This is a genomic window from Acidovorax facilis, assembly GCF_050626955.1.
GTDB classification, from domain to species: domain Bacteria; phylum Pseudomonadota; class Gammaproteobacteria; order Burkholderiales; family Burkholderiaceae_C; genus Acidovorax; species Acidovorax facilis.
This window is the reverse complement of sequence record NZ_CP192460.1, coordinates 1,464,838-1,522,508: the sequence shown is the minus strand read 5'-3', so window position 1 is coordinate 1,522,508 and position 57,671 is coordinate 1,464,838. Positions and strand designations below refer to the sequence as shown.

The following is a 57,671-nucleotide window of genomic DNA, read 5'->3' as shown; positions in this document are numbered from 1 at the left end:
AGTACCAGCAAGACCAGGTGATCCTGATCTCCCACGAGCGGCACAATGGCTGCATACTGGGTGTCATTGCCGATGGCATGGGCGGGCGCAGCGGCGGGCGCAAGGCGTCCGACCAGGTCATGATGACTGCGCGCCAGCTCTTCGAGCGCTATTCACCCGACACCGACGACCCGGTGGCCATGCTCAAGAGCATGGTGGAAGAAGCTCACATCGTGATCCGGCTCACAGCGATTTCTGCCGAGCAGGAACCGCACAGCACCATCGCAGCCTTTCTCATCAACCCGCGTGGCGACTGCCACTGGGTGCATGCCGGTGATTCACGCATCTACCATTTCCAAGGTGCGCGCATGGTGTTCCGCACCAGCGACCACTCCTATGTCCAGGCGCTCGTGGACCGGGGCGAGCTGACCGAAGCCGAGGCCAACAACCATCCGCACTCGAACATTTTGGTGGGCTGCCTCGGCACTGAAAGCGACCCGCCCATCACCACCCATGTGATCCCCCAACTGCAGCCTGGCGATGTGCTCATGGCCTGCAGTGATGGGGTGTGGCACTACTTTTCGCCCACCGAACTCGGCTCCGTGGTTGATTCCCTCTCGCCACGGGAAGCCACGGAGTTTCTGATTGAAAAAGCCCGCTCCCGCGCGCGGGGCGGCGGCGACAACCTCTCGCTGGTCATCGTGAAGATGGAGGCGCTGGTGGAAGAAAAGAAGGTCGCTCGCCTGGTACCCGCTGACGCAGGGCGTCCCTGAAGCAGCGCCCCACCCGCTGGCATTTGCCTGGGTGGGCAGCCGAAAGGGCGAATGGCTGCGCGGCACTTGAGGAAAGCGGCGCTGACGCGAACCGAGCCTCGGTATCCACCGGCCCATTGCGACTTTTGGGCGCCACGCGCACTTTCAACACCTGGAGCAGCCACCCCAAGTAAACCTGTTTCAGCGTGCTGCCGAACCCGCTGGCAACGGAGCCGCAGGGACCCGCCCCTGGGCTGCGGCCTCTGCCCGTGACTTTTCGACTCGGTCGCGGCGCTCCTGCGCAGCCTGAAGCGTTTGCGCGTGGCGTGTGCGCGCCTCTGCGGCACGCTCGGCATTGCCACTGGTGCGCGCAGCCTGCTCCTGGGCCTGCTTTTGCACCTTAATGCGCTGCTGCTGTGCTCGCTGTTCAGCCTCGTTGTCACGCTGCGATTTCAGGCCCTGGGGGTCTTGCGACGGCTTGCGCACCACAGCGCTTGCAGCACCGCTGCCCGCTGAGGGGCTATCCGGCACGCCGCGCTGCTTTTCTTCAATGGATTTGAGACGCTCCGCCGCTTTTTCCTTGCGCTCGGCATCATTGAGCTCGATCTCCTGTGCACGCAAACGGGCTTCCGCATCGCGCACGCCCGCCCGCACACTGCGCAGACAGTCTTCTACGGAAAATCGCTGGTAACAGGCCGATTCGTCCTGTTGTCGCCTGGCCTTGATGGCCTCGCGTTCGGAGCGGATGCGGTCGTGTTCCGCTTTACGTTCGGCCGCCTTGGCGGCTGCCTGCTGGCCGTTGGCCTCCGCACCAGCAGCTGTCGGCTGCGCAATGGCCGAGGCCGACAACCCCCAGGCAAGCGAGAAAATCGCCACAGAGACGAAGCGTCTGGAGATCATGTCAGCCCCGTATCGACAGTGCGGCGCTCCAGCGCCAGGAACTCCTTGGACTGCATCTCGTTGAGCCGCGAAATCGTTCGCGGAAACTCGTGCGCCAAGGGGCCTTCGGTGTACAGCTGTTCGGGGGGTACTGCTGCAGACAGGATGAGCTTGACGCGCCGGTCGTACAACACGTCCACGAGCCAGGTAAAACGCCGCGCAGGCGACGCCATGCTCACCGGCATGTAGGGCACATCGGAAAGCAGCACAGTGTGGAACTGCGTCGCGATTTCCAGATAGTCGTTCTGCGACCGGGGGCCACCACACAGGGTCTTGAAGTCAAACCACACCACACCACCGGCCTTGCGGCGAGCCCGGATCTCGCGGGCCTCGATGTGCAGCACCGGGTCTTCGTCGTGCACTTCGGCCAGTTGGTCAAACGCCTGGCCCATTTCAGCATCTGCCTCGGGGCCCAGCGGCGTGTGGTACAGCTTCACGTGCTCCAGAGTGCGCCGACGGTAATCGGTACCGTTGTCCACGTTGACCACTTCAAGCTTTTCATTGAGCAGGGCAATCGCGGGGAGAATGCGGTCGCGGTGCAGGCCGTCGGGGTACAGGTCGTCGGGCTTGAAATTCGAAGTGGTCACAAAACCCACACCGTTATCGAACAGTGCCGCCAGCAGGCGGTGCAGGATCATGGCGTCGGTAATGTCCGCCACGTGAAACTCGTCAAAGCAGATAAGCTTGTAGCGCTTGGCAATGCGCGCGCCCAGCACGTCCAGCGGGTTGACCGTGCCCTGCAGGCCCGCCAGTTCGCGGTGCACTTCGCGCATGAACTCGTGAAAGTGAAGGCGCACCTTGCGCTTCAAGGGAACGGCGTCGAAAAAGCATTCCATCAGAAAGCTCTTGCCCCGCCCCACCCCGCCATACATGTACACGCCGCGCGGCACATCAGGCCGGTTGATCAGCTTCTTGAGTGCGTTGGAACGCTGGGCCTTGTATGCGGCCCAGTCATCAGCGCAACGCTGAAGGGCATCCACTGCGCGCAATTGGGCAGGGTCACTTTGGTAGCCTTTAGCGGCCAACTCGGTCAGGTAAGCCTGTTTAACAGTCACGTGGTGGATGCTCAGAAACTATGATTTTTATAGCTACTAGCGCTTATTGGATAAGCGCTAGAGCCCGATTTGACCCAAAAATCAGAAGTTCAGAGTGCGCTTATCCACGGCCAGGGCCGCTTCCTTGGTGGCTTCGCTCAGGCTGGGGTGTGCGTGGCAAATGCGAGCGATGTCTTCGCTGCTGGCCTTGAATTCCATGGCCACAACAGCTTCGGCAATCAGCTCGCTGGCCTGCGGGCCCACGATGTGCACGCCCAGAATCTCGTCAGTCTCGGCATCGGCCAGCATCTTGACCATGCCTGTGGTGTCACCCAGCGCCCGTGCACGGCCGTTGGCCAGGAAGGGGAAGCTGCCCGCCTTGTACTTGACGCCGTCGGCCTTGAGCTGCTGCTCGGTGCGGCCCACCCATGCGATCTCGGGGCTGGTGTAGATGACCCAGGGAACGGTGTTGAAATTGACGTGGCCATGCTGGCCCGCAATGCGCTCAGCCACCGCAACGCCCTCTTCCTCGGCCTTGTGCGCCAGCATCGGGCCGCGCACCACGTCACCCACCGCCCACACGCCGGGCAGGTTGGTCTTGCAGTCGGCATCCACCACGATGGCGCCACGCTCGTCGAGCTGCAGGCCCACGGCTTCGACGTTCAGGCCAATGGTGTTGGGCACGCGGCCGATGGAGACGATGAGCTTGTCCACGTCCAGCGACTGGGCTTCGCCCTTGGCGTTGGTGTAGGCAATGCTCACGCCCTTCTTGCTGGTCTTGATCTCGCCGACCTTCACGCCCAGCTCAATCTTCAGACCTTGCTTGTCGAAGGCCTTCTTGGCTTCCTTGGCGATCTGCTCGTCCACCGCGCCCAGGAACGTGGGCAGACCTTCGAGGATGGTGACATCGGCCCCCAGGCGGCGCCACACCGAGCCCATTTCCAGACCGATCACGCCCGAGCCGATCAGGCCGAGCTTCTTGGGCACAGCGCCCACGCGCAGCGCGCCGTCGTTGGACAGCACCAGTTCTTCGTCGAACGGCGTGCCGGGCAGCGCACGGGCATTGGAGCCGGTGGCAATGATGATCTGCTTGCCCGTCAGCGACTCTTCGGCGGCGCCAGCCACCTTGATCTCGTAGCCGCCTTCAGCAGCCTTCACGAAAGAGCCGCGGCCATGGAAGAAGCTGACCTTGTTCTTCTTGAACAGGTACAGGATGCCGTCGTTGTTCTGCTTCACGACGGTGTCCTTGCGGGCAATCATCTTGGCCACGTCCATCTTGACGCCCGTGGCGGTGATGCCGTGCTCGGCGAAGTGCTTGTTGGCGTGTTCGAAATGCTCGGACGATTGCAGCAGCGCCTTGGACGGAATGCAGCCCACATTGGTGCAGGTGCCGCCGGGTGCGGGGCCACCCTTGTCGTTCTTCCACTCGTCGATACAGGCGACGTTGAAGCCCAGCTGGGCTGCGCGGATGGCGGCAATGTAGCCACCGGGGCCACCGCCGATGACGATCACATCGAATTGTTTGCTCATGGGAAATCTCGTTCAGTCTGTTGGAGAAAGACCCACCGGCGGGCACAACCAGAGGTCGGCCACGCGGGTGGGTCCATGCGGTCAGGAGGTTAGATGTCGAACAGCAGGCGCGATGGGTCTTCCAGCGCATCCTTCATAGCCACCAGGCCCAGCACAGCTTCGCGGCCGTCGATGATGCGGTGGTCGTAGGACATGGCCAGGTAGTTCATCGGGCGCACAACGATCTGGCCGTTCTCCACCACAGCGCGGTCCTTGGTGGCGTGCACGCCCAGGATGGCCGACTGGGGCGGGTTGATGATGGGCGTGGACATCATCGAGCCGAAGGTGCCACCGTTGGAAATCGAGAACGTGCCGCCGGTCATTTCTTCAATGCCCAGCTTGCCTTCAGCGGCCTTCTTGCCGAATTCGGCGATCTTCTTCTCGATGTCGGCAAAGCTCATCTGGTCGGCATTGCGCAGGATAGGCACCACCAGGCCACGGGGCGAGCCCACGGCGATACCGATGTCGAAGTAGCCGTGGTAAACGATGTCGTTGCCATCGACCGAGGCGTTCAGCACGGGGTACTTCTTCAAGGCATGCACGGCAGCCTTCACGAAGAAGCTCATGAAGCCGATCTTCACGCCATGCTCCTTGGTGAACGTGTCCTGGAACTTCTTGCGCATGTCCATCACCGGCGCCATGTTCACTTCGTTGAACGTGGTCAGGATGGCGTTGGTCGATTGCGACTGCAGCAGGCGCTCGGCCACGCGGGCGCGCAGGCGGCTCATGGGCACGCGCTGCTCGGGGCGGTCGCCCAGGTCTTCCTTGGCGGCCGGGGCCGACACCTGGGGCAGTGCCTTGGTGGGCACGCCCGTGGGGATGGCGCTCGGGGCCGCCACAGCAGCCTTGGCGGCACCACCAGCCACAGCGCTGAGCACGTCGCCCTTGGTCACGCGGCCATCCTTGCCGCTGCCGGCCACAGCCGATGCGGACAGGTTGTTCTCGGCCAGCAGCTTGGCGGCAGCGGGCATCGCCACGTCGCCCTTGGAGCCGCCAACAGCCGCTGGTGCGGGGGAGGGAGCCGATGCCGTGGCGGCAGCGGGTGCTGCAGCAGCGGCGGCAGGAGCGGCCGCGCCGGCCTTGCCTTCGGTATCGATCTTGGCAATGAGCTGCTCGGCCACCACGGTGGCGCCGTCGCCCTGGATGATTTCAGCCAGCACACCAGCCGAGGGGGCAGGCACTTCAAGCACCACCTTGTCAGTTTCGATCTCGATCAGGATCTCATCCACTGCCACAGCCTCACCGGCCTTTTTCTTCCACGTCAGCATGGTGGCCTCGGCCACGGATTCGGACAGCTGGGGGACTTTGACTTCTACGATAGCCATATCAATTCTTTCGGAATGGGGTTTTGTTCTGTTATCGGGTCGCAGCTGGCCTTACTTGGTCAGGACAAAACCCTTGAGCTTGGCAAACGCGCCGTCCACCAGCGCCTTTTGTTGTTCCTGGTGCAGGTGCGAGTAGCCCACGGCAGGTGACGCGGAGGCCGCGCGGCCGGAATAGCCCAGCTTCTGGCCTTCGAGCATGTTCTCGTGGATGTAGTGCTGCACGAAGAACCAAGCGCCCTGGTTCTGCGGCTCGTCCTGACACCACACCACGTCGGTGGCATTGGGGTAGCGCTTGATTTCAGCGGCAAATGCCTTGTGCGGGAAGGGGTAGAGCTGCTCCACGCGGATGATGGCCACATCGTCGTCTTCGCGCTCGGTGCGCTTCTTCACGAGGTCGTAGTACACCTTGCCGGAGCAGGCGATCACACGCTTGACCTTGGCTGCCTTCTTGACGATGGCCTCATCCTGCTCGGGAATCACCGTCTGGAAGCTGCCCTTGGTGAACTCGGACAGCGGCGAAGTCGCATCCTTGTTACGCAACAGCGACTTGGGCGTCATGATGATCAGCGGCTTGCGCAGATCACGCACCATCTGGCGCCGCAGCACATGGAAGATCTGGCTGGCGGTGGTGGGCTGCACCACCTGCATGTTGGCGTCGGCCGACAACTGCATGAAGCGTTCCAGGCGGGCGGAGCTGTGCTCAGGGCCCTGGCCTTCGTAGCCGTGTGGCAGCATCAGCGTGATGCCGTTGACGCGGCCCCACTTCACTTCACCCGAAGCGATGAACTGGTCGATCACGACTTGCGCACCGTTGGCAAAGTCGCCGAATTGCGCTTCCCAGATCACCAGGGTGTTGGGGTCGTTGGAGGCGTAGCCGTATTCAAAGCCCAGCACCGCTTCTTCCGACAGGATCGAGTCGATCACAACGAACGGAGCCTGATTCTCGGCCACATTCTGCAGCGGCACATAGGTGCCGATGTCCCACTTCTCGCGCTTTTGGTCATGAATAACCGAATGGCGGTGCGTGAACGTGCCACGGCCACAGTCTTCGCCCGACAGGCGCACGGGGTAGCCGCTGGCCACCAACGATGCGAATGCCATGTGCTCGCCCATGCCCCAGTCCACGGGGATCTCGCCACGGCCCATCGCAGCGCGGTCGTCATAGACCTTCTTGACCAACTGGTGCGGCGTCACGCTCTCAGGAATGGTCGTGATCTTCTCGGCCAGGCGCTTCCACTCAGCCAGAGGAATGGCCGTGTCACCAGCGTCCGTCCACTTCTTGCCCAGGAACGGGCTCCAGTCCACGGCGTACTTGCTCTTGAAGTTGGTCAGGACGGGATCGACCGTGTGCTTGCCGGCATCCATGGCGGCACGATAGGCCTTGACCATATCGTCGCCCAGCGACTCACCCAGGCCCTGTGCCGCCAGCTTGTCGGCATAGAGCTTGCGCGTGCCAGGGTGCTGGCCGATCTTCTTGTACATCAGCGGCTGGGTCAGAGCCGGGGTGTCCTGCTCGTTGTGGCCCAGTTTGCGGAAGCAGATGATGTCCACCACCACGTCCTTCTTGAATTCCATGCGGAACTCCAAGGCGAGCTGGGTGGCCAGCACCACGGCTTCGGGGTCATCACCGTTCACGTGCAGCACGGGCGACTCGATCATCTTGACGATGTCGGTGCAATACAGCGTTGAACGCGTATCACGCGGATCGGAGGTGGTGAAACCGATCTGGTTGTTGATGATGATGTGCACCGTGCCACCCGTGTAGTAGCCACGGGTCTGGGCCAGCGCCAGGGTTTCCTGGTTCACACCCTGGCCGGCAAAGGCCGCATCACCATGCACCAGCACCGGCAGCACCTGCTTGCCGTGCGGGTCGGCGCGGCGGTCCATGCGGGCACGCACGGAGCCTTCGACCACGGGGTTCACGATTTCCAGGTGGGATGGATTAAATGCCAGCGACAGGTGGACCGGGCCGCCAGGGGTGGTCACATCCGAGCTGAAGCCCTGGTGGTACTTCACGTCACCGGCTGGCAGGTCTTCGGGAGCGGTGTGGTCGAACTCGGCGAACAAGTCCTTGGGCATCTTGCCCAACGAATTGACCAGCACATTGAGACGACCCCGGTGGGCCATGCCGATCACGATTTCCTGAACGCCCTTGGCACCGGCAGACTGGATCAGCTCGTCCATGGCGGCGATGAAGCTTTCACCCCCTTCCAGGGAGAAACGCTTCTGGCCGACGTACTTGGTGTGCAGGAAACGCTCCAGGCCTTCGGCGGCCGTCAGGCGGTCCAGGATCTGCTTTTTCTTGTCCACACCAAAGCTGGGCTTGCTGCGGATCTTTTCCAGCTTTTCCTGCCACCAGCGCTTCTGGTTCTGGTCAGTGGCATACATGTACTCGGCGCCGATGGAGCCGCAGTATGTTTCGCGCAGCGCGTTGATCAACTCGCGCAGGGGCATCGACTCTTTGCCGAAGAACGTGTTGCTCGTGTTGAACACCGTTTCCTGGTCAGCGTCGCTGAAACCATAGAAAGAGGGTTCGAGTTCAGGAATGGCGGGGCGCTCGGTGCGCTTGAGGGGATCCAGATCAGCCCAGCGTTGGCCCACGTTGCGGTAGGCAGCGATCAGTTGCTGAACGGCAGTGCGCTTGCGGCCCAGCTCAGAGTCCGCACCCGTTGCCACAACAACCTTGGTGCCGCCCTGTTTGGCGCGCTCGGCAAAAGCGTTGATGACGGGGAGGTGGGGGACGTCTTTGGCATTGCTGCCATCCACCGCAGGCACATGTTGAAGTGCATCAAAGTACTCGCGCCAATTGTCTGGCACGCTACCTGGGTTGGCGAGGTAGTTCTCGTACATCTCTTCGACATAGGGCGCATTGCCGCCGAAGAGGTAAGTGTTGCCTTGGTAGGCTTGATAGACGGACGTCGTATCGCTCATATTCCGCTGACCTCCGCTTTCCTTGGGAAAGCATTAGCTGGTTGAGAAACCTTCCGCGACACGGCTGAACCGATTGGCGGATGCGACTGTGGCTGGGGAAGGGCCTTGGTACGGGCGCCATTGTGCCACCGAATGGCCGACCGCCCTACGGAAATGGTGGGGCCGGTGCTGACACGCTGGCGCAACAAGCGGCTACAAACCTGGCTCGCGTACATTCCGGGTATCTCATTGCCACCTACCCTCATGACGCCACCCACCCTCCAGAACAAAGCCTTTTTGCTGCTGCTGGCCCTTGTCACCATCGCCTTTGGAGCCATCCTTTGGCAGTTCCACGGCGCGGTCTTCTGGGGCGTCATCCTGGCCATCTTGTTTGCCCCCCTGCACCGCAAACTGTTGCGGCGCATGCCCCGGCGGCGCAATCTTGCAGCGCTGTGTACTCTGGGACTGTGCCTTATTGTGGTCATCCTTCCCATGACAGCGATCACGGTATCCCTGGCCCAGGAAGCCACGATAATCTATGAACGGATGCGGTCGGGCCAGCTAAACTTTGGACTCTACCTACAGCAGGTGATCGCCGCCCTGCCCGCCTGGGCCGCCAATTTGTTGGACCGGTTGAATCTCACGACCGTTGGCGAGCTGCAACAAAAGTTCTCTTCCGTCGCTGTCCAGGCCAGCCAGTTTGTTGCCACACAGGCATTAAGTATTGGACAGAACACGCTGCAGTTCATCGTGAGCTTCGGCATCATGCTCTATCTGCTGTTCTTCCTGTTGCGTGACGGATCGAGCCTGGCCTTGCGCATTGGCCAGGCCACCCCGCTGGACGAAACACACAAGCGGCAACTGGTCAGCAAGTTCACCACCGTCATTCGCGCCACGGTCAAAGGCAACATTGTCGTGGCGGCCTCCCAAGGAGCGCTGGGCGGTTTGATTTTCTGGATCCTGGGCATCCAGGGCCCCGTGCTGTGGGGAGTTTCCATGGCCTTCCTGTCGCTGCTTCCCGCCGTGGGAGCGGGGCTGATCTGGGTGCCGGTGGCAATTTACTTCCTGGCCACGGGTGCGGTCTGGCAAGGCGTGGTGCTGACTGCGTTTGGCGTTGGCGTTATTGGACTCGTTGACAACGTCCTTCGTCCGATATTGGTGGGCAAGGACACCAAGATGCCAGACTACGTTGTGCTGATATCCACCCTGGGAGGCATGGCGCTCTTTGGGTTGACGGGCTTCGTGATAGGACCAGTTATTGCGGCGCTTTTCATTGCGAGCTGGGACCTGTTTTCACCCAGCGCCAGCACTGAATCCGCGTAGCAAAATGGAGTGATACAACAAACGGGGCCATGAATAACATGGCACCGCAGAACGTGCGGATCACAAAAAAACAAAGGCCTCCGCAAGGAGGCCTTTGTTTACGCCAAAAGACTGGCGCCTGGATTCGGGTGGTAGGACGTACAAGATTCGAACTTGTGACCAACGGATTAAAAGTCCGCTGCTCTACCAACTGAGCTAACGTCCCAACCGGTTGCAATCAATCATCACTGACTGCTGCAAAGCCTTGGATTATAGCGTCGTTTTTTCAGTGTTTTTGGAAGTTGCGGCAAGTTTGTCCAATACCCACCCTGCAGCGCACTGACCAAAGGTCGCCGTCACTGCAACGACCGAACCGTATCCATGGCAGTTCAGAGAACCATCGCCATCCACATTGCAGGACGCATCGGGAGGCGCCACGGCTTCTCTGCTGAAGACGCAGGTCACTCCGATTTTTTTGCCATCACGGGCCGCCCGATGGTGCTTGCGCAAGCGATAGCGCAGTTGCGCCAGCAGAGGATCGTGGGTCGTCAAAGCAAGATCATCCACATCCACTTTGTGCGCATGGCGCTTACCGCCAGCCGCCCCGACCGTGATATGCAGAGCCTTCTGGGCTTGAGCCCAGGCCGCGATGGTCGTTTTGGCCTGCACCTGATCACACGCATCAATCACCGCATCAACGGACTGAGGAAGCAAACCAAGCCAGTTGTCTGCATCCACGAATTCCTCCACGCAGTGGACGCTGCACTGAGGGTGTATTTGCGCAATCCGATCGCGCATTGCAAGAACCTTGGCCTGGCCGACGGTATCGGTAAGCGCATGGATTTGGCGATTGATGTTCGACTCAGACACGTGGTCGAGGTCAATCAACGTGATCTGCCCTACCCCACTGCGCGCCAAGGCTTCAGCGGCCCACGAGCCCACCCCCCCAACACCCACCACCACCACATGCGCCCGGCGGATACGCCGAGCGCCTTGTACGCCGTACAGCCGTTCCAGTCCGCCAAAGCGACGCTCCAGCGCTGCATCTTCAACACTCCCTGCCGGGGCTTGCAAAGGCGCTTCGCCGACCATTACTTCAATCGGGAAAGGCGCTCTTTGGCCGCCACAGCCGCCTCGGACTGCGGGTAGGCGCGTACAAGGTCTTCCAGGGTCTTGCGGGCAGTTCGCGTGTCTTTGAGTTCAATCTGGCAGTTGGCAATGGACAAAGCCGCCTCTGGCGCCCGCGCATGAGCCGGGGCATCAGACAACATCAGCTTGAAATTACCAATGGCTTCCTTGTAGTCCCGGGTAGCGTATTGGGCATTCCCAAGCCAGAAACGCGCAGATGGGACAAAACCGCTGCGCGGATACTGCCGCACAAAGGCTGCAAATGCTGCCCCAGCTTCTGGAAACTTGCCTGAGCGAAACACGGCCAGTGCGGCTTCAAAGTCCTTTTTCTCAGCAGGATCTGCCTGGAACTCCTGGCCGTCCAAGGTAACCTTCACAGGTTCAAACTGACGCAGGCGCTCGTCTACCCCCTGGGCGATGTCTTTCTGGCGCCGCTGCAAATCGGCAGCATCACGCAACAACTGTTCGTTCTGGCCGCGAAGTGTGGACTGCTCCGCGCGCAGTGTGTCAATCTGACCTTGCAGATCCAACAGACTGCGCCGCAGCTGGGCGTTCTCTTCACTGAGCCTGCGCACTTCCTCTGCGGACCGTTGCTGAGACAGCTGCATGCCATCCACGCGCTGCCGCATTTCGAGAATGGCGCGGCGGGCTTCGCCATCCTCAAAAATTGCGGCATGGCCAGTGGGCAGCAAGGCCACGGACAGCATCACTGCCGCCAGCGCCTTGAGCGGGTAGGACAAAGAAATCGTGCGCATCAACGATAGGACAGTTCAGCCCGGCGATTTTGGGCGTGCGCGTCTTCAGAATTGCCTTGGGCTGCTGGTTTTTCCTTGCCAAAGCTCACAGCTTCCATCTGGCTGTCCTGCACGCCGAGCAGAGCCAGCGAACGGCGCACTGCCTCGGCGCGCTTCTGGCCGAGCGCCAGGTTGTACTCACGACCACCTCGGTCGTCCGTGTGGCCTTCAATCATCAGCTTGCGATTGGTGCCGGCCTTGATGAAACGAGAGTGCGCCTCGATCAGCGACTGAAATTCGGGCTTGATCACGTAGCTGTCGTAATCAAAATAAACGATACGGCTCACGCCCACCGGGCCTGCAGCATCGCGGCCCGACTGGCCGAGGTCCACACCAGCAACACCGCTCTGCGCGGTATTGCCAGAGTTGGCGCCAGTATTACCACCCATGGTAGACGTGGCGTTCTTGTCTTCGACCGGCACATCGTCCAGCTTCACGCCAGAGCTGCATCCGGCAACGAGGGCGACAACGGTAAGGGCAAGGGTAAAACGTTTGATCATCCAAAATTCTCCTGAAAACTTGATACTTGAAAGTGCTGATAAGTTCATTGCTTTTGAAACGGGCCCCAATCGGGCTCACGGATATCGCCCGCCTGCCCCGCGAGCCGGGCCTTGATCTTGCCGTCCAGCGTGGTGGTCATGAGCGCTTCACGCCCTTGCTGCTGGGTGGCATAAACGATAAGGCGGCTATTGGGGGCAAAGCTGGGGTTCTCATCTGCCGTTGTGTCGGTGACCCCATTCACAGTGCCCGAGGACAGGTCCATCACGTGCAGTTTGAAAGCCCCACCGACACGGGAGATGTAGGCCAGCCAGCGGCCATCGGGGCTGACGCTGGGGGAGATGTTGTAGCTGCCGGTAAACGTCACACGTTCCGCGTTGCCGCCAGATGTGGAGACCTTGTAGATCTGCGGCGCACCACCACGGTCGCTGACAAAGTAGATGCTGCGGCCGTCACCGGAGAACATGGGCTCCGTGTCGATGCCAGCGCTTTGCATGAGGCGGCGCGGCTCGCCACCGTTGGCGTCGATGGTGTAGAGCTGAGATCCCCCGTCACGGCTGAGCGTCACGGCGAGGGATCGACCATCCGGAGCCCAGGCAGGGGCACTGTTGGACCCCCGGAAATTGGCAATCAGACGCCTGCGGCCGGAGGCCACATCATGCACATAGACCACCGGCTTGCGCGATTCAAACGACACATAGGCCAGTTGCCCCCCGTTGGGCGACCATGCAGGGGAAATGATGGGCTCCGGGCTCGACAGTGCCGATTGGGCATTCTCTCCGTCAGCGTCTGCCACCCACAGGCTGTACCGGGAGCCTGTCTTGGTGACATAGGCGATACGCGTCGAGAAAATGCCGCGCTCGCCCGTCAGCTTTTCATAGATGAAATCCGCAATGCGGTGCGACACCAGGCGCAGATCGCCTTGGGTGACCACAAAGCTTTGGCCACCAAGGTCCTGCCCCTTCACCACATCCCAAAGGCGAAAGCGCACATCGAAACGCCCATCTGCCAGGCGCGTCACACTGCCAGTAGCCAGGGAGTCCGCACTCTTCTGGCGCCACAGTGCGACATCCGGGCGCGCGGTTTCGTCCAGCACCGCGCCGGAGGCGTCTACCGCGCGGAACTGTCCGCTGCGCTCCAGGTCGGCCTGGACGATGGCCGATATTTTCTGGGGAGACTGCGCCTCGCCCCGGAACGGCGCAATTGCGATGGGCAACTGGGTCAAACCAACACCCGTGACCTCAACGCGAAATTGCGCGAGGGCGGTCAGTGCGGGGGTCGAGATCAGCGCAGCCAGCATGTGGCGGCGCAAGGGATGCGGCAAGGCCGCAGGGGATGGGTGTGTTGAGATTCGATCTGTGGTCATTGGCATCCAGCGGTGGCCGAACAAATGCCGAAAGGCAAACCCGAATGTTACACACAGCGGGGAAACCCCTGTGACAAAACGTGCGACCTCCAAACCTATTCGCACCGATTTCTTTCAGCTCACAACCTGCTGCGCAGAAATATCTCACCGGCACCTTGACCGCCCACAACCGTAGAATCCGGGCCACATGCAAGCCACAGATACGGGCGCCGCGCCTCCCAACACTCCCTCCCCGCCCGCTGCAAGCCTGGCCACACGCCTGCGCCGACTGTCTGTCTACTTTGGCAACCAGCGAATGGCCTGGAGCCTTGCCGTTGTGGCCACCCTCGTCGGCGCGATCACCGAGCCGCTGATTCCCGCATTGCTGCAGCCCCTGCTGGACCGGGGCTTCACGCAAGGCACCCTCCAACTGTGGATGGTGCCACTGGCCATCCTGGGCGTGTTTTTTGTGCGGGGCGTTGCCCAGTTCGTCGGCCAGTACGCACTGGCACGCATTGCCAACGAAGGCATGCTGACGCTGCGCCAGTCGCTGTTTGACAGGGTGCTCGCTGCCGAGATGGGCCTGTTCTCGCGCCAATCGGCCAGCACGCTGTCCAACACCGTGGTGTACGAGGTGCAAACCGGCGCAACCCTGCTCGTGCAGGCACTGCTAGGGGTATCGCGCGACGGATTCACACTGGTGGCGCTGCTGGTGTACCTGCTGTACCTCAACTGGCAGCTCACGCTGATCGTCGCCGTTGTCGTGCCGGGCGTAGCCTGGATCATGAAGACCTTGTCCCGGCGCCTTTACCACCTGACCAAAAGCAGCCAGCAGGCCACCGACGAACTCGCCTACGTGGTGGAAGAAAACGTGCTGGCCCACCGCATGGTCCGGCTGCATGGCGCGCAGCCTGGCCAGGCCGGGCGCTTCGCCGCCTTGAGCCAGAGCCTGCGGCGCCTGGCGATCAAGTCCACCATCGCCTCCGCAGCCATGACGCCGCTGACGCAGCTACTCGCCGCTGCTGCGCTCTCCGTAGTGATCTGCATTGCCCTGTGGCAGAGCCGTGGCACCGTGGACGCCAAGGATGTCACCGTCGGCGGCTTCGTGTCATTCATCACGGCCATGCTGATGCTTATTGCGCCCATACGCCGCCTTGCCGATGTCGCCAGCCCGATCACGCGGGGTGTTGCCGCCCTGGAGCGGGGGCTGGCACTGCTGGGAGACACCGGAGCCGAAGCGGGCGGCCAGTTCCGCAAGGACCGCGCCCAGGGGGCGCTGGAACTCAAGCAGGTCACGGTGTCGTTTGGCCCTGACCACGCCCCTGCACTGGACCACATCAGCTTGCGCGTGGAGCCTGGCGAAATCGTCGCCCTGGTCGGCCCCTCCGGGGCAGGCAAGACCACGCTGGTCAACCTGTTGCCACGGTTTGTGACGCCCGCTTCGGGTGAAATCCTGGTCGACGGGAACCCGTTGCCAGAGTGGGACCTCGGATCGCTGCGCTCCCAATTCGCCATGGTGAGCCAGGACGTGGTGATGTTCAACGACACCATTGCGGCCAACGTGGCACTGGGACACGCGGTGGATGAAGCACGCGTGCAGGCGTGCCTGGCGGCCGCCAACCTAGCCGAACACGTGGCAGCACTCCCCCAGGGCATGCACACGGTGGTGGGTCACAACGCCACGCAGTTGTCGGGGGGGCAGCGCCAGCGGCTGGCGATTGCGCGGGCGCTGTACAAGGACGCCCCCATCCTGATCCTGGACGAAGCCACCTCGGCGCTGGACACCGAATCCGAACGGCTGGTACAGGACGCCCTGCAGCGCCTGATGCAGGGACGTACCACCTTGGTCATTGCGCACCGCCTGTCCACCATCGAGCATGCCAACCGGGTCATCGTCATGGAGCGTGGGCGCATTGCCGAACAAGGCACACACGCTGAGCTGATGGCGATGGGCGGACTGTACGCACGCCTGCAGGCCCGGCCGGCCTCGGGCGAAACCGCCGCATTGCACTGAACACGCTATTGCGTGCTATTGCGTGCTATTGCGCGCTAACCGGCGCGCGACAACGGCCGATCCCAGCGCTACGTCTACCACCGGCCCCGGTTGGGCTGGCGCTTGCGGATGGCTGCGGCGATTTTGTCGGCAGATTCGGTACGACTCACCCGCAAGGCAAAGTCGGCGGCCGTCAGCCCCAGCTGGTTCTTGAGCGTAGGGTCCGCGCCCTCATCCAGCAGCAGCTGAACGGCCTCGTTGGAACCGTATTGCGCCGCCATCATGAGGGGCGTGGTGCCGTTGGGTGATGTGGCGTCGATGTAGGCATGGTTTTCCAGCAGCAACGCGATGATGGCTACATGCTGGCGCGAACCTGCAGAGGCCGCATAGTGCAAGGGCGCCCAGCCTGTCTTGTTCACATCTGCATCGCGTGCCAGCAGCGCCTTGACGGCTTCCAGATTGCCCTTGAGTGCCGCCATCATCAAGGGACTTTCGTCCTGCGCATTGCGGGCTTCCACGTTCACCTGGCTGGATGCCAGCAAGGCTGCAAACGCTTTGGACGACCCATTCTGTAAAGCGATGGTCAGGCCCACCTGCCCTTTCGGGTCGCGCGTATTGGGATCAAAACCCCTGCGCAACAGCGCGGCAATGGCAGCATCGTCATCACGCAGGATGGCGACAAAAAAATCCTCATAGGCTCCGGCCCAGATGCCGGGGGCGGCAAGCCCCAGCGCCAGGGTGGCCAGCGCATTGCGGCGATGGCAAATCATGCGGTCACTCCCTTGAACAGAATGTCGAAGTTGCGGCTGGTGGCGTCGGCCACATCCTCCAACGTCAGCCCCTTGGTCTCGGCCACCTGCCGGGCCACATAGGGCACATACGAGGGATTGTTGGTCTTGCCGCGATACGGCACGGGCGCCAGATAGGGGCTGTCGGTTTCGATCAGCGTGCGGTCCAGCGGCACAAAGGCCGCCACGTCGCGCAGCTCCTGGGCGCTCTTGAAGGTCACGATGCCCGAGAAAGAAATGTAGTAGCCCAGATCCAGCGCCGCACGCGCCACCTGCATCGACTCGGTAAAGCAGTGGAAGACACCGCCTGCACGGTTTCCGGGGCCGTCCTCGCCCTCTTCGCGCAGGATGGCGAGGGTGTCGTCCGATGCGCTGCGCGTGTGGATGACCAGAGGTTTCTCACAAACCCGGGCCGCACGGATATGGTTGCGAAAACGGTCGCGCTGCCACTCCAGATCAGCGATGCTGCGCCCGCCCTTGCGGTCTTCCATGCCGTAGTAGTCGAGCCCCGTTTCGCCAATGGCCACTACGCGCGGCAGAGCAGCACGGTCCAGCAGGTCCTGCACCGATGGCTCGGCAATGCCTTCGTTGTCGGGGTGCACCCCCACCGTGCTCCAGAAGTTGTCGTGCGCCATGGCCAGGGCATGTACCCCGTTGAATTCTTCCAGCGTGGTGCAGATGCAAAGAGCCCGGGTGACCTGTGCCTCGGCCATGGCCTGGCGGATGGCGGGCAGCTGGCTCACCAGTTCCGGAAAATTGAGATGGCAGTGCGAATCAGTGAACATGCGGTTTCAAATTAGTCGTTTCTGGGGCGCAACGCGGGCCGTCAAAGGCGGCGCAGCGCTCTGGAGCAAAGATACGCCATCCGCTCCCTCGTCGTGGGCGCCCATAAAAAATGCCGACCAGCCTGCGCAGGTCGGCACGGTGGCGGCGCCAAACTCAGATGGTCTGGGTGGGCCGGTCGGACCCCAGGGATGTGCCCAGCAGCTCCTCGATCTTGGCCTTCAGCTGGCGCGACTTTTCGTCCTTGGGAAACTGGATGCCCACGCCCTGGGTGCGGTTGCCCGCAGCCCGTGCTGGCGTGACCCATGCCACGCGCCCCGCCACCGGATAGCGCTGCGTGTCGTCCGGCAGCGTGAGCAGCACATAGACATCATCGCCCAGCTTGTAGTCCCGCTGGGTGGGGACAAAAATGCCCCCTTCGGCAAAAAAGGGAATGTAGGCCGCGTACAGGGCCCCCTTTTCCTTGATGGCCAGCTGCATGACGCTGGGGCGGGGGGCGGTGGATGGACTGCTCATGGATGGATGGGTGCGGCTCAGTGCTTGGAGTGTAGGGTGTTTCGCGCCTGGGCGACAAGCGCCTCCAGCATGAGGCCAGCATTGAAAGGATGGTCCGCCGTGCGTGCAGCCTTGGCCAGTGCGCGCGACCAGCGGGTCAGAGCACCTAACGGCGGCACCGTCTTGGGCAGGTCTGCGGGTGCAAAGTAGCGCGGCGCGCCGCCTACGCTGGCCGCCAGCAGGTCATGGCAGAGTTTTTGCAGTGCGTCGATCACCTGCGCGGGCGACCAGTCTCCCAAGGCAGTCACATCGCCCTTGGCCACCGCCTGCGGCAAGGCCGACCAAGCTTGTGGACTTCGGCCCGAGCGCGCCAGTGCCAACGCATCGTCGGGCCGCCCGCCTGCGGCCCGCAAAAACGACACAGCGGCATCCCCGGCGATGCCCTGCCCTTGCAGCCACTGCAGCATCTGGTCCTGTGCGGGCCAGACCATGGTGTGGCCCAGGCAGCGGCTGCGAATGGTGGGCAGCAATTGGTGCGCCGCCTCGCTAGCGAGTACAAAGCGCACGTCACCCGGCGGCTCCTCCAGGGTCTTGAGCAAGGCATTGGCCGTGATGTGGTTCATCTGCTCGGCCGGGTACACCAGCACCGCCTTGCCTTTGCCGCGCGCCGAGGTGCGCTGCGAGAACTCCACCGCATCGCGCATGGCTTCCACGCGGATCTCGCGGCTGGGCTTGCGCTTCTTGTCGTCGATGTCCGCCTGGGCCTTTTCCGACAAGGGCCAGCCCAGCGCCATCATCTGCACCTCGGGCATCAGCACACACAGATCGGCGTGGGTGCGCACGTCGATGGCGTGGCAACTGCTGCATTGGCCGCACGCGCCCTGCTCTGTGGGCGCATCGCACAGCCAGGCCCGCACCAGCTCCAACCCCAAGGCGTACTGGCCCAGGCCCGATGGCCCCTGCAACAACCATGCGTGGCCGCGCTGGGCCAGCAGGCTGGTGCGCTGCGCGGCAATCCACGGCGCCAATGCCACTGTGGCCTCGCTCATTGCGCCCCCCCCTGGGACGCCACCATGATCGCCAGCCACCCCTTGCGCACAAACACGCTGGTGAGCTGCTGCCACACGCGGTGGCGGTCTTGGGCCGCGTCAAGGCGCGCAAAGCGCTGCGGCGCTGCAGCGGCGCGGTCGGCATAGCCCTGGGCAACGCGGCGGAAGAACTCCACAGGCTGGGCCTCGAAACGGTCGGGCACGCGCGCACCGGCCAGGCGTTCTGCAGCCACCTCCGGCGCCAGGTCAAACCACACCGTCAGATCGGGTTCACGCATCAAATCTGCCTCTGGCGCAAGTCCAGTCTGCGCAAGACGCTCTAATATTGATAGCGCACCAAGATCAAAGCCGCGCCCCGCGCCCTGGTAGGCAAAGGTGGCATCGGTGAAGCGGTCGCACAGCACCACGTCGCCCCGCGCCAGGGCGGGCTCGATCACATTGCGCAGATGATCGCGGCGGGCCGCAAAGATCAGTAGGGACTCGGTGAGCGCATCCATCGGGTCGTTGAGGACCATCTCGCGCAGTTTTTCGGCCAGCGGCGTGCCGCCTGGCTCGCGGCTGACGGTGACAGCACGGCCCTGTGCCCGAAAGGCAGTGGCCAGCCCCTCGATGTGCGAGGACTTGCCCGCACCGTCGATGCCTTCAAAGGTGATGAACAGACCGGGTCGTGACATGAAAACCTTGGTGGAAGAATCTACTGCTGGCCGCGCTGGTAGCGGTTGACGGCACGGTTGTGCTCCTCCAGCGACGTGCTGAAGTGGCTGGCGCCATCGCCCTTGGCCACAAAGTACAGGGCGCGCGTGGCGTCCGGCTGCACGGCGGCCAGCAGCGACGCCTTGCCGGGCATGGCAATCGGAGTGGGCGGCAGGCCTGCGCGGGTGTAGGTGTTCCAGGGCGTGTCCGTCTGCAAGTCGCGGCGGCGCAGGTTGCCATCAAACTTCTCGCCCAGGCCGTAGATCACCGTGGGGTCGGTCTGCAGCAGCATGCCCACGCGCAGCCGGTTGGCAAACACGCCCGCAATCTGGCCCCGGTCGCTGGCCTTGCCCGTTTCCTTCTCCACAATGCTGGCCAGAATCAGGGCCTCTTCGGCCGACTTGAGGGGCGTGTCTGCCGCACGCTGCGCCCAGGCGGCTTCGAGGCGGCGGTCCATGGCATGCATCGCCCGGCGCAACACAGCGATGTCGCTGGAGCCTTTGGCGTAGGTGTAGGTGTCCGGAAAGAAGCGCCCCTCGGGTGGCACACCGGGGCGGCCCAGCTGGGCCATCAGCGCTTCGTCGGTCAGCGTGGCAACGTCGCGCTTGAGCTGATCTTCCTTGGCCAGCGCCTGGCGCACCTGGCGCCAGTTCCAGCCCTCGACCAGGGTGATGGCGCGCAGGCTCTCTTCGCCGCGCACCAGCTTTTGCAGCAGGCTGCGGGGCGTGGTGCCAGGGGGGATTTCATAGTTGCCGGCCTTGATGGCGCGGTCCTGGCCCGAGAAGCGGAACCAGGCGTAGAGCATGCGGGCATCCACACGCGCGCCTGCAGCCACCACATCACGTGCGACGCCCCGGGGTGTGGTGCCGGGCTCGATGGCAAGCTCCAGAGGCTCGCTGCCGGTCACCAGCGGCTGGTGCAGCCACCAAAAAGCCGCACCACCGGATGCGATCAAAACCAACGCGATCAAAGCCAGTAAACGTCGCACAACCCTGCCGTCTGTGTGTATGAAACAGGGCATCATAATTCAGCGATGACTTACCCCCTGAACGGCATTGCCCCCCTGTCCCACCTGGGCGTGATTCGCGTGGAAGGCGAAGACGCCGCCAAGTTTCTGCACGGCCAGCTCACCCAGGATTTCGCCCTGCTGGGCATGGACCAGGCCCGCCTCGCAGCCTTTTTGTCGGCCAAGGGCCGCATGCAGGCCAGCTTCATCGGCTTCAAGCGCAGCGCTACCGAGGTGCTGCTGGTGTGCAGCCGCGACCTGCTGCCCCCCACGCTCAAGCGCCTGTCGATGTTTGTATTGCGCGCCAAGGCCAAGCTGACCGACGCCACCAACGACTTTGCACTGTACGGTCTGGCCGGAGACACCGTGCCCGACGTCAGCCAGCCCGCCTGGACCAAGGCCGATATCGGCACCGCGTCGGTGGTCCACCTGTACCCCGCCGATGGCCAGCCCCGGGCCCTGTGGGTGGCCCCGGCCGTTGACCCGGCCCCCGCAGGCCCCGCGCTGGACGCCGCGCTGTGGCTCTGGAGCGAGGTGAAGAGCGGCGTGGCAACCCTGACCACGCCCGTGGTCGAGGCCTTTGTGCCCCAGATGCTGAACTATGAATCCGTGGGTGGCGTGAACTTCAAGAAGGGCTGCTACCCCGGCCAGGAAGTGGTTGCGCGCAGCCAGTTCCGGGGCACGCTCAAGCGCCGGGCCTACATCGCCCATGCGCCAGCCGAAGTGGCAGTGGGAGCCGAAGTGTTCAACACGGCAGACCTGGAACAGCCCTGCGGCACCGTGGTGCAGGTGGCTTCTGCACCGAGCGGCGGATTCGACACCATCGTGTCGCTGCAGATCAGCGCCGCGCAGGAAGGCAGCCTGCAGGTGGGTGCCACGGACGGCGTAGCGTTGGCACTGCTGCCGCTGCCCTACGCGCTGCTCGAAGATATTTGAATAAAAATGGGCTCCAGCGCTTATCCATCAAGCGCAAGCAGCTCATTTATTAATAGCAAAATCAACTACAACCGCTGCGCCATCGCAATGTGCGCGATGCCAGCCTCTTCGTAAGGCTCACCCACCACGGAGAAACCGGCGCGGCGGTAAAAGCCCTCAGCGCTGCGCTGGGCATGCAATTGCACCTCCGTGTCGCCCCGGGCGCGGGCGGCGGCGACCAGCGCATCCAGCAACTGCCGCCCCCACTGCGCACCACGCACTGAGCGGTCCACGGCCATGCGGCCGATGCGACCCACACCCGGTGACTGCTGCAGCAAGCGGCCTGCAGCAATGGGCATTCCCAGCCGGTTGTAGAGCACGGCATGGCGGGCCGAGATGTCGTGTACATCGGCTTCGATTTCGGCGGGAATGCCCTGTTCGTGCACAAACACCTCCGTGCGCACACGGCCTGCATCGCGGCCCAGCGTGTTCCAGTCGCCCGTGCGCACCTCGGCTATGTCGGCACCGGCCTCAAAGCCCTCGAAGATGGCACGCAGCGCGGGTGGCACCGGGCGCGAGGTCTGCGTGGCCGGGTCGGCAAACACATAGACCAGCTCAGCCGAGATCAGCAACCGGTCGCCACAGAAAATGCCTGCCGTGAAAAGGCAGGATGAGTTGCCGATGCGCGTGCAGCGCAGGCCCACGTCCAGCGTGTCATCGAGCCACGCAGAGGCGTGGTATTCCACCGTGGCCTTCTTCACATACATCTCACCGCCCAGCACATGCATGCTCGCCTCATAGGGCAAACCCAGCGCGCGCCAGTAGTCGCTCATGGCCGTGTCGATGTACATGAGGTAGTGCGCGTTGAACACGATCTTTTGCATGTCCACCTCGGCCCAGCGCACGCGCAGGCGGTGGAAACAGCGGAATTCGTTGCGTTGCATGTTGTCTTCACTCCATTCCAAAGGCCAATCGCAGCGCACGGGCTGCGTCAGCATGGGCCTTGCGCGCCTCGGGGATGGCGCGGCCCATTTTGATGAATTCGTGGGTCACGCCGCGGTAGATGTCCAGGTCCACTTGCACGCCAGCCAGGCGCAGCTTGTCGGCGTAGGCTATGCCTTCGTCCACCAGCGGGTCACACTCTGCCAGACCGATCCAGGCGGGGGCCACACCATCGACATCCGGGGCATGCAGCGGGGCAAAGCGCCAGTCTTCGCGCTCGGCGCGGCTTTGCACGTAGTTGCCGAAGAACCAGCTGATGGCAGGCTCTTCCAGCACCAGGCCGCGCGCGAAGGTGGTGTGCGAAGGCGTGTCCTGGTGCGCTGCACAGCCGGGGTAGATCAGCAGTTGCAGCGCCAGCGGCAGGCCCGCATCCCGCGCCAGGATGGCGTTGACGGCGGCCAGCGTACCGCCTGCACTGTCGCCGCCCACGGCCAGCCGCTGGGGGTCGGCCCCCAGGCGCTCAGCGTTGGCAGCCAGCCACTGCAGCGCATCCCACGCATCGTTGCTGGCCGTGGGAAAGCGGTGCTCCGGCGCCAGCCGGTAGTCCAGCGAGACGACCATGCAACCTGCAAGGCGTGCCAGTTCGCGGCACAGGATGTCGTGCGTGGCAACGCTGCCGATGGTGAAGCCGCCGCCATGCGTGTACAGCAGCATGGGCAGGCCCGCGTCGGTGCTGGGCGCATACAGCCGTGCGGGCAGCATGGCGCCGTCGCGGGCCGGGATCTGCAGGTCCTCCACCCGCGCCAGCGCGGCCTTGGGCACCTCCAGCACATCCGCGCCCGCCTGGTAAGCGATGCGTGCCTCCTGCGGCGTGCGCGTGTGCAGCGGTGGGTGCCCCGCGCGGGCCATGCGTTCGAGAACGCTGCGCATCTGGGGGGTGAGACGGGTGTGGTGGATGTGCAGGTCGGTCAACGGGTGGGGTCTCGGCAAGAAAAGAAAACGGCCCGCACGGCGGCGGGCCGCTCATCGGTGGCTTACTTGAAGGTCACGCGCACCGGTGCGGCGCCGGGCAGGCCATCGTAGGTGGCCGTCACCGACAAACGGGCCTTGGGTGGCAGCAGGGGCGAGAACGAGCCCAGGCTGATCAGATCGCCCGGCTGCATGGCCAGGCCTTCTTGCGCCAACGCGCCCGCCAGCCACACCACGGCATTGAGCGGATGCTCCAGGATGTCGCTGCCCTTGCCACCGCCCAGGCGCGCGCCCGCACCATCGGTCAGCGACACGTTCATGTCGGCCAGCGCCTTCAGCATGGCAAAACGCTCGCCGCGATAGGCTGGCACAGCAATGGGTGTACCCGCCACGCCCAGGCGCGCGCCCACGTTGATGGCCGTCACGCCTGCGCCATTGAGCTTGGGCGGCGCCTGCACCATCAGGTCGGGCAATTCCATGAACGGGATGATCTGGTCCACGGCATCCAGCACGTCCATGGGGGTCTTGGCCTGGTTGATGGCGGCGCTTTTCACGCGCACCAGCATGTCGGCCTCGTACAGTGGGCGGGCACCGAAGGCCGCATCCACCGTGGCGCCGCTGGGCAGCACCATGCCTTCGTAGAGCTTGCCCCACACGGGTTTGTCGGTGTTGAAGCGCTTTTGCACAGCGGGGTTGGTCAGGCCCGCCTTGTAGCCAATCACCTTGCCCATGCGCTGTGCCAGCAAGGCGTTGACCTTGCCGCGTGTGCAGGCGCCGTCGGCGTCAGTGAGGTTCTCGGGGTTGGCGGCGGGGGTTTTGGCGACATAGTTGGCCACCAGGTCGGCGGCCTGCGCATCGGTCAGGCACTGGGCCTGGGCGCTTGTCACAGATGCGACGGCTACCAGGGCCGCCATCAGGGTTTGCTTCGTTTTCACGCGTGTCTCCTCCTTATAAAGTGAGCTCAGAACTCGTTTCAAGGGCTGGCGAGCTATCGTAATCGCTGGCACTCCCATTCACACATCCTGTTGCACCATGGCTTTCATCTACTACGTCACCCAGATCCAGTTTGAATTCGGCGCCGTCAAGCTGCTGAAACAAGAGTGCGAGCGTGTGGGCATTACACGTCCGCTGATCGTGACAGACCCTGGCGTGAAGGCCGCAGGCGTGCTGCAAAAGGCGCTGGACGCGCTGCCTGGCATGACCGTGGCGGTGTTTGACCAGACGCCGTCGAACCCCACCGAAGCCGCCGTGCGCGCCGCCGTTGCAATGTACAAGGCCCAGGGCTGCGATGGCCTGATCGCCGTGGGCGGTGGCTCGGCCATCGACTGCGCCAAGGGCATTGCGATTGCCGCCACGCACGAAGGTCCCCTCACCCACTACGCCACCATCGAAGGCGGCTCACCCCGCATCACCGAGCGCGCCGCACCGCTGATCGCCGTGCCCACCACCAGCGGCACGGGCAGCGAGGTGGCACGCGGCGCCATCATCATCGTGGACGACCACCGCAAGCTTGGCTTTCACTCGTGGCACCTGGTGCCCAAGACGGCCATCTGCGACCCCGAACTCACGCTGGGCCTGCCCCCCATGCTCACTGCCGCTACGGGCATGGATGCGATTGCACACTGCATGGAAACCTTCATGTCCGCCGCGTTCAACCCGCCCGCTGACGGCATCGCGCTGGATGGCCTCACACGCGGCTGGGCGAACATCGAGCAGGCCACCAAAAACGGCAGCGACCGCGACGCGCGCCTGCACATGATGAGCGCCAGCATGCAGGGCGCCATGGCCTTCCAGAAGGGCCTGGGCGCGGTGCATTCGCTCAGCCACAGCCTGGGCGGCGTGAACCCGCGCCTGCACCACGGCACGCTCAACGCCATGTTCCTGCCCGCCGTGGTGCGCTTCAATGCGCAGGCGGAATCGGTGCAGAAGGAAAAGCGCCTGGAACGTATGGCCCACGCCATGGGCCTGGCAAGCGCAGGCGATATTCCCGAAGCCATCCGCGACATGAACGCCCGCCTGGGCCTGCCCACCGGCCTGGCCGCCATGGGCGTGAACGAGGCGATGTTCGACGACATCATCAAGGGCGCGATGGCCGACCACTGCCACAAGACCAACCCGCGCATTGCCACGCCCGAGGAATACCGCGACATGCTGGCGCAGTCGCTGTAAGGGCCTGCCCAAAGCGTATTGGTGATCTCCCTGCGGCGGCGCCACAGCACCTGGCGCGCCGCCGCCTCCAACGCACATAGAAGCCTTCCTGCCGTGGCCGCTCCTGCGGGATTGCGCTGTCCAAACCCATCTCACGCGATTCACTACGCGCTAGACTCCGACTCGTCAACAATTAATTAACAATTCATTACCCTGGTGGAGAGCCAGTTCAATGTCGTTCTGGCGCTGCCCGGAGACTTTGATCAGGCCCTGGGGGGAGGGCCACTGTCGATGCGCACCGGAAATCTCAGTACCTGGCTCCTGCGGGGCACCTATCCCCGGCTGTATGTGCCTATCGTGCTGATCATCGTGCTGGTCAGCACGGTGCGCTACCACTACCTGGTGGCCACAGAAACCGACGAGGTGCGCCGCCATGCCGCCACCGAACTGCGCCGTGCTGGGGATGCGCTGCTGCCGTCGCTGGCGGCCCTGCTAGCCTCGGACCGCCAGGCCCAGGCCACGCTGCTCAGCGAAGGGATTGCCAGCTTCGGGCCGGGCATCCATTCGCTGAAATGGCAGGTGGACAACGAGCCCGCCACCGAAGCCAGGGCGCCCCGCCTGCCCGCCACCGCGCCAGACTGGTTTGCCCAATGGGTGAACATTGCACCGCCCTCGCAACAGTTCAGCCAGGCGTTGTCCAGCGGTGGGGCCTCCGGGCGCCTGACGGTGACGCTGCAGGCGGCCCCCCTCGTCGGCCAGGTCTGGAGCACGGTGGTGGTGCAGTTGCGCATCTCGGCCCTCAACATTTTCACCATCCTGCTGCTGCTCACCCTGCTGCTGCGGGCCAATGCCCGCATGCTGCGCCGCCTGGCGGAAGCCACCGATGCGTTCCGCCAGGGCCGCCTGGACACGCGCATGGAGGTGACGGGCACGCTCGAATCGCGCGCCATGGCGGCCACCTTCAATGACATGGCGGGCAAGGTCCAGTCGCTGGTGCTGTCGCTGCGCGAAACCCAGCAGCAGCAAAGCGAACAACTGCACTTCACACGCCAGCTGATCGACGCCCTGCCCCTGCCGGTGTTCGTGCGGGATGCGAAGGGTGTCACCCTGGAAGTCAACTGCGCCTGGCAGCGGCTTTTTCATGCCCCTGCCGGTGCTGGCAGCGCTCAGGCCTCGCCACCCGCGTATCCCCAGGAGCTGTCGCCCGAGCGCTCCACCCAGATCGCCCAGGCGCAGGACAACGAGATCCGCGTGCACCCCGCCAACCACCAGCCCCCAAGGGACATGGCCTACTACGAGGCCCCATTCACCACCACCCGGGGCACGCTGGCCGGCACCATTGGCACCCTGGTGGATGTGACCGAACGCAAACGCGCCCAGGAGGCCCTGCGCGCCGAGAAGGAACGCGCCGAGGTCACGCTTGCCTCCATCGGCGACGGGGTGATCACCACCGACCCCTCGGGCTGCATCGAAACCATCAACGAGGCCGCACAGCTCATGACCGGCTTCACCGCCGACCAGGCGCTGGGGCGGCAGCTGGACGACGTGTTTCGCCTGTATGAAGAGCTTGCCAGCCGCAACGCCAGTTCTGCGGCCGAGCGGGACACCGTGCCCGGCGCCCTGCAGCCGGTCACGCACGAGGTGCTGATTCACCGCTCGGGCGAACGCTACGCCATCGAGTACACCGCGTCAGCGATCCGCCAGGGCGATGGCACGGCCGCAGGCTGCGTGCTGGTGTTCCGCGACGTGACCGAAACCCGCAACCTGCGCCACCAGATTTCATGGCACGCACGGCACGATCCGCTCACCGGGTTGTACAACCGCGCCGCCCTGGCCGAGCGGCTGACCCATGCCATCTTCGTGGCGCGGCAAAAAGGGCTGCTGCTGGCGGTGTGCATGCTCGACCTGGACCATTTCCAGACCGTGAACGACGCCCACGGCAACCGCGTGGGCGACCGCCTGCTCAAGGAAACCGCGCGGCGCCTGGGCGCCTTCATCACGCCGCAGGACGCCGTGGCGCGCATGGGGGGCGACGAGTTTGTGCTGCTGCTGGGCGAGCTGCCCGACGTGCCCGCCATCGAGGCGCGCGTGGACGTGCTCATGCAGCAGCTGGCCGCCCCCTACGCCATCGACGACCGCGTGCTGCACACCACCGTGAGTGTGGGCGTGGCCGTGTTTCCGCAAGACGACGCCAACCCCGACACCCTGCTGCGCCACGCCGACCAGGCCATGTGCCAGGCCAAGGGCTTCGGCCGCAACCAGATGCATGTGTTCGACGTGCAGCTGGACCACGCCGTGCAGACCCAGCACACGCGCCAGACCCGCGTGGCCCAGGCGCTGCACGCGGGCGAGCTGGTGCTGCACTACCAGCCCAAGGTGAACCTGCGCACCGGCGAAATCCTGGGGCTGGAGGCCCTGCTGCGTTGGCAACACCCCGAGCAGGGCCTGCTGGGCCCGCAGCATGTGCTGCCCCTGATCGAGGATGCCGAGCTGGAGGTGGAAGTGGGCGAATGGGTGCTGCGCCAGGCGCTGGCCCAGATGCGGCAGTGGACGGACGCCGGCATGCTGTGGGAGGTGAGCGTGAACATCTCCGCGCCCCACTTTCACCGGGCCAATTTTGTGGAGCGGCTCAAGGACATCCTGCACACCTGCCCCGAGGTGTCGCCCACCCGCCTGGAGCTGGAAATCCTCGAATCTGCGGCCCTGCAAGACATGCAGTACATGCGCCACATGATGCAAAGCTGCCAGGCGCTGGGCGTGCGTTTTGCGCTGGACGACTTCGGCACCGGCTTCTCCTCGCTGTCTTACCTGAAGCGCCTGCCCGCCGAAACCATCAAGATCGACCAGTCATTCGTGCGCGGCATTCTGGAAGACGGCGACGACCTCACACTCGTGAGCGCCATCGTCGCGTTGGCCGCCGCCTTCCACCGGCATGTGGTGGCCGAGGGCGTAGAAACCGCCGAGCAATGCGCCAAGCTGCTGGAGCTGGGCTGCGAGCGCGCCCAGGGCTTTGGCATTGCACGGCCCATGCCTGCGCACGAGGTGCTGACCTGGGCCCGGGAGCACGCTGCTCGCCATGCGGCCCGGGCGGTGCAGGAGGCGGCGCGGCGGCCTGCCTCAACCTGAGCACTACAGCGGTTGCACTGCGTTCATGTCGGGCCGCGCCAGCCACGCCTGCCACTCGTCCACCAGCTGCTGGCTGGCCCGCGTAGCCGCAAGCCAGGCCTTGGCGCGCGCGGCGCTGTCGGTGCCGTAGTGGGTGAAATCGTTGCGGTCGGGCAGCTTGGCGTTGGGCAAGGAGCGCACCCAGTCGGGGCTGGGCGACAGCACCACCATGTTGTCCAGCGCCGGGGTGGAACGGTGGCGCCACTTGAGTCCCTTGTCCAGCCAGCCGGGCACCACTTGGTGCTGGAAATGCGGGTACAGCACCAGGCCGGGCGAGGCAGTCGGGCCAGAATCTGAGGGTTTTTGGCCGCCAGCGCTTGTTGGATAATCGCTGCCAGCTATTAATTTAATAGCATTCTGTGATTGTTGGCCGTAGGCCAGGTGCAGGTGGTAGTCGGTGATGCCCCCGTCCCAATACGCTCCACGGGGCGCACCCGGAATGTTGTGCACGGCCTGCAGCACAAACGGGATCGAGCAGCTGGCTTGCAGCGCTGGCATGAAGTTGCCGCCGTGCAGCAGCACCTGGCGCGTGCGGTAGTCCGAGGTGCCAAACGGCAATGCAGCGCACGCAGCACCAACGCTCACACCAACACCATCGGCCGTGGCTGCATCGGACGAGGAAAACACCACCCGCTCCAGCCACGCCCCCATCGCCTTGCGGTGCACCGTGTTCGTCAGAAACGCGCCCAGATAGCCCAGCGGCGTGGCCACGCGGTGCTCGCGCCCCAGCAGGTGCCGCCCGCGCGAGGTGACGATGTGCAGGCGGTAGCGCGGGTGGCTCAGCACCTCGTCGATGCGCCCACCATAGAACGCCTGCAGGTTCTGCCCAAACCGCTCGCTCACATGCGCGGCCGTGGGGCGCTTCTTGCCCGGCGGCAGGTCGTAGTGCTGGTGGATGTAGTCGTGCTCCAGCCGCTCGAAAGCCGCCACCGACTGCTGCAGGCAGGCCGTGGCCATGCGCCAGGCGCCTATCGAGGCGCCCACCAGATGCACCGGCTGGCTGGACTGGGGCAGCCACTCCCCAAAGATAAAACGGTCCAGCGGACCCAGGATCAGGCCCTTGGGGCCCCCTGCCGCCGCAGGGATCACGCCCACATCGCCGGGCTGCAGCCCGTGGTTTTGAAGGTGTTGGCGGGCGCGGGGGCCAGCATGGATGCGCAGGGCTTTCATGGGCGGCATTTTCGCAAAGCCGCAAGGCGGCTCAAAACCAGCTCTCACACCACGTAATCAGCAGCCTCAGGCTTCGCAGTCCAGTCGATAGGGTCTTGCTGCAGCACCATGTCGATGTCCAGCCCCAGGGCCAAACCCACTTCGCCGGGGAACGACACGGCCAGTTCCTTTTCGCCCAGTTCTGCCTCACGCGCCCGGGCGCGCCAGGACGCCAGGTGGATCACGCCCGCGAGGGGCTCGTAGGCATTGTTGTCAAACGGCGCGCTCTGGTGGTGCAGGGCATCCACCACCACCTCGGGCAAACGCCAGCGGCGTGCCAGCCCGGCCGTCACATGGCCATAGCAGTAGCCAAAGATGCGCTGCTCGACCTTGCCGCGCCGCAGGTCAAACGGGGCCACCAGTGTGTTCACCGACTGGGCTTTGTCCGGGTCGGCCAAGTGAATCACCAGCTCGCCCAGCGCGTGCAACAGGCCGGTGGTGTACGCAGCGGTCTGGTTCTGGTGCACGATGCCCGCCAGCGACCGTGCCAGCTTGGCCGTGTTGAGGCTGTAGCGCCAGAACTGCTGCATGTGCACGCCGGGCACCGAGCGCGACGCGGTGCCCAGCGGTGCCGACGTGACCAGTGTGCGAACCTGGGCAATACCCAGCAGTGCCAGTGCTTCGGGGATGCCGGCAATCTGGCGCGGTACCTGGAAGGTGTGGGAATTGGCCAGCTCCAGCAGCCGCCCGGCCAGGGCCGGATCGGTGCCGAAAAGCTGGTTCAGACGCCGCAGGCTGGGCTCTTCATGCGCCAGCTCGCTCATCAGCAATGCCACCGTGCGCGGAAGGCTGGGCAGAGCTACGGGTTGGGCCAGCAGTGCGTTCAGCTCCATGGGGTCAGGCACCAGAGTTGGGGTTGCTGGCGATTATGGCCCCCAACCTGCCGCAAACCCAGGCCATCCCGCCGCAATCCGTCAACGGCCCTTGGCCTGTTGCAACTTGGCAAATGCCGACGCCATGGCCGACTGTTGCACGGGCTCGGGCGCGCGGCGCTGGGGTTGTGCATAGCCGCGGCCAGCCCCCTCAAAGCGGTTGTCGCGGGGTGCACCCCGGTCGCCGCCCTGGCGCGGTGGCGCGTCGCCCAGCTTCATCGACAGGCCGATGCGCTTGCGCTCCACGTCCACCTCCATGACCTTGACCTTGACGATGTCACCCGTCTTGACCACTTCGCGCGCGTCATTCACGAACTTGTGCGCCAGCTGGCTCACATGCACCAGGCCGTCCTGGTGCACGCCCAGGTCGATGAAGGCGCCAAACTGGGCCACGTTGCTCACCGTGCCTTCCAGGATCATGCCTTCCTTCAGGTCCTTGATGTCTTCCACGCCATCGTTGAAGCGCGCCACCTTGAAGTCGGGGCGCGGGTCGCGGCCGGGCTTCTCCAGCTCGGCCAGGATGTCCTTGACAGTGATCACACCAAACTTGTCGTTGGCAAACAGCTCTGGCTTCAGGGTCTTGAGCATGTCGGCCCGGCCCATGATCTCCACCACCGGCTTGCCCGTCTTTTCCATGATCTGCTCGACCACGGGGTAGGTTTCGGGGTGCACGCCGGTCATATCGAGGGGGTTGTCGCCCCCCCGGATGCGCAAGAAGCCCGCGCTCTGCTCAAACGTCTTGGCGCCCAGGCCCGCCACGTCCATGAGCTGCTTGCGGCTCTTGAACGCGCCATTGGCCTCACGCCAACGCACCACCGCCTTGGCCACGCTGCCCGACAGGCCCGACACACGGCTGAGCAAGGGCACGCTGGCAGTGTTCAGGTCCACGCCCACGGAGTTCACGCAGTCTTCCACCACCGTGCCCAGGGTGCGCGCCAGCTCGCTCTGGTTCACGTCGTGCTGGTACTGGCCCACGCCAATGCTCTTGGGGTCGATCTTGACCAGCTCGGCCAGCGGGTCCTGCAGGCGGCGGGCGATGGAGGCCGCGCCACGCAGGCTCACGTCCACATCGGGCATCTCTTGCGAGGCGTATTCGCTGGCGCTATAGACCGAAGCACCGGCCTCGCTCACCACCACCTTTTCAATCACGCGGTCCACCTTGGCCGCCAGCTTGATCAGGTCGGCGGCAAGCTTGTCGGTCTCGCGGCTGGCCGTGCCGTTGCCAATCGCAATCAGGTTCACGCCGTGCTTCTCGGCCAGCTTGGCCAGGGTGTGCAGCGAGCCCTCCCAATCGCGGCGCGGCTCGTGCGGGTAGACAGTCGCGGTTTCCACCAGCTTGCCCGTGGCATCCACCACGGCCACCTTCACACCGGTGCGGATGCCCGGGTCCAGGCCCATCACCACACGCGGCCCCGCCGGCGCGGCCAGCAGCAGGTCGCGCAGGTTGTCGGCAAACACCTTGATCGCCACCTTTTCAGCGTCGTCGCGCAGGCGGGCGAACAGGTCGCGCTCGGTTGAAAGGCTGAGCTTCACGCGCCAGGTCCAGGCCACACACTTGCGGATCAGGTCATCGGCTTTGCGGCCCTGGTGGCTCCAGCCCAGGTGCAGGGCAATCTTGCCTTCGGCCATGCTGGGCTTGCCGGGTTCGGGCTCCACGGGCAGCACCAGCTTGGCTTCCAGAATCTCCAGGCCCCGGCCCCGGAACACCGCCAGCGCGCGGTGCGAAGGCACGCGGCCGATGGGTTCGTCGTATTCAAAGTAGTCGCGGAACTTGGAGACCTCGGGGTCGTTCTCGTTCTTGCACTCGACCTTCTTGCTGCGCAGCAGCCCCTCGGCCCACAGCCATTCGCGCAGGTTTTGCACCAGTGCCGGGTCTTCGGCCCAACGTTCGGAAAGGATGTCACGCACGCCGTCCAGCACTGCGGGCACGGTCGAAAAGTCCGCACCGGTCTTGCCATCGTCCAGCACCTCGGGCGGTTTCGTGAAGGCGGCAGCCTCCACGGCAGGGTCCAGCGTGGGGTCGGCAAAGAGCTTGTCAGCCAGCGGCTCGATGCCGAACTCGCGGGCCATCTGGCCCTTGGTGCGGCGCTTTTGCTTGAACGGCAGGTAGATGTCTTCCAGCTCCTGCTTCGTTGGAGCTGCGGCTATGGCAGCACGCAGCGCATCGGTCAGCTTGCCCTGCTCGTCAATGCTCTTGAGCACCGCAGCGCGGCGGTCGTCCAGCTCGCGCAGGTAAGACAGGCGGGCTTCCAGCTCACGCAGCTGGATATCGTCCAGCCCACCTGTCACTTCCTTGCGGTAGCGCGCGATAAAGGGCACCGTGGCGCCCCCGTCCAGCAGCTCCACCGCTGCGCGCACCTGCTGTTCACTAACCCTGATTTCTGCGGCCAACTGCCGGATGATCTGCTGCATGTGTGGGCAAACTCTCTGAGACTCGGTCAAACAAACGAACAAAAACGCGAAGCGCGGGAGTTTGCCACAGGCACTATTGGTAACAACCCGTGGGAACAACCGGCCTTGCCATGAGGGCGGGGTGGGCTGTCTAGAATGCTCCAGCCTTCAAGACAGCCCCTTCATGCAGCCCTTGCCCTTCCCCATCCGCACAGAATGCCCGCCCGGTGCCTGTGTCTGCGACCGGGACGCGCTGCTGCAATCCCCCGATGCCGTGCTGGAGGCACGCATCCTGCAGCTCACCCAGGCTGAAGAAAAGAAGTTGCTGCAGCGGCTGGAGAACATCACCAGCCTGAGCGACCTGCGGCGTTTGCAGGAGCGCATGGAGCAGCAGCTGGGCCTGCAGCTGACCATTGCCCCCAGCCCCAACGAAGTGCGCACCCTGCGCGGCATCACCATCCTGGTCCACGAGCAGCGCGGCCTGTGCCGCAAGACGCGCCAGGCCATCCCGGCCGCCATCAAGAAGGGCATGGACCAGCGACCGGAGATCACGTACGAGTTGCTGAACGAGCGCGGGTTGTTCTCGGGGTTGTGACCCCGCGCATCCGCCTCTTTGCCCACCCGCCCTGCCCGCCGCATGCAAGACGACCTGTTCGGCAGCCCCGAAGCCCTAACACCTCCTGTGCCTTCGCGGCATTCCACCCGGCCGACCAAAGCCGATGCGCCCGAAGCCGCAGAACACGCCGCGCCGCCTGCTCCGCGCAAACGCTCCAGCCAGGTAACCGCGATGGCGCACGACGATGCGCTCACCGCCCTGGCCGCCGCCCTGCCCCGGCAGTTGCGCCTGGGCACCTCCAGCTGGACCTACCCCGGCTGGAAGGGCCTGGTGTGGGAGGGCGAACATTCCGACACGCAACTGTCCAAACAAGGCCTGGCGGTGTATGCCCAGCACCCGCTGATGCGCACCGTGAGCATTGACCGCAGCTTTTACCGGCCCCTCACCGTGAGCCAGTACGAACGCTACGCCTCGCAGGTGCCCGACGACTTCCGGTTTGTGGTGAAGGCACCAAGTGTGGTAACCGATGCCCTGGTGCGCAGCGAAGACGGCCGGGGCCGCCAGCCCAACCCGGCGTTTTTGAGCCCCGAACTGGCCCGCAGCGAGTGTGTGGAGCCTGCCCTGCAAGGCCTGGGGCACAAGCTAGGCGCACTGGTGTTCCAGCTCAGCCCGCTCCCGCTGGCGCAGCTGGACCGCATGCCCCTCCTGCTGGAGCGCCTGCGCGCCATGCTGCTCGCGCAGCCCGCACTGGCGCCACTGGCATCCGATGGCGTCATCGCCGTGGAAGTGCGCGACCCCGAATGGCTGACCCCCGACTTTGCCGCCGTCCTGCGCGAAGCTGGCGCCACCTACTGCCTGGGCCTGCACGCCAAGATGCCGCCGCTGCAGGCCCAGCTGCCCATGCTGCGCGCGCTGTGGCCCGGCCCCCTGGTGTGCCGCTGGAACCTGAACCCGGTGCATGGCCCCTATGGCTATGAAGAGGCGGAGCGCCTGTACGCCCCCTACGACCGCCTGCACCACCCCGACCTGCCCACCCGAGCGGAACTGGCCAGCGTGATAGCAGGCATCACGCGCCGGGGGCAGAACGCTTTTGTGACCATCAGCAACCATGCTGAGGGCTGCGCGCCGCTGACGGTGCGCGGTGTGGCCGACGAAGTGGCTGCGGTGCTGGCGGCAGCGCCACGCTAACTGCATACCGGCCGCAGAGGCGTCCAAGCCTTTGAGCATGGGCACAGAGGGCACGGTGGCAAGACCCATGCCGTATGCATCCTCGGAAAGCGGGAAGCTCACATATTCAGAGCTGCCAGCGCTTATCTATGAAGCGCCAGGGCCGATTTTCGTCCATATTTTTAGAACAGTATGCATGGTATGTGTTCACCAGCGCGCGCCCAAAAAAGCCGAGCTGCACGGCGCAGGCGTCGGGCCGCAGGGGCTGACGTGAACAAACGACCAAATGGCTTTGAGCAGAGCCATCGCATCCCCTCAGGCCAACCACAGGGCCCTGCACCGTCACACGATTGCCCGGTGGCTTTTTGGGATGGGCTTGCCAAATTGCATCGAGACCTCAGGCATTCGCACCGATAGGTACCTAACCTGAATGTCGCCGAACAACACCTACCAGAGTTGGTAGTTACGAACTCTTGACAGGAATTTTCTAATTGGCACCGACTTCAGCGCGTGCGCCACAGCACCGGGTATTTTTGCAAATGATACTTACTGCGACCGATGATATCGGTTTTCACCACGGGTAATGTAATAGATGTTCCCATTGATCGACAGCAGATTCCAAACAATACTAATCACCGGGAGGAAATTTTGAAAAATAAATCCACAAAATGGCTGTGGGTCGTGTTATTTGCTACAGCAAATATCGGACATGCACAAGAGGCGATTCCAGATTTTTACAAAGAACCGGGGATTCAGCCCAACAGAGCATTTGTCAATCAGAGCCAAAATGAAAATATTGACCCGTTTACTGGTGCACTCCAGCGGCACTATATCGACCTCAGAATTCCTGGCAACGGTGGAATGGATTTAACCATCGTCCGTTCTTACAACAGCAGCAGTGTAGATCCTGCCAACCCAACACAACCCCGAACGAGCATTGGCTTGGGGTGGACCCTGCATTTTGGTCGCATTCTGAAGTCTCGCAATTCATACCCTTGCCTGAATCAGAACCTTGAGTCCGTTTCAGACAACCCCATCCTGGAACTCCCGGATGGCAGTCGGCAGTTGCTTACCTTCACTGGCCAAAGCTCTCCATTGATGCTTACCACGCAACGATGGAAGGCCATGTGCAGCACCAGCGGGACAGGCTTGATTATCACCTCCCCCGACGGGATGATTTATGACATGACCCAAGCATTGGGACCGGGATCGACCGCCAATCCAATGTATGAATGGCACACAAAAAAAATCACAGATCGCAATGGAAACTACATCACCATTAGCTATGCATCAGCTTCCAGCTCAGAAATTCGAAGTATTACCACTAGTGATGGAAGGTCCGCTTCCTTTACATACATTGACTCAGGAAAAACAACTGCTCGAATTAGCAGCATAACCAGCGCCGGCCAAACCTACGATTACTCGTACAAGCCCTCGGGCATCGCAGGCGTCTATCAACTAAGCACCGTCACCAGGCCTGATAACAACAGCTGGGAATATGATTATTCAGAAAACAATGGTGCCACTGCTGGCAGCTATCTCATGCGCTCGGCTACAACGCCGCAAGGCGGGACGATCAGCTACACCTACGATTTTGTATTTTTTGACTCGCAGTCCAATCCAGCCAGCAAATCCAATGTCGTGAGCCGCAAGTCAATGAGTACAGGAGGAAGCTGGTCATTCGACTATTCCCCTGGAGGCAATAGCTCTCTGGATACGACTCGAGTCACCTCGCCAGAAGGAACGACAACATACAAGCATGTAGGCCCCAACTATGCCGGCGCTGGCAGCGTCTGGAAGGTTGGTTTGTTGATCCAAAAACGCATTGGCGACGAACAAACTGAACAATACACCTGGAGTGGACAGAGAATTTCCACAGAAACCTATGTCCGCCCCGGTGCATTTGTGACCAGATTCGATTATCTTGAAACCAATGCACCGTTGCTCACACGCAAAACCATTACTCGCGACGGCGGTAGCTACGATACTGCCTATAGCAATTTCGATAGCTATGGAAACCCACGCACCATCACCGAATCAGGCACAAGGGGTGGCGACAGAACAACCACCGTCAGCTACTATACCAATACATCGAAGTGGATCATCAGGCAGCCACAAAACGAAACATCATCAGGCCATACCATTACGCGGGATTTCGATAGCAGCGGCAACATGACCAATGAAACAAAAAATGGTATATCGATCAGCCGAACCTACGATAGCGCCGGCAATGTAAGCAGTGCCACCTTCCCAAGGTCGCTAACGCATAGTTATTCCAACTACAGCCGTGGTGTTGCACAAAACGAAAGCCAGCCTGAAGGAATTTCGATAACACGAGAAGTTAGCAGCGCTGGCAATGTAACCTCTGAAACCATTGGGGGTGAAACAACTCGCTATGGATATGACTCCATGAACAGGATCACATCCGTGGACTACCCAGAGGGCAATAACGTCAACATCAGCTACACAAGCCGAAGCCGCACAGCAACACGTGGATCGCTGACAGAAACGATCAACTACAACTCCTTCGGAAGAGTATTCTCAGTCACCCGAGGGGGTATCAGTACCTCATACTCCACAGATGCACTGGGGCGCACTACATTCATATCTAATCCCGGCAGCAGTTCGGGTACATCGTACTCCTACGATATTTTGGACCGGGTGACTCAAATCCGAAACCCTGATGGAACATCGAAATTTATCAACTATGGATCTGCTTCCAAATCGGTGCGTGATGAAAATGGCAATACCACCATTCATTACTACCGCGCATATGGCGATCCTGACAAAAAATTCCTGATGGCCATCACTACGCCTGATTCCAGCGCGAGCATGGACTACGACCGTAACAGCAAGGACCTTATTACGTCTGCAAAGCAGGCTGGGATAACAAGGCGCTACTCTTATAACAGCAGTGGTTACATGATTTCCGCAACCCATCCAGAAACTGGCACAACAACCTACGGCCGGGATGCAGCGGGCAATATGACATCCAAGAATGTAGGATCTTCAGGCACCACCACGTACAGCTATGACAACCAGAATCGGCTGAGAACCGTCAATTACACAGGCGCTACGCCTTCTGTCACCCACACCTATGACAACAGGCACCGTTTACTGCGGACATTCTCGACAGATGCTACCCGCAGCTTTTCCTACGATGGGAACGGAAATCTTCAGTCTGAAACATTAAATGCCAACGGGATGACCTGGACGGCCAGGTATGGGTACAACGATAACGACCACCTAACTTCCATTACCTATCCACTCTCCGGTGAAATTGTTCGCTACGGCGTGGATGCGCTCGGGCGCCCCACTTCCGTCTCCGGCTATATCACCAGTGTCAGCTATTGGCCATCAGGCCAGGTCAACAGGATTATGTATGCCAATGGCGTCTCCTCGGAGTACAGCCAAAACTCCCGCCTGTGGCCCAGTTCATTTTCTACGGTCCGGTCATCCACCGCCTACAGCCGGTCTTCATTTACGTACGATGGTGTTGGTAACTTGACCAAAATTTCGGACAGCATCGACGATACTTATGATCGCACCTTGGGATATGACAATCTTGATCGCCTGACCAGCCTGAGAACACCGCAAGGTTCTGGAAGTATTTCCTACGACGGCGCTGGAAATATCACGACGCAGACCATTCCAGGATTGCGGCTTTCCTACCACTACGACAGCAGCAATCTGCTCAGTAGCATGACGGCAACGCCAGGCAACACTGCAAATCACTCATACGACGCCATGGGCAACATCATCGTGCGCGGCCCCCGAACATTTGAGTACGACAGCGTTCCCAATCTCAAGTGCATCAACTGCTCAACCGCCGCCACTCGGGTGCAATACGCCTACGACGGGGACCAAAAGCGCACCCAGGTTATCCAGGCAGGCATCACAACGCATGAGTTCCACGGCGCCCACGGCAACCTGCTGGCCGATTACTCCCCTGGCTCCCGCAGACTGGTCCAGTACATCTACCTGAACGGCAAGCGCATCGCCCTGAAGGGGTCCGCACAATGATCTCTACGCTCCACTCCTTCTCGTTGCGTCTTCTGATGCGCCTGGCCCTTCTTCTGGCCTTCGGCGCCTTTGCGGCCAGCGCTGGCGCCCAGACCACCGTCACGTTCTTTCACAACGACGTCCTGGGCAGCCCGGCCATCGCCACCGATGCCGATGGCGCCGTGGTCTGGAAGGAAAACTACCTGCCCTACGGGCATCGCCAGAGAGCTCCCGCCGCTGGTGCCAACAACAAGCTGGGGTTTGCAGGCAAGCCCTTCGACCAAAGCCACTGGATTTCCTACATGGGGGCGCGCTACTACATCCCTCTGATAGGGCGTTTTACGGGCGTTGATCCCAAAGATTTTTCTCCAGAAAATCCGCACAGCTTCAATCGCTATGCGTATGCCAACAACAATCCCTACAAGTATGTAGACCCGGACGGTAAAATCGCCGATACGGTTTGGGATGCCTTTAATCTATCCATAGGTTTTCAGAGCTTGGTCAGCAATGTCCGTGCGGGCAACTGGAGCGGTGCAGCGGTTGATGGCGTGGGCATGACCCTGGATGGGGTGGCTGCTGCCATCCCTATGATGCCGGGCGGGGCTGCTGCAGGAATTGCGGCTTATCGGGTTGGGAATGTTGCGGCGAAAAGCGCTGAGGCGGCGGCCGATATGGCGAGAGCAGCCGGGAGGACAAGCGGTGCCGCAGCTGAGTTGCGCATCGGGGACCGTGTATTTACTGACGTGAGCACGGGAGGCTCTACTCGTACCTTAAATTCACAGGTTCAAGCCGCTTTAGAAAACGTTCCGCAGGCACAACGAGCGCCTTGGCATGGGCATTGCGCCGAAATGGGTTGTCTGAGCCAGGCGATAAATGCAGGAGTTAATCCTGCGGGCGGAAGCAGCCGAGCAGTAAATATCGGCACTTCTGGTCGTGGCCATGGCACGCCGAAACCTACTTGTTCAAGCTGCAGAAATGTACTGGACCAACATGGAATTAAGCATGATTGACAAAGTCAGGCTAGAGGCCTATCTGGCAAAAGTCACACAGCGCTTCAGCGTGAGGGAAGCACACGCAATTCTGGCGAAATTCATGTGTCGCTGTTTATTGCTAGTTCAGCACATCTTGCCAGAAGTTGGGCGTAATGCTCTAAACGTAGCTAAGGTTTTTTGGTTAGAGGGGGGGGGACAAGCGGAGGCTCTTTTGGCGGCTCGTGTTGAGTGTTGGAAATATTTGGATGAAAAAAACGGAAGTACCAACATTCAAGATCTGGAAGACAAAGCTATGCGAGCCTTGATTTGCGTTCTCTACGCTGAGCCAGAAGACGATGAATTTTCGGTTGAAACGGTTCGTTGGTTTTTTGATTTATTTAACCAAATAGGCAACTATTCAGATGAAACCATTCATTACATGGATATTTGATGGAAATAATAGTTGGATAAAGAAAAAACAGGGGAGGCAATAGGTTATCAATCTGGATACGGAATTTACCAACTCCAACGGGCGGCACGCCACAGCACGGTCATGTACGGACACTGCAACTGAGGCTGGGTGTGAACTATGGCCAAGCCTGTATTTCTAGTTGACTTCAGCCAAATGCTGGAGTGGAGCCTCGTTTTGCTAGCGCGAGAGGACTCGAGGACCGACTCGCATGGCCGCGTTGTCCATCTAAAAGCGGGGATGAGAGTTTCTGTATATATGTACGACACCGACACGGATGGTCACCCGGACAATTTGTTCGCAGACGGCATTGTTGAGGAAAATCGATCAACTGGCTGGAGGCTCACGTGAAGTGGTGTTGTCGAATCGACATCAAGGGCATACGACATCAGTCTGACGTTTAACCGTGAATCTTGGCAGCACAGATCGTTGAAGCGGCTTTCGGCGCTGCTTGGGCGGTTCGGAGGAAAAGCGACGCTGTAGCGGAGTTGCATGTCGGGCACTGCGGTGTAATGTGAACGACGGTCACCCAGGTCACCCTAGGGGGCATCACAACGCATGCGTTCCACGGCGCCCACGGCAACCTGCGTGCCGACTACTCTCCTGGCTCCCCAGGGAGACTGGTTCAGTACATTTACCTGAACGGCAAGCGCATCGCATAGAAGGAGTCCGCATAGTGGCCGTCTCATAGCAGCCAAGTACTCCTATATTCATAGCTTCCAGCGCTTATTCATCAAGCGCTAGAGGCACTTTTTATTCAAATTTTCCACAAGCGCTTGTGGCACGGGCTAGGCATGCACCATCGCCCCGCGCCTGCCGCCCAGCGTGATCCACGCCAGCGCCACGCCCACCAGCGCCCCGGTGGCCATGCCGACTACCATGGGCAGGGGCTTGCCGGTGGCAAACAGGCCGACCACGCCCATGGCCAGGGCGCCCGTCAGCATTTGCAGCGTGCCCAGCAGGGCCGATGCCGTGCCGGCGATGGCGCCATGTTTCTCCAGCGCCAGCACCGAGGTGGTGGGGATCACCAGCCCCATGAGCGCGCTGGCCACAAAGTACAAACCGATCAGCACGGCCAGGTCATCGCCGCCCAGCAGGTAGTAAAGCAGCAACGACGCCATGACCGCGCCCGAGGCCGTGGCCGCCGCCTTCACCACCCGCACCATGCCAAAGCGCTCACCCAGCGTGGCGGTGAACTGGGAGGCGCCGATGAACGCCGCCGCGTTAACCCCAAAGGCCAGGCTGTACTGCGTGGGCGTCAGCCCGTAGTGGTTGATGAGCACAAACGGCGAGCCCGCCAGGTACACAAAAAACCCGGCCATGGCACAGCCGCCAATGAACACCAGGCCCAGGTAGTGCCAGTCGCGCAGCAGCAGCGCGTAGGCGCGCAGGGCGCCGCCCAGGCTGCTTTCCACGCGGTCGGACGCGGGGCGCGTCTCCTGCAAGCTGCCGTACACCAGCGCCAGCCCCGCTACGGCGGCCACAGCCACCACCCAGAAGACGCCGCGCCAGCCCGTGAGCGCAATCACCCCGCTGCCCGCCAGCGGAGCCAGGATGGGCGACACGCTGAACACCAGGATCAGCAGCGACATCAGCCGCGCTGCATCGGTGCCCGTGTGCAGGTCGCGCACCACGGCACGCGGTATGGCCATACCCGCCGCCGCGCCCAGGCCCTGCAAAAAGCGCAGGGCCACCAGGGTTTCGATGTCACTGGCCAGCGCACACCCCACGCTGGCCACCGTGAACAGGCCCAGGCCAAAGTACAGCGGCGGCTTGCGCCCCACCATGTCGGAGATAGGGCCGTAGAACAGCTGACCAGCCCCCAGCGCCAGGAAAAACGCCGTCAGGCTCCACTGCACAGCGCCCACCGATGCCCCCAGGCTGGCGCCAATATCGGGCAGCGCGGGCAGGTACATGTCGATGGCAAAGGGGCCGATGGCCGAGAGCAGGCCCAGGATGAGGGCCATTTTGAGGAAGCGGGAAAAATGCATAGCCGCCCATTGTCACCATTTCGGTGCACACCACTCGGGTAAACCCTGAATGAACGGCCAACAGCGCTACCCGGGCACGGCAGGTACTGCGCCCGCCCTTCAGTCCGGAGCCAGTTCGATGCGGTTGCGCCCGGCCTGCTTGGCGCGGTACATGGCGCGGTCGGCGCGGCGCACCAGTTCTTCGGGGGCCTGGTCACGCTGGGGCACCAGGCTGGCCACGCCAAAACTCACGGTAACGATGCCAAAGGGTGCCCCCTCATGCGGCAAGGCCAGCGCCTGGATGGCCTGCTGGATCTGGCGGGCCACTTCCATGGCAGCCTGCGCGTCCGACGCCGGCAGCAGCACCACAAACTCCTCGCCACCAAAGCGCGCCGCCAGATCACCCTCGCGGCGCCCGCCGGTTTGCGCCAGGGTGAGGGCCAGCGCCTGCAGGCAGGCATCGCCCGCCAGGTGACCATAGTGGTCGTTGAAGTGCTTGAACACGTCCACGTCCAGCATGATCAGCGAGAGCGGCGTCTGCGCCCGCTGAGCGCGGGCCCATTCGTGCGCCAGGGTCTGGTCAAAATGGCGGCGGTTGGCAATGCCGGTGAGCCCATCGGTGTTACTAATCAGTTGCAGCCGCTGGTTGGCCTGCGCCAGGGCCTGGGTGCGCTCTTCCACCAGCGCCTCCAGCTCCAGGTTGCGCTGCTGCAGGCGGCCTACCGGGTACACCTCGCCGTCACGCGCCAGGCCGTAGGGGATGGAAATGCTGCTGTGGGCAATCTTCCAGTCGCCCTCCTCATGGCGAAACACCAGCACCAGCCGCGCGGTCTCGCGGGCAAACAGTGCGTCAGGAATGGGCAGCCGGATGTGGAAAAACGCCGTGACGGCCACCACGTCATCGCACAGTTCCTGGGGGAAGAGGTCTACCACGTCAATGCCGATGCGGCCGGGCACCTGGGCAAAGTCCTGCAAGGTGACGTCAACCCAATCGCTACGGCTCTTGACCAGCTGGTCGCTGCTGCCCGCAAAGCCGCTGAAGTTGTCACTAAAACGGGTGACCAGCCTTGCGTCCCGCGCGGCATACATTTCGATGTATTCATCAAACAACAGGCGGATCAGTCGCTGGCGTTCCGGTGACATGGGCGGGTTCCTCTGGAGCAGCGTTGGGGTGGTGCGTGCGGCCTGCTGTGCAGGCGGGGCTGGGCGCTCTGATGAATGTAGCACTGCGTGCGCGTGCTGTGCCCCATGGGCGGCCCGGAACACCCAACACTCTGATGACGCGGTTGCAAGCGTTGGGTAAACGTGAAGGGCCCGTTGGAGTCGAAATCCTCGGCACTGCGCTCGCACTAGACGCTCAAGGCCCGAGAGGCGCCAGGCTAGGAATGTGGCCTCGGTTGCGCGATCAGGGATGCAGTTCGGTTCAGCGCGCCCACATAGGACCCACGGTCGGCGATGTGGTCATCGCCGTCGCGCTGGGGAGGACAAAGTGATAAATGTTGTCGTTCAGATAACGCGCAACCTCAAGCACGTCGTCCTCGCCCCACGCCAGCTTGGCCTCGCCCTGCCACTTGCGCACCTCGGACCGCAGGCTCGTCCAGTCTGTGACGGCCTTGCTGGCGCGCCAATGCAGCTGCACGGTGTGACAGGCGCTGCAATGTGTCGCATAGAGCAATTCGCCGCGACCCTGGGCCATAGCAGGGTTTGCAACCACTGCGATGCAGAACACAGTGCCAACAACAACCCCACGCAAGACCAATAGCTTCGATAGGTACGCTGTCATTCATCTGCTTTCAAAGGGTGAATCCCGCAACACCCGCAATGCCGACGGGCTGGGCGCCGCAGCCTACCGACGCGGCCACCCAGAAGGTTGCAGTGTCCCCGAACGATCACACGACCTCGGAACCATGGCGAGCACACTGCGGGGCGGGTTCAAGCCGCCCACGCGAACGAAGCGAGTAACAGCAAAACCGCGATAGCAGCCATGGTCGTCCAAAACCGATTCGCGATGATTTCGTTCATGGCCTTGACCTCGCTTCGGAGTAAAAAGAACCGCCCGCGCGCGCGCCGACACTCCTTCACGTGCGTAGACAATTCGGCCAGTTCTGCGGGCGTCGGGCTGGGCATTTCACCGAATGCCGACGTGCTCCACTGAAGTGTTTGACGGTGAGAGGTTTGCATAAACTGCTCCAATCTTTGAGCGCAGGGCGTCCACACGCGTGGTCAATCAATATGCGGCAGACCTGGAAAGAACGCCCATGCCAGCGCCATTGCACCGCACCATCCGCCCACATGGTTGCGCCCTTGAGGCGAGGTGTACCGGAGACGCATCAAGTCGCGCCAGAAGTTCCCGGTGCGCCCCCCTTGGGCATCAGCGGATGCTGAACGGAGGGTGCGGATCGACGCAATTGCTCCAGTGCATCCAGGCACCCGTCAAGTACATCGCCAGGGGTCTGTAACAGAGAGACCGCGCCATCGGACGGAGCCCTTCCGCATGCCGTCCGCGCTAAGGTTTCGAGCACAGCCCTGAACAACAGATCCCAATCCTCCGTTTCAAGGCCTGCGGCTGCGGGCTGAGGATCGGGCTTGTTGGGGGGAGGTCGCACCGGCAAACTGGTCTCCGTCAGGCTGGGGGAGGCATCCACAAGGGGCCACGGCCTCGATAGCCCTCCCTGCGCTTCCTTTCGTTCGGTCAGGGACTTCGTTGAAAACAATGGAAAGGCTGATTGAAACCTGCTTCGCAAGGTCATCGCCTTCGACATGTCGGGTTCAGTCATTGTCATTGGATTGCTCCTATCAAAATTCTTCGCACTCACCATGCATGTCCGTTGGGGGTGAACTTGCCACTTGCGCCAGATGGACACCCCAACAGCATGTTTTTAAAACGCGGCCACCTCTGCGTCTGTACGGTTGCGCACTCTGCCGAGCGCCGCAGATGCGCTGCCTGCGCGGGTGCAGGCAAAGTCGTCGATCCGTCAAAGGCAAGATCGATCGGAAACTGACAGAGATCAAACAAACAGCGGCTATTCGTGTGGTGGCGGACAACTCTTACGTTTCGGAACATGGCGTTTTCTTGGGGGGTGGGATTACCGTTCTGCTGGTCGGTTTTCGATCTTTGCCGCCAGGCATCACCCGAAAGGAAAATCGTGATCTTTGATGCCCACCCCGCAGAAAACCTCTTGGTGAGCGCGCTACCGGATTCAGACCAGCGCCGCTGGCACCATCTGCTCGAACCTGTGCATTTGCAACTGGGCCAGGTGCTCAGTGAGTCTGGGCAGACGCCCAGCCACGTCTACTTCCCGACCACCGCCATCGTGTCCATACTTCACGTACTCCAGGATGGCTGCTCTACAGAAGTTGCGATGGTGGGTCGTGAAGGAGTCGTGGGCATTTCATCCTTCCTGGGGGGCGTAACCACTCCGAGCTGCAGCGTCGTTCGAAGTGCCGGTCAGGGTTTTCGGCTCGCGGCCGGCCTGATCCAGGAAGAGTTCGAGCGGCATGCAACCGTCAAGCAGCTGATGCTGAAGTACACGCAGGCGCTGATGTGCCAAATGCTCCAAAACGCAGTCTGCAACCGACATCACTCCGTTGAACAGCATATCTGCCGTTGCCTTTTGGAAAGCCTGGATAGGCTGGGAGGCAACGAGCTCGTGATGACACATGAGCTCATTGCACAAATGCTCGGCGTGCGGCGCAGCGGGGTCACCGAGGCAGCGCTGAAGTTGCAGGCAGCGGGATTGATCCGTTACCACTCAGGCCACATCACGGTGCTTGACCGTCGTGGCCTGGAGCACCGCAGCTGCGAGTGCCTCGCCGTCGTGAAGCGCGAATGCGCTCGGCTGTTGCCAGACTTGAGGGCGGCTTCAGACACCTTCTCTCCAAGGGATAGCGCCCTGGTCCCTGACCTCCGTCTTGTTCACTCTTGAGGCTTCCAGAATTCGTCCCCTCCCCTTCACCGTTCACAGCATTCACTGTGCATGCCCTTCCCCCTGAGGCTGTCGAGCGGCTTTCACGCACCGTGGGCGATCCAAAAACCTGCGCGAACAAGCAGGGCTGGTCGGTGGCACTGAACCTCAACGCCCTGCGGTGCGCTGGACTGAAGGCACGCCCTAACCAGACGCCGCAGGCGCCAGGAGCACCAGGATGAAACGACCCGAAGACACTTCCTTGTCGGCGGTGCACAGGAGCGTTCGGGAGACGCCGCCCTGTGCCAGAAAATGCAACTCGCACGTCTGAGGGGGGGCACCTGCGCGCGCTTGTGCGAGCATGCTCTGCAACTGTGCGTTGCTGGCCGCAGTCAGGAAACTGGCGAAAGATTGGCCCAGCACACCATGGCTGGCAGCACCCAGCAGGCGGAAGCCAGCGCGGTTGATTTCGCACACCACAGTGGTCTCATCGATGACCAGGAACGCAGCGGGCGCACGCTCGACAAGGTTCGTTTGGCGCGCCAAGTGGTTCTCCAGGTCGGCCCGGGAGTGCCGAAGTTCCTCGTGCTGCATATCGACCTCGACCTGGTGGACCTGAAGCTCGTGCAGCAGCGCCAGGGCGTCACCGGCAGTGGACGGCAATGACGCGAGCTTGTACAGAACCGCCATGGCCTCTGATGTGCTGGTGCGTGCAAGGTCGCTTCGGACGCCACCCGTTAGCTGCCCCGTCGCTCGCTCGCGCAAGCTCGACAAATAGGACGAAGATTCTGCGAGGTGTGACATGAATGCTCCTGAAAAGAGTGTGCTATCCGCAGTCGCTCTGACTCTACCCCTTGCGAAGGCGAGATTCGAGCTCTTTCGCCGCGGTGATGTCGATGAGGGTGATGACCACGCCCTGGATCACGTCGGCGAGCGTTCGGTAAGGCTTGATACGCACCAAAAACCAGAATCCATCGGTCGTCGTGATTTCTTTTTCCGTGAATGTCAGCGTCTTCAGGGTTTGCCTGGCGTCGTCATTGAGCGCAGGGTAATTCAGCGTGCTGGCCAGGTCGGTCAACGGTCGGCCGATGTCCCCTTCTCGCAGGTGGATGATGCGTGTGATCTTCTCGGTATAACGGCGCACGTTCAAGGCGCTGTCCAGAAACAGGGTGGCGATGTCCGTGCTGTTGAGCAGGTTTTGCATGTCGCTCTGGGCCAGCGCCAGATCATCCAGTTTGGTTTGCAGCTCCTGGTTCAGCGTCTGAAGCTCTTCGTTCATCGACTGCGACTCTTCTTTGGAAGTGGTCAGTTCTTCGTTGGCAGACTGCAGTTCTTCATTGGTGGACTGCAACTCTTCGTTGGCCGCCTGCAACTCCTCTGCCGAGGCCCTCATCTCTTGGCGCAGGGCTTGGATTTCGTCTTTGCAGCGCTGCAACTCCTCGACCATCTGCGGATCAGCGGCACCTGCAGAGGCCCGGCGCCTGCGCTTGGCCAGGACCGGCGCAGCCACATCGCGAAAAACGATCATTGCCAGGCCAGCCAAGGAATGGGGTTCCTGCATCAGTTTGACGATCACATCCACAGAAGGCTGCGTGGGCTCTTCGCTCAGGCGCAGCCCGCGCACCTCCACGCGGCATTTGTCCTGAACGGCTTGCCGCAGCGCCGCTGCAATTTGCGCCCTGATCGCAGGACGGGCCATCACATGGATGTTCCAGTTGGCCTTGCCGGATGCTGGCTCCAGGTATTTGCCCACGCTGCCGTTGATATACACGACATCGCCTTGGTCGGTGACCAACACGGCGGCGGGAGAGAATTCTTGAAGCAGCGCTTGCTCGGCGTGGGTCTGCAAATTGGAGGGAAGCACAACAGCCGAAGGGGACACCTTGAACTCCTGGGGAAGCCGGTTGGTCGCCCGGCGAAGGCTGATCGGAAAGTACGCCGAGCCAGCGTTGATTGAATTTTCAGTGCGCCAATAGAGCCGGGATTTCTGGCTCATCGGCGTAAAAAGCGCTTGCCAGGTGCCAATGGTCTCCGAACCTCCGAGCAACAACGCGCCGCCAGGGCGCAAGCTGTAGCTAAAGAGTGGCATCAGCCGACTTTGCAGTGCGGCATTGAAATAGATCATCAAGTTGCGGCACGAGAGCAAGTCGAGCTTGGTGAAAGGTGGGTCGAGAATCACATCGTGCTGCGCAAACAGCACCATTTCCCGAATCTTCTTGCTGATCAGGAATCCGCCGCCCTGGCGTGTGAAGAATCTGGCGAGCCTGGCCGGCTCCACGTCGTCCACGATCTTCAACGGGTAAAGACCCTTGCGGGCCGCAGCGATGGCGTCCGCGCTCAGGTCGCTGGCGAAAATTTGCAGTGAACAGCGCTCAGCGCCGGGGTGCTCTTTCAGCGCCTCCCTGAAGACCATGGCCAGGGAGTAAGCCTCTTCGCCCGTGGAGCATCCCACCACCCAGGCCCGCAGACGGGCGCCCGGCGAGCAGCGCGCCAGCAGGGCGGGCATCACCACGTCCTTGAGCTCTTGCCAGACCGAGGGGTCACGGAAGAAACTGGTCACGCCAATGAGCATTTCCTTGAAGAGCAGGTCCAGCTCCTGCGGGTTCTCCTGCACGAATTTTTCATACGCATCGGTCGTGGTCAGGCCGTGTACGCCCAGGCGCCGCTGGATGCGTCGGCGCAACGTGCTGGGCTTGTAGTCGGAGAGATCGTGTTTGCAGCGATCTCTCAGCAGGCCCAGGATGGCGCCCAGCGCCTGCCCGCTGTGGTTGCCCGCGTCGTCTTCGGGCGGCGGGGCAGTGCCGTGCTTTTCGTCGATGTGGCGCCCGATGCGATCGGGCAATTCAGCCGCAAGACCGATGATGTCGATGCACCCTGCCGCGATGGCACTTTGTGGCATGGAGTCGAACTGCGCGGACGCAGGCAACTGAGCAAGGGTCAGTCCGCCCTGCGACTTGATCGCCTGCAAACCCAAGGTGCCGTCGGACCCCATCCCCGAAAGAACCACGCCAATGGCCTGTTCACCCTGGTCGCGCGCCAGCGACGCAAAAAGCAGATCAATGGGCAGTCTCATGCCGCGAGGGTGAGCAGGCTCTGCAAGGTGCAGCAACCCTCCCGCGACTGTCAGCTCCTTGTTGGGGGGTATGACGTAGACCACGTCGGGCTCCATGCGCATCGTGTCAGTCGCTTCGAGCACCTCCATCGCCGTGCAGCGCTGCAGCAGCTCTGCAAGCATTGCCTTCTGCGTAGGATCCAGATGCTGGACAACCACGTAGGCAAGGCCACTCGACGGTGGGACGTGCGCCAGGAACTGCTCCAACGCGATCAGCCCCCCGGCCGATGCTCCCAACCCCACGGCACGAACTGCGCTCGAAGTGCGCGCCGCGATCCCGTGGCTTGAAGGTTGGTTCATGCCCGATTATCGGGGTACCCCTGCAGGGGGCGCCTGCGGGGGCTCACGGAGCCATTCAGCGCGCATACCGCCAAGGCGGCGTCCCATTTATGTACGCTGGCAGACAGAAACAATGCCCCTTCACCGGCCACACTGCGCCCCAAGCTCCTGTAGCAGTGCGCCAGTTCCCACGCCGCCGCTGCCCAGATATCCCCTCCGGCCAAGACAACGGCACAGAAAGGACCAGCGCATGGGCATCCCCGAACGACAATTCCTGTTCAGCAAGACACTCACCACCTCGTGGCCCAGTGCCGCGCAAATCCAGCACTGGACCCAGGTCTTGGGGACACTGCGGGCGCGGCTTCTCAAGCGGGAACTGCCGGGAGAGTCGCAGCTCCCCTTCCAGGCACCCGCCATAGTCCCCAAGCCGGGGCCGGATTTGAATCTGCTCGAATGTGTCGCGGCTCTGGAGGAAATGCACCAGGCGCTGCAGCGCGAGACCGCCCAGCGACAGGAGTTGGAGCGCGCCTACCGCGGCACCCACAAGGCGCTCGCTCAGGCGGAGGCCGACCTCGCCTTCGTGCGCAGCGGCGAGTGCAAGGCACGCCACGAGGCGCTGCATGACGAGCTGACGGCCCTGCCCAACCGCCGTCACCTGCTGGAGCAACTGGGCAAGGCCCTGGCCACGCGCCGCCCCGAACACGTAGGGCCCACGGTGATCTACATCGACCTCGACCACTTCAAGGCCGTGAACGACACCCATGGGCACGGTGTGGGTGACGAGGTGCTGCGCATTACCGCAGCACGGCTGAGTGCAGCGGTGCGCCACGGCGACCTGGTGGTGCGCCTGGGGGGCGACGAGTTCGCCTGCCTGCTGCAAGGCATGGCCGACGCTGCGCCGTTGCGCCAACTGTGCGCCAAGTTGCTGGAGGCCGTGTCCCGCCCCATGAAGGTCGCCGACCTGCAACTGCTGGTGTGCCCCAGCATTGGCGTAGCCATGTGCCCCCAGCATGGCACGACGGCCAAAGACCTGATGGCATGCGCCGATGCGGCGATGTATGCGGCCAAGCGCGAACGGCGCGGATTCGCGTTCTACGGCGAAGTCGCGTGATCCTGCAAGCGCCCTCCTTACAAAGTAAAACACGCCCATGGGTACGGTTACGAACAGACCGCCACAGCGCACCATGGGACAGTGCAAACAACGGCCACCACCATGGTGGCTGTCTCTCCAAAGGACTGCTCCATGCGCCACCCCTCACCCCGCCACCTTTCCGGCGCCCTTCTGGGGGCGCTTGCTGTGATGTCGCTGCAGGGCTGCAAGCGCATCGACATGGTCACCGACTGGACTCCCGCCAGCCCCTCCCCCACCGCCTACCTGGAAGACAGCGTGCTGGCGTCGCGGGTCCGCGCCGCACTCATCCTGTCGCCGGTGGTGAACAGCTTCAACATTGGCGTCGAATCGCACCAGGGGGTCGTGCTGCTCAGCGGCATGGCGGCAGACCCCACGCAGATCGATCTGGCCGTGTTTGTGGCGCAAACCGTGCCCGGTGTGAGTTCGGTGGACAGCTTCATGTTTTCCACGGGAATGCCTGCCGTCCACGCCACCGAGGACAAGGGCTATTCACCCGACCCGGCTGCCTTGCAAGGCAAGAGCCCGCTGGGCAGCTTCCCGCACCCTGAACCTACGGGCATGGAGAAAGGCCGTTCATCCGCCGTCTCCACCCCCGCCCCTCTTGCCCTGGCGTCGTTGAGTCATCCCCTGGCTTCAGAAGGCGGCCCCACCACTGGAACTGCACCTGCGCAAAGCCGCTGGGTGAGCATGGCCCACCGCGTACTGGGCATTCGCAGCATTCAAGAAGAACTGTTGATCAAGCAGTAGGCGCTGCCCTTCCGCAGAAAGGGGCACAGCCGTGCGGGCCCGGCGCCCTCAGAGCCTCCTGAGGGTCTTCTGAGGGTCTTTTGGATGGTCAGAGTTTGGCTTTCATCAATCGCTGGTAAATCTGTTTGTCCGCGGCATAGCAGCTGCAGGCCTCGGCCTCCAGCGCCTTGCGGTCGAGCACCGTGAGTTCGCCACGGTGATAGACGATCAACCCACTGTCCTGAAAATGGCTGGCCGCCTCGGTCACGCCCACGCGGCGCACACCCAGCATCAGGGCCATGAATTCCTGGGTGACGTGAAAACTCGCCGAATGCGACCGGTCCTGCATCATCAACAGCCAGCGCGCCAGGCGCGGCGCGATCTGGTGGTAGCGCTGGCATGCCGCCGCCAGCGTCTGCTGGTGCAGGCGCGCCAGCAGGCAGGCCTGTAGCAAGGCCTCCAGTTCGGGAATCGCGTCGATCTGCGTGCGCAGTTGCTGGGCGCCGATGCGCCAGCTGGACCCGGCCCCCTGCACCAGCGCCCGCCAAGGTGTGGCCGCCAGCCCCAGAATCAGCTCAGACCCCAGCATCGCCTCTGCCCCCACCATGCCGACTTCGAGTGGGGGGTGGCTGTCCACATCGATCACCAGGGACAGGAAACCTTCGATGGGAAAGTGGGCATGCTGCAGCGGCTTGCCCCGCACGCTCAGCTCTGCGGAAAGCACCAGCTCGAACGGCTCGCAATGGTCTAGCAACCGCTGGCGTACTGCAGGGGGCAATTTGTGAAGAAGGGCGTTTTCGGGGTGGTGCATCAGGGTGTCTCACGGGTCGGCCAGCGCCACTCAAAGAAGCAACATCATGGCAACCGCGCGGGGCGTGCCCAGCGCAGATCTTTGCCCAGTGTGGGCGGCCCCATGTACCGTGACTGTCTGCCAGCGTACACAGCGCGCCTTGCCGGACTGCCCTTGCTTTTCGAACCGGCTTAGAGCTGCTCGCAGAACTCAGCGCAGCGGCCCTGGCTAGGCGTTCCGTCGCAGGCAGTACAAGCGATACGACAAGACGGAACAACAACACCAGGGGAGTTTTGTGAGCCGCTCTTATTTGGCAACGCCCTTGGGCAGCAAGCGGTCGTACTCTTTCTTGACAACCTCGTAGCACTCACAGGTGCGCCCTTCCAGCCCTGGGCGATCCAGCACATTGATGCGCCCCCGGGCATAACTGATGAGCCCCGCACGCTGCAGCTTGAGGGCCGCCTCCGTCACGCCTTCGCGCCGCACGCCCAGCATGTTGGCGATCAGCTCCTGCGTCATCACCAGCTGGTTGCATTGCAGGCGGTCCAGGCTCAGCAGCAGCCAGCGGCACAGCTGCTGGTCCAGCGAATGGTGGCGGTTGCACACGGCGGTCTGCGCCATCTGAGTAATGAGTGCCTGCGTGTAGCGCAGCAGCAGGTGCATGACCGGCCCGGAGCGGGAAAACTCCAGCTTCATGGCGTCGGCGCGCATGCGGTAACCCGAACCCGCGCTTTGCACCACAGCACGGCTCGGGGTAGAGCCGCCGCCCATGAAGATGGAGATGCCCACCAGGCCCTCAAAGCCCACCACTGCAATCTCTGCCGAAGCTCCGTCCTCCAGCACGTACAGCAGAGACACGATGGCGTCGGTGGGGAAATACACATACGGCATGGTTGCGCCGGATTCGTACAGCACCTGCCCCAACGCCAGTTCCACCGTCTCCAGCTGCGGCAGCCAGCGCTGCAACTCCACCTCCGGCAAAGCGGCCAGCAATTGATTCTGAAGGGGAGAGTCGGATCGTTTGATGGCGGCACCTTGTGGAACGCGGGGCGCACCACCATCGCGGTTGTGCCTGCCACGCTGGGCAAGTAACCAGTTTGTGGGGCCACGCCCTTCGGGTCTGTACGGTATCGCACATACACACATTTACCAAATGACTTCTGCCCATTCGCGCTACACGGCGCCCGCAACAGTGTCTGGCTGCCCCCGGACAGGGATCACACAGCAGAGGTCTGAAGGGAGATCGACCCAGCGCAGCCGCTCTCCCACCTGGAGCCAGCGTGCGCCAGATGGGGCACTGTCCGGCAACGCGGCAGGCTCCGCCCCTGGGGCCACCCGCACCAGGATGAACCGCAGCGTGCGCCCACCGCGCACCAGAGTCAACTCTGCGCCCGGCCAGTGCGATGGCAGGCAAGGCGTGAAGAACAGCTCCTGCGCGCCCATCTGCAACCCCACGATGGACTCCACCGCCGCCCGGTGCAGCCAGCCCGCCGCGCCGGTGTACCAGCTCCAGCCGCCGCGCCCCACATAGGGTGGCTGGCTGTAGATGTCAGCCGCCATCACATAGGGCTCCACGGCGTACACCGGCCCCCACACCGGGTGCTGGGCCCGGTGCGCCGGGCTCAGGTAGGTGAAGTAGCGGTAAGGCACATCGAACGCACCGGGGTGCTCAGGCTCCTGCAGGGCCAGTTCTGCAGCGGCCATCAGCGCCCACACGCCGCCATGGGCATATTGCCCGCCGTTCTCGCGCACGCCGGGCGGGTAGGCCTGGATGTAGCCCGCACTGGGCTCGGCATGGTGCAGCGGGGGCGCCAGCAGCTGGATCAAGCCTGCTGCGGGGTTGACCAGATGCGCCTCGACCGCGTCCATTGCCTGACGCTGCCGTTCAGGCGCTGCGGCGCCCGAAAGCACTGCCCAGGCCTGTGCGATGAGGTCAATGCGGCCCTCGTCCCGCGTGTGGCTGCCCAGGGCCGAGCCATCGTCGAAAAAGGCGCGCTGGTACCAATCACCGTCCCACGCCTGGTTTTCCAATGCGGCGCGCCAGCCGGTCAGGGCAACGTCCCAGCGCTGCACCCGATCCAGATCGCCCCGATCGCGGGCGATCGGAATCCAGTCAGCAACGATGGCGCACAGAAACCACGCCAGCCACACCGATTCGCCGCGCCCACCATCGCCCACGCGGTTCATGCCGTCGTTCCAGTCGCCGCCGCCCATCAGCGGCAGGCCGTGCGTGCCGGTGCGCAGGCTGCGGTCGATGGTGCGGGCGGAATGCTCGTAAACACTGGCCGTGGTGGTGCTGGCGCTGGGCGATTCGTAGATGTCTTCCGCCCCTTCGGGGATCGCAGAACCTTCCAGGAACGCCACCTGCTCCTCCAGCAAGCTGTGGTCTGCCGTGCGCTGCAGGTAATGCGCGCAGGCAAAGGGCAGCCACAGCAGGTCGTCCGAGAAATGCGTGCGCACCCCGGCCCCACCCGGCGTGTGCCACCAATGCTGCACATCGCCCGCTTCAAACTGGCGCGACGCGCACAGAACAATCTGCGCGCGCAAGGTGCCCGGCTGCGCCCAGGCCAGCGCCATTGCGTCCTGCAACTGGTCGCGGTAGCCCGTGGCACCACCCGCCTGGTAAAAGCCCGCTTTGGCAAACAGGCGTGAAGACACCGTCTGGTACAGCAGCCAGCGGTTGACCAGCACATCGAACAGCGGGTCGGGCGTGGTCACCTGCGTGGCACCCAGCAGTTCGTTCCACCGGTCCAGCGTGGCCTGCTCGCGTGTACGGGCCGCCACGGCCATGGCCTCTTGCGCCAGCGAGCGTGCCGCAGCCTCGGTGGGTGCGTAGCCCATCAGGTACACGCGCTCGAACACCGCCCCGGCCCGCAAGGTCACCAAACGCGACAGGGCTGCACAGGGGTCCAGCCCAAACCCGCTGCGCTGCCCCAACTGCAGGGGCACCACCAGATCGCCCTGCGCATCGAAGAACTCGCGGCGGTCGCTCGTCCAGTCCAGGCTGTCGTTGGCACGGTCGTCCGTGCCCGGCCCGGCCGAGGCCTCGCAGAAAAAGGCTGTGCCCCCGCCCAAGCCTGCGGCCGCCTCGGTCTGCGTGCACAGCAGGCCCAGCAAGCGGCCATCGGGCAGTGGCGCAAAACACGGTGCGGTGGACAGCGTGGCACGGTCGCCGCGTTTTTCGCCCATCATCCACTCCACCATGCCCACCAGGCGCAAGTGCTCGCGCCGGTTGCCCAGGTTTCGCACCTGCACAAACACCTGCTTGATGGCGGTGACGGGGTCCACGCACCAGCGCACCTCCACCTCCAGCGCGCCTCGGCGGTGGCGGATGGTGGTGGTGCCCTGGGCGTGCTCCACGCGGTACACCACATCGGCCGCACCCCAGGCCGAGGGCGTCAGGCCCCACACCTCACGCGTGCGGCGGTCCTGCAGCAGCAGCCATTCGGCGGGCGGGTCGGCCACCGGGTCGTTCGACCACGCGGTGAGCTGGTTCAGGCGGCTGTTGAGCGCCCAGGTGTTGCCTGAGCCAGTTTCCGACACCATGGCCCCCAGCTGGGCATTGGCCAGCACATTGACCCAGGGCTTGGCGGGCCGCAGCGCGGCCGACACATCAAACCCAAAGGTGCCGGTCACCGGTGCAAAACCGCCCACCGGCGCGGGCACCCGCGTGCTGCCCGGGTGCGTGGGCACTTCGTCCGTGGCGCCGCCGCGCCAGGGGCTGGCCATCGAGACGCCATGGGCCGCCACCCAGGCCTTTACCTGGTGCATGAGCGCATGGCCATCGGCCTGCAGGGTGATGCGGGCCAGGCTCACCAAGGTGCCCAGCTGCTCAGCCGACAGCTCATCCAGCCTTAGCACCCGCAGGCTGGTCACCGCCGGGCCGGTGTGTGTGGCCAGGTCGGCATCGTGGTGCTCGCGCAGCAGCGTCAGCTCGCGCTGCAGGGGCATGTGGTACGAGTGCGATTCGCTGCTGAGCACCACCAGGTCGCAGGCCACGCCGCCATGCGCCCATTCGCGCAGCGCCTGGGCCAGCGTGCGCAACAAGCCCATGCCCTGGGGCGATCCGGCCATCACCAGCACGATGGGCCGGTCGCCTGACAGGCCCAGTTGCCACAGCGCGCGCCGGTCACACACGGGGTGGGCGGACTGGGCCTCGGTCAGCACGCCCAGGTAGGGGGTGTGGACCTTGGGCAGCGTGAACACCAGCGCAGTAGTCAGTGCCTGCAGCGCGGGCAGGTAGTCGCGGTGCGGGCGGTGCGACGCCCACTGGATGCTGGCCAGCGTGGCCGACATGGCCGAAGCGCGCTCCAGATAGGTGGGCTGGCGGTACTTGTCGATGATGGCCAGCAGCGTGGCCGGGTCTTGCGATGCCGCCGTGGCAAAAGTGACGCAGGCCTGCGCACCGGGCGCAATGCGCAGCATCACGCCCAGCGCCGCCACAGGGTCCAGGCCCGTGTCCAGCGATGCAGGCACTTCAGGCACGCGGCTGAGCAAAGCCAATGGCTGGCCGGGCGTATGGTTGCGCCCCAGCCAGAGCTGCCGGTCTGTCTGGCAACGCAGGCCCAGCACGTGCCCTTGGGTATCTGCGACAAAGTGGGCGGCTTGCAGGGTGGTCTCGGTCTGCAGGCGGGGCGTTCGGATGAACCTCAGCGCCTGCTGTGCGGGCAGCCAGTCGGCCGCGACGAAAAGGTTGGAGAACGCGGGGTGCGCCTCGTCGGCCGCGTGGGTGGCCAGGGTGATGTCCAGGGCCGAAATCAGCTCCAGCTCGATCACCTCATCACCCAGGTTGCTCACCACCACCTTGCGCAGTTCAATGTCGTCTTCCGGGCTCACCCACACGGTGGTGTGCACGCGCAGCCCCGGCCACAGTGCGTCAAAACACACGCGGTCGGTGTGGAAGATGCTGCCATACACCGCACGCGCATCGGGCGCGGGGTGGCTGGTGACGGACGCGGGCACGCTGGAGCCCATCTGCCGCACATACAGAAAGCTGCCATGTGCATCCCGCAGCGCATCGTCGCGCCAGCGGGTGATGCCCGTCTGGTGCCAGCGGCTCCACCCTGCCCCGTTGGCGCGCAGGGTAACGCTGTAGCGCCCGTTGCCCAGCAGGTGCGTGGGCTCCAAGACCTGGGCGCCCGGGGTGACGGGGCGCACATGGTCGGGCGTTTTTTGTTGGCGCGCATGCAGCGGCAGGCGCGGCGGGGTGGCCTGCAAGGTGGGCAGCTCGCGCGGTGCGCGCTCCTGCAGCAGCGGCAGCACGGCTTCGATGCGGGCATGCGCCGTGCCCCAGCGCTGCGCAACGCCACCCAGCAGCACGTTGGCCAGCGCCACGATGGTCATACCCTGGTGGTGGGCCATGTAGGTGCTGACCAGCGTGAGCCGCTCGCCATGGGTCTGGCGTTCGGGCGTGAAGTCCAGCGCCTCGTAAAAGCCGTAGCGCCCCCGCGCCGACAGTGCGGCCAGCGTGCGGAAGTTGGCGCAGGCTGCGCGGGCATCCACCTGGGTGGCCAGCGCCGTGGCATAGGGGGCAATCACCAGCTCGCCCACGGGCGTGCGGCGCAAGGCCAGGCGGGGCACGCCTTGCGGAGCGTACTGG

44 protein-coding genes and 1 tRNA gene (2 of these 45 only partly in view) are annotated in these 57,671 nt (G+C 63.1%); 14 read left to right on the top strand and 31 right to left on the bottom strand.

Features of this window, described 5'->3' with window-relative positions; all coding sequences use genetic code 11:
- A protein-coding gene (locus ACQ4MJ_RS06900) for a PP2C family protein-serine/threonine phosphatase (RefSeq protein ID WP_121420339.1) crosses the window boundary here: on the top strand, positions 1–752 show its 3' portion. It extends 55 nt beyond the left edge of the window; 752 of the gene's 807 nt are visible here — the last part of the coding sequence; the start codon falls outside the window, past its left edge; its stop codon occupies positions 750–752.
- Positions 753–932: 180 nt separating this feature from the next.
- Here ACQ4MJ_RS06900 and ACQ4MJ_RS06895 read toward each other — a convergent pair whose 3' ends face one another.
- The 5 genes from ACQ4MJ_RS06895 to ACQ4MJ_RS06875 all read right to left on the bottom strand — a co-directional run bounded on the left by ACQ4MJ_RS06895 (position 933) and on the right by ACQ4MJ_RS06875 (position 8,529).
- The gene (locus ACQ4MJ_RS06895; RefSeq protein ID WP_431149458.1) at positions 933–1,631 is read right to left on the bottom strand and encodes a hypothetical protein; all 699 of its coding nucleotides are present in this window, start codon (positions 1,629–1,631) and stop codon (positions 933–935) included.
- Complete coding sequence (gene zapE, locus ACQ4MJ_RS06890; RefSeq protein WP_228895768.1) at positions 1,628–2,725, bottom strand: cell division protein ZapE; 1,098 nt, start codon at positions 2,723–2,725, stop codon at positions 1,628–1,630. Before zapE ends, ACQ4MJ_RS06895 begins: the two co-directional genes overlap by 4 nt.
- Before the next feature lie 81 nt (positions 2,726–2,806).
- A complete protein-coding gene (lpdA, locus tag ACQ4MJ_RS06885; protein WP_228895769.1) occupies positions 2,807–4,234 on the bottom strand; it encodes a dihydrolipoyl dehydrogenase in 1,428 nt (475 codons plus the stop codon).
- Positions 4,235–4,323: 89 nt separating this feature from the next.
- The gene (odhB, locus tag ACQ4MJ_RS06880; RefSeq protein WP_306553301.1) at positions 4,324–5,598 is read right to left on the bottom strand and encodes a 2-oxoglutarate dehydrogenase complex dihydrolipoyllysine-residue succinyltransferase; all 1,275 of its coding nucleotides are present in this window, start codon (positions 5,596–5,598) and stop codon (positions 4,324–4,326) included.
- Positions 5,599–5,649: 51 nt separating this feature from the next.
- Positions 5,650–8,529 carry a 2-oxoglutarate dehydrogenase E1 component gene (locus ACQ4MJ_RS06875; protein ID WP_055396677.1) on the bottom strand — a complete coding sequence of 960 codons (2,880 nt, stop codon included), beginning with the start codon at positions 8,527–8,529 and terminating at the stop codon, positions 5,650–5,652.
- 243 nt (positions 8,530–8,772) lie between these two features.
- On the opposite strand from ACQ4MJ_RS06875, the gene ACQ4MJ_RS06870 reads away from it, so the two are divergent.
- Positions 8,773–9,831, top strand: coding sequence for an AI-2E family transporter (locus tag ACQ4MJ_RS06870; protein ID WP_431153104.1), 1,059 nt, complete (start codon positions 8,773–8,775; stop codon positions 9,829–9,831).
- A gap of 129 nt (positions 9,832–9,960) precedes the next feature.
- On the opposite strand, the gene ACQ4MJ_RS06865 is transcribed toward ACQ4MJ_RS06870, so the two are convergent.
- The 5 genes from ACQ4MJ_RS06865 to tolB form a co-directional block, all read right to left on the bottom strand.
- A tRNA-Lys gene (locus ACQ4MJ_RS06865) sits at positions 9,961–10,036 on the bottom strand.
- Positions 10,037–10,080: 44 nt separating this feature from the next.
- Positions 10,081–10,902, bottom strand: a complete 822-nt coding sequence (locus ACQ4MJ_RS06860; protein ID WP_431149460.1) for a tRNA threonylcarbamoyladenosine dehydratase — start codon at positions 10,900–10,902, stop codon at positions 10,081–10,083.
- Complete coding sequence (gene ybgF, locus ACQ4MJ_RS06855; protein ID WP_121420345.1) at positions 10,902–11,693, bottom strand: tol-pal system protein YbgF; 792 nt, start codon at positions 11,691–11,693, stop codon at positions 10,902–10,904. Before ybgF ends, ACQ4MJ_RS06860 begins: the two co-directional genes overlap by 1 nt.
- Entirely contained in the window at positions 11,693–12,232 is a 540-nt protein-coding gene (gene pal, locus ACQ4MJ_RS06850; RefSeq protein ID WP_055393955.1) for a peptidoglycan-associated lipoprotein Pal, read from the bottom strand. The genes ybgF and pal overlap by 1 nt, the downstream gene beginning before the upstream one ends.
- 44 nt (positions 12,233–12,276) lie before the next feature.
- Complete coding sequence (gene tolB, locus ACQ4MJ_RS06845; protein WP_431149462.1) at positions 12,277–13,596, bottom strand: Tol-Pal system beta propeller repeat protein TolB; 1,320 nt, start codon at positions 13,594–13,596, stop codon at positions 12,277–12,279.
- Between the two features lie 187 nt (positions 13,597–13,783).
- Between tolB and msbA the strand changes: the two genes are divergently transcribed.
- Entirely contained in the window at positions 13,784–15,589 is a 1,806-nt protein-coding gene (msbA, locus tag ACQ4MJ_RS06840; RefSeq protein WP_218299859.1) for a lipid A export permease/ATP-binding protein MsbA, read from the top strand.
- Positions 15,590–15,663: 74 nt separating this feature from the next.
- Here the strand turns inward: msbA and ACQ4MJ_RS06835 are convergent, their stop codons facing one another.
- The 6 genes from ACQ4MJ_RS06835 to mltG all read right to left on the bottom strand — a co-directional run bounded on the left by ACQ4MJ_RS06835 (position 15,664) and on the right by mltG (position 20,364).
- Positions 15,664–16,338: an ankyrin repeat domain-containing protein gene (locus ACQ4MJ_RS06835; RefSeq protein WP_055393961.1), complete on the bottom strand. Its 675-nt coding sequence runs from the start codon at positions 16,336–16,338 to the stop codon at positions 15,664–15,666.
- The gene (locus ACQ4MJ_RS06830) at positions 16,335–17,141 is read right to left on the bottom strand and encodes a TatD family hydrolase (RefSeq protein ID WP_228898401.1); all 807 of its coding nucleotides are present in this window, start codon (positions 17,139–17,141) and stop codon (positions 16,335–16,337) included. The genes ACQ4MJ_RS06835 and ACQ4MJ_RS06830 overlap by 4 nt, the downstream gene beginning before the upstream one ends.
- Positions 17,142–17,295: 154 nt before the next feature.
- Entirely contained in the window at positions 17,296–17,655 is a 360-nt protein-coding gene (locus tag ACQ4MJ_RS06825; RefSeq protein ID WP_010465538.1) for a PilZ domain-containing protein, read from the bottom strand.
- A 17-nt stretch (positions 17,656–17,672) separates the two neighbouring features.
- Positions 17,673–18,683: a DNA polymerase III subunit delta' gene (locus ACQ4MJ_RS06820; RefSeq protein ID WP_431149463.1), complete on the bottom strand. Its 1,011-nt coding sequence runs from the start codon at positions 18,681–18,683 to the stop codon at positions 17,673–17,675.
- Positions 18,680–19,357 (bottom strand): dTMP kinase, encoded by a 678-nt coding sequence (tmk, locus tag ACQ4MJ_RS06815; RefSeq protein WP_431149464.1) that lies wholly within the window; start codon positions 19,355–19,357, stop codon positions 18,680–18,682. The genes ACQ4MJ_RS06820 and tmk overlap by 4 nt, the downstream gene beginning before the upstream one ends.
- A 20-nt stretch (positions 19,358–19,377) precedes the next feature.
- A complete protein-coding gene (mltG, locus tag ACQ4MJ_RS06810) occupies positions 19,378–20,364 on the bottom strand; it encodes an endolytic transglycosylase MltG (RefSeq protein WP_431149465.1) in 987 nt (328 codons plus the stop codon).
- 45 nt (positions 20,365–20,409) lie between these two features.
- On the opposite strand from mltG, the gene ACQ4MJ_RS06805 reads away from it, so the two are divergent.
- Positions 20,410–21,318 carry a YgfZ/GcvT domain-containing protein gene (locus tag ACQ4MJ_RS06805; protein WP_431149466.1) on the top strand — a complete coding sequence of 303 codons (909 nt, stop codon included), beginning with the start codon at positions 20,410–20,412 and terminating at the stop codon, positions 21,316–21,318.
- Positions 21,319–21,383: 65 nt separating this feature from the next.
- On the opposite strand, the gene ACQ4MJ_RS06800 is transcribed toward ACQ4MJ_RS06805, so the two are convergent.
- The 3 genes from ACQ4MJ_RS06800 to ACQ4MJ_RS06790 form a co-directional block, all read right to left on the bottom strand.
- Entirely contained in the window at positions 21,384–22,241 is an 858-nt protein-coding gene (locus ACQ4MJ_RS06800; protein WP_431149467.1) for a YbgC/FadM family acyl-CoA thioesterase, read from the bottom strand.
- A 7-nt stretch (positions 22,242–22,248) separates the two neighbouring features.
- On the bottom strand, positions 22,249–23,211 hold the full coding sequence (locus tag ACQ4MJ_RS06795; RefSeq protein WP_055393974.1) for an alpha/beta hydrolase: 963 nt from the start codon (positions 23,209–23,211) through the stop codon (positions 22,249–22,251).
- Between the two features lie 62 nt (positions 23,212–23,273).
- A complete protein-coding gene (locus ACQ4MJ_RS06790; RefSeq protein ID WP_431149468.1) occupies positions 23,274–24,143 on the bottom strand; it encodes a 2-keto-4-pentenoate hydratase in 870 nt (289 codons plus the stop codon).
- 97 nt (positions 24,144–24,240) lie between these two features.
- Here ACQ4MJ_RS06790 and ACQ4MJ_RS06785 point away from each other — a divergent pair, with 97 nt between their 5' ends.
- Positions 24,241–25,377: an iron-containing alcohol dehydrogenase gene (locus ACQ4MJ_RS06785; RefSeq protein ID WP_431149469.1), complete on the top strand. Its 1,137-nt coding sequence runs from the start codon at positions 24,241–24,243 to the stop codon at positions 25,375–25,377.
- A gap of 270 nt (positions 25,378–25,647) precedes the next feature.
- Positions 25,648–28,482, top strand: coding sequence for a bifunctional diguanylate cyclase/phosphodiesterase (locus ACQ4MJ_RS06780; RefSeq protein WP_431153105.1), 2,835 nt, complete (start codon positions 25,648–25,650; stop codon positions 28,480–28,482).
- Between the two features lie 3 nt (positions 28,483–28,485).
- Here ACQ4MJ_RS06780 and ACQ4MJ_RS06775 read toward each other — a convergent pair whose 3' ends face one another.
- The 3 genes from ACQ4MJ_RS06775 to ACQ4MJ_RS06765 form a co-directional block, all read right to left on the bottom strand.
- Positions 28,486–29,691, bottom strand: coding sequence for a phospholipase (locus ACQ4MJ_RS06775; protein ID WP_431149470.1), 1,206 nt, complete (start codon positions 29,689–29,691; stop codon positions 28,486–28,488).
- 44 nt (positions 29,692–29,735) lie between these two features.
- Complete coding sequence (locus ACQ4MJ_RS06770; protein ID WP_431149471.1) at positions 29,736–30,563, bottom strand: HDOD domain-containing protein; 828 nt, start codon at positions 30,561–30,563, stop codon at positions 29,736–29,738.
- Between the two features lie 81 nt (positions 30,564–30,644).
- Entirely contained in the window at positions 30,645–33,014 is a 2,370-nt protein-coding gene (locus ACQ4MJ_RS06765; protein WP_431149472.1) for a Tex family protein, read from the bottom strand.
- A gap of 163 nt (positions 33,015–33,177) precedes the next feature.
- Between ACQ4MJ_RS06765 and ACQ4MJ_RS06760 the strand changes: the two genes are divergently transcribed.
- From ACQ4MJ_RS06760 to ACQ4MJ_RS06740, 5 genes are all read left to right on the top strand, one after another.
- A complete protein-coding gene (locus ACQ4MJ_RS06760) occupies positions 33,178–33,588 on the top strand; it encodes a hypothetical protein (protein ID WP_431149473.1) in 411 nt (136 codons plus the stop codon).
- A 42-nt stretch (positions 33,589–33,630) separates the two neighbouring features.
- Positions 33,631–34,737, top strand: coding sequence for a DUF72 domain-containing protein (locus tag ACQ4MJ_RS06755; protein WP_431149474.1), 1,107 nt, complete (start codon positions 33,631–33,633; stop codon positions 34,735–34,737).
- Between the two features lie 537 nt (positions 34,738–35,274).
- A complete protein-coding gene (locus tag ACQ4MJ_RS06750; RefSeq protein WP_431149475.1) occupies positions 35,275–38,739 on the top strand; it encodes a hypothetical protein in 3,465 nt (1,154 codons plus the stop codon).
- The gene (locus tag ACQ4MJ_RS06745) at positions 38,736–39,728 is read left to right on the top strand and encodes an RHS repeat-associated core domain-containing protein (RefSeq protein ID WP_431149476.1); all 993 of its coding nucleotides are present in this window, start codon (positions 38,736–38,738) and stop codon (positions 39,726–39,728) included. The genes ACQ4MJ_RS06750 and ACQ4MJ_RS06745 overlap by 4 nt, the downstream gene beginning before the upstream one ends.
- Entirely contained in the window at positions 39,721–40,140 is a 420-nt protein-coding gene (locus ACQ4MJ_RS06740) for a hypothetical protein (RefSeq protein WP_431149477.1), read from the top strand. Before ACQ4MJ_RS06745 ends, ACQ4MJ_RS06740 begins: the two co-directional genes overlap by 8 nt.
- 806 nt (positions 40,141–40,946) lie before the next feature.
- On the opposite strand, the gene ACQ4MJ_RS06735 is transcribed toward ACQ4MJ_RS06740, so the two are convergent.
- The 4 genes from ACQ4MJ_RS06735 to ACQ4MJ_RS06720 form a co-directional block, all read right to left on the bottom strand.
- The gene (locus tag ACQ4MJ_RS06735; RefSeq protein ID WP_228898373.1) at positions 40,947–42,149 is read right to left on the bottom strand and encodes a multidrug effflux MFS transporter; all 1,203 of its coding nucleotides are present in this window, start codon (positions 42,147–42,149) and stop codon (positions 40,947–40,949) included.
- Between the two features lie 99 nt (positions 42,150–42,248).
- A complete protein-coding gene (locus tag ACQ4MJ_RS06730) occupies positions 42,249–43,271 on the bottom strand; it encodes a GGDEF domain-containing protein (protein WP_431149478.1) in 1,023 nt (340 codons plus the stop codon).
- Positions 43,272–43,551: 280 nt separating this feature from the next.
- Positions 43,552–43,767 (bottom strand): hypothetical protein, encoded by a 216-nt coding sequence (locus tag ACQ4MJ_RS06725; RefSeq protein ID WP_431149479.1) that lies wholly within the window; start codon positions 43,765–43,767, stop codon positions 43,552–43,554.
- Between the two features lie 293 nt (positions 43,768–44,060).
- A complete protein-coding gene (locus ACQ4MJ_RS06720; protein WP_431149480.1) occupies positions 44,061–44,309 on the bottom strand; it encodes a hypothetical protein in 249 nt (82 codons plus the stop codon).
- Between the two features lie 881 nt (positions 44,310–45,190).
- On the opposite strand from ACQ4MJ_RS06720, the gene ACQ4MJ_RS06715 reads away from it, so the two are divergent.
- Positions 45,191–46,054 carry a Crp/Fnr family transcriptional regulator gene (locus ACQ4MJ_RS06715; protein ID WP_431149481.1) on the top strand — a complete coding sequence of 288 codons (864 nt, stop codon included), beginning with the start codon at positions 45,191–45,193 and terminating at the stop codon, positions 46,052–46,054.
- 183 nt (positions 46,055–46,237) lie between these two features.
- Here ACQ4MJ_RS06715 and ACQ4MJ_RS06710 read toward each other — a convergent pair whose 3' ends face one another.
- Both ACQ4MJ_RS06710 and ACQ4MJ_RS06705 read right to left on the bottom strand, forming a co-directional pair.
- Positions 46,238–46,837, bottom strand: a complete 600-nt coding sequence (locus tag ACQ4MJ_RS06710) for a PAS domain-containing protein (RefSeq protein ID WP_431149482.1) — start codon at positions 46,835–46,837, stop codon at positions 46,238–46,240.
- A gap of 43 nt (positions 46,838–46,880) precedes the next feature.
- The gene (locus ACQ4MJ_RS06705; RefSeq protein ID WP_431149483.1) at positions 46,881–49,445 is read right to left on the bottom strand and encodes a chemotaxis protein CheB; all 2,565 of its coding nucleotides are present in this window, start codon (positions 49,443–49,445) and stop codon (positions 46,881–46,883) included.
- 229 nt (positions 49,446–49,674) lie between these two features.
- On the opposite strand from ACQ4MJ_RS06705, the gene ACQ4MJ_RS06700 reads away from it, so the two are divergent.
- Positions 49,675–50,535 (top strand): diguanylate cyclase domain-containing protein, encoded by an 861-nt coding sequence (locus ACQ4MJ_RS06700; RefSeq protein ID WP_431149484.1) that lies wholly within the window; start codon positions 49,675–49,677, stop codon positions 50,533–50,535.
- Between the two features lie 132 nt (positions 50,536–50,667).
- The gene (locus tag ACQ4MJ_RS06695) at positions 50,668–51,303 is read left to right on the top strand and encodes a BON domain-containing protein (protein WP_431149485.1); all 636 of its coding nucleotides are present in this window, start codon (positions 50,668–50,670) and stop codon (positions 51,301–51,303) included.
- An 88-nt stretch (positions 51,304–51,391) separates the two neighbouring features.
- Here ACQ4MJ_RS06695 and ACQ4MJ_RS06690 read toward each other — a convergent pair whose 3' ends face one another.
- The 3 genes from ACQ4MJ_RS06690 to ACQ4MJ_RS06680 all read right to left on the bottom strand — a co-directional run.
- On the bottom strand, positions 51,392–52,093 hold the full coding sequence (locus tag ACQ4MJ_RS06690; RefSeq protein ID WP_218299886.1) for a Crp/Fnr family transcriptional regulator: 702 nt from the start codon (positions 52,091–52,093) through the stop codon (positions 51,392–51,394).
- 285 nt (positions 52,094–52,378) lie between these two features.
- Complete coding sequence (locus ACQ4MJ_RS06685) at positions 52,379–53,053, bottom strand: Crp/Fnr family transcriptional regulator (RefSeq protein ID WP_431153106.1); 675 nt, start codon at positions 53,051–53,053, stop codon at positions 52,379–52,381.
- Between the two features lie 192 nt (positions 53,054–53,245).
- Positions 53,246–57,671 carry the 3' portion of a GH36-type glycosyl hydrolase domain-containing protein gene (locus tag ACQ4MJ_RS06680; protein WP_431149486.1) on the bottom strand. It continues 4,220 nt past the right edge of the window, so 4,426 of the gene's 8,646 nt are visible here — the last part of the coding sequence; its start codon lies off the right edge, out of view; the stop codon is at positions 53,246–53,248.

Excerpts from the sequence above, each read along its gene's own strand:
- lpdA (WP_228895769.1), bottom strand. The coding sequence starts at position 4,234 with ATGAGCAAACAATTCGATGTGATCGTCATCGGCGGTGGCCCCGGTGGC.
- ACQ4MJ_RS06735 (WP_228898373.1), bottom strand. The coding sequence starts at position 42,149 with ATGCATTTTTCCCGCTTCCTCAAAATGGCCCTCATCCTGGGCCTGCTC.
- ACQ4MJ_RS06870 (WP_431153104.1), top strand. The coding sequence starts at position 8,773 with ATGACGCCACCCACCCTCCAGAACAAAGCCTTTTTGCTGCTGCTGGCC.
- ACQ4MJ_RS06800 (WP_431149467.1), bottom strand. The coding sequence starts at position 22,241 with ATGCAACGCAACGAATTCCGCTGTTTCCACCGCCTGCGCGTGCGCTGG.
- ACQ4MJ_RS06775 (WP_431149470.1), bottom strand. The coding sequence starts at position 29,691 with ATGAAAGCCCTGCGCATCCATGCTGGCCCCCGCGCCCGCCAACACCTT.
- ACQ4MJ_RS06695 (WP_431149485.1), top strand. The coding sequence starts at position 50,668 with ATGCGCCACCCCTCACCCCGCCACCTTTCCGGCGCCCTTCTGGGGGCG.
- ACQ4MJ_RS06745 (WP_431149476.1), top strand. The coding sequence starts at position 38,736 with ATGATCTCTACGCTCCACTCCTTCTCGTTGCGTCTTCTGATGCGCCTG.
- ACQ4MJ_RS06705 (WP_431149483.1), bottom strand. The coding sequence starts at position 49,445 with ATGAACCAACCTTCAAGCCACGGGATCGCGGCGCGCACTTCGAGCGCA.
- msbA (WP_218299859.1), top strand. The coding sequence starts at position 13,784 with ATGCAAGCCACAGATACGGGCGCCGCGCCTCCCAACACTCCCTCCCCG.
- ACQ4MJ_RS06785 (WP_431149469.1), top strand. The coding sequence starts at position 24,241 with ATGGCTTTCATCTACTACGTCACCCAGATCCAGTTTGAATTCGGCGCC.
- ACQ4MJ_RS06760 (WP_431149473.1), top strand. The coding sequence starts at position 33,178 with ATGCAGCCCTTGCCCTTCCCCATCCGCACAGAATGCCCGCCCGGTGCC.
- ACQ4MJ_RS06720 (WP_431149480.1), bottom strand. The coding sequence starts at position 44,309 with ATGCAAACCTCTCACCGTCAAACACTTCAGTGGAGCACGTCGGCATTC.
- ACQ4MJ_RS06875 (WP_055396677.1), bottom strand. The coding sequence starts at position 8,529 with ATGAGCGATACGACGTCCGTCTATCAAGCCTACCAAGGCAACACTTAC.
- ybgF (WP_121420345.1), bottom strand. The coding sequence starts at position 11,693 with ATGCGCACGATTTCTTTGTCCTACCCGCTCAAGGCGCTGGCGGCAGTG.
- ACQ4MJ_RS06825 (WP_010465538.1), bottom strand. The coding sequence starts at position 17,655 with ATGAGCAGTCCATCCACCGCCCCCCGCCCCAGCGTCATGCAGCTGGCC.
- ACQ4MJ_RS06700 (WP_431149484.1), top strand. The coding sequence starts at position 49,675 with ATGGGCATCCCCGAACGACAATTCCTGTTCAGCAAGACACTCACCACC.
- ACQ4MJ_RS06690 (WP_218299886.1), bottom strand. The coding sequence starts at position 52,093 with ATGCACCACCCCGAAAACGCCCTTCTTCACAAATTGCCCCCTGCAGTA.
- ACQ4MJ_RS06730 (WP_431149478.1), bottom strand. The coding sequence starts at position 43,271 with ATGTCACCGGAACGCCAGCGACTGATCCGCCTGTTGTTTGATGAATAC.
- ACQ4MJ_RS06755 (WP_431149474.1), top strand. The coding sequence starts at position 33,631 with ATGCAAGACGACCTGTTCGGCAGCCCCGAAGCCCTAACACCTCCTGTG.
- ACQ4MJ_RS06740 (WP_431149477.1), top strand. The coding sequence starts at position 39,721 with ATGATTGACAAAGTCAGGCTAGAGGCCTATCTGGCAAAAGTCACACAG.
- tolB (WP_431149462.1), bottom strand. The coding sequence starts at position 13,596 with ATGACCACAGATCGAATCTCAACACACCCATCCCCTGCGGCCTTGCCG.
- tmk (WP_431149464.1), bottom strand. The coding sequence starts at position 19,357 with ATGTCACGACCCGGTCTGTTCATCACCTTTGAAGGCATCGACGGTGCG.
- ACQ4MJ_RS06860 (WP_431149460.1), bottom strand. The coding sequence starts at position 10,902 with ATGGTCGGCGAAGCGCCTTTGCAAGCCCCGGCAGGGAGTGTTGAAGAT.
- pal (WP_055393955.1), bottom strand. The coding sequence starts at position 12,232 with ATGATCAAACGTTTTACCCTTGCCCTTACCGTTGTCGCCCTCGTTGCC.
- ACQ4MJ_RS06715 (WP_431149481.1), top strand. The coding sequence starts at position 45,191 with ATGGCGTTTTCTTGGGGGGTGGGATTACCGTTCTGCTGGTCGGTTTTC.
- ACQ4MJ_RS06835 (WP_055393961.1), bottom strand. The coding sequence starts at position 16,338 with ATGATTTGCCATCGCCGCAATGCGCTGGCCACCCTGGCGCTGGGGCTT.
- ACQ4MJ_RS06710 (WP_431149482.1), bottom strand. The coding sequence starts at position 46,837 with ATGTCACACCTCGCAGAATCTTCGTCCTATTTGTCGAGCTTGCGCGAG.
- ACQ4MJ_RS06780 (WP_431153105.1), top strand. The coding sequence starts at position 25,648 with ATGCGCACCGGAAATCTCAGTACCTGGCTCCTGCGGGGCACCTATCCC.
- ACQ4MJ_RS06895 (WP_431149458.1), bottom strand. The coding sequence starts at position 1,631 with ATGATCTCCAGACGCTTCGTCTCTGTGGCGATTTTCTCGCTTGCCTGG.
- ACQ4MJ_RS06770 (WP_431149471.1), bottom strand. The coding sequence starts at position 30,563 with ATGGAGCTGAACGCACTGCTGGCCCAACCCGTAGCTCTGCCCAGCCTT.
- ACQ4MJ_RS06765 (WP_431149472.1), bottom strand. The coding sequence starts at position 33,014 with ATGCAGCAGATCATCCGGCAGTTGGCCGCAGAAATCAGGGTTAGTGAA.
- odhB (WP_306553301.1), bottom strand. The coding sequence starts at position 5,598 with ATGGCTATCGTAGAAGTCAAAGTCCCCCAGCTGTCCGAATCCGTGGCC.
- ACQ4MJ_RS06830 (WP_228898401.1), bottom strand. The coding sequence starts at position 17,141 with ATGTTCACTGATTCGCACTGCCATCTCAATTTTCCGGAACTGGTGAGC.
- ACQ4MJ_RS06750 (WP_431149475.1), top strand. The coding sequence starts at position 35,275 with ATGATATCGGTTTTCACCACGGGTAATGTAATAGATGTTCCCATTGAT.
- ACQ4MJ_RS06820 (WP_431149463.1), bottom strand. The coding sequence starts at position 18,683 with ATGAGCGAGGCCACAGTGGCATTGGCGCCGTGGATTGCCGCGCAGCGC.
- ACQ4MJ_RS06805 (WP_431149466.1), top strand. The coding sequence starts at position 20,410 with ATGACTTACCCCCTGAACGGCATTGCCCCCCTGTCCCACCTGGGCGTG.